Origin of the sequence: Arthrobacter oryzae, from assembly GCF_031454875.1 — a bacterium.
Lineage (GTDB): Bacteria > Actinomycetota > Actinomycetes > Actinomycetales > Micrococcaceae > Arthrobacter > Arthrobacter oryzae_D.
The window spans coordinates 173,015-229,057 of the sequence record NZ_JAVDRQ010000009.1; the positions used below are offsets into that span (position 1 = coordinate 173,015).

General features: G+C 65.6%; 55 protein-coding genes, 7 tRNA genes, 1 pseudogene and 1 riboswitch (1 of these 64 running past the window's edge). Of the genes and pseudogenes, 27 read left to right on the forward strand and 36 right to left on the reverse strand.

Going from position 1 to position 56,043, the window contains the following annotated elements:
• Window positions 1-121: 121 nt before the first annotated feature.
• Genes J2805_RS17020 through J2805_RS17030 form a run of 3 tightly spaced genes read left to right on the forward strand, consistent with a single transcriptional unit; the run spans window position 122 to window position 912 of the window.
• Window positions 122-289 carry a hypothetical protein gene (locus J2805_RS17020; RefSeq protein ID WP_309978299.1) on the forward strand — a complete coding sequence of 56 codons (168 nt, stop codon included), beginning with the start codon at window positions 122-124 and terminating at the stop codon, window positions 287-289.
• 13 nt (window positions 290-302) lie between these two features.
• The gene (locus tag J2805_RS17025; protein ID WP_309978301.1) at window positions 303-515 is read left to right on the forward strand and encodes a hypothetical protein; all 213 of its coding nucleotides are present in this window, start codon (window positions 303-305) and stop codon (window positions 513-515) included.
• Window positions 516-558: 43 nt separating this feature from the next.
• Entirely contained in the window at window positions 559-912 is a 354-nt protein-coding gene (locus J2805_RS17030) for a hypothetical protein (RefSeq protein WP_309978302.1), read from the forward strand.
• A 470-nt stretch (window positions 913-1,382) separates the two neighbouring features.
• Here J2805_RS17030 and J2805_RS17035 read toward each other — a convergent pair whose 3' ends face one another.
• The 3 genes from J2805_RS17035 to J2805_RS17045 form a co-directional block, all read right to left on the reverse strand.
• The gene (locus tag J2805_RS17035; RefSeq protein WP_309978304.1) at window positions 1,383-2,498 is read right to left on the reverse strand and encodes a C40 family peptidase; all 1,116 of its coding nucleotides are present in this window, start codon (window positions 2,496-2,498) and stop codon (window positions 1,383-1,385) included.
• Window positions 2,498-2,821 carry a hypothetical protein gene (locus J2805_RS17040; RefSeq protein ID WP_309978306.1) on the reverse strand — a complete coding sequence of 108 codons (324 nt, stop codon included), beginning with the start codon at window positions 2,819-2,821 and terminating at the stop codon, window positions 2,498-2,500. The genes J2805_RS17035 and J2805_RS17040 overlap by 1 nt, the downstream gene beginning before the upstream one ends.
• Window positions 2,822-3,275: 454 nt before the next feature.
• Window positions 3,276-4,058 carry an RNA polymerase sigma factor gene (locus J2805_RS17045; RefSeq protein WP_309978308.1) on the reverse strand — a complete coding sequence of 261 codons (783 nt, stop codon included), beginning with the start codon at window positions 4,056-4,058 and terminating at the stop codon, window positions 3,276-3,278.
• 311 nt (window positions 4,059-4,369) lie between these two features.
• On the opposite strand from J2805_RS17045, the gene J2805_RS17050 reads away from it, so the two are divergent.
• On the forward strand, window positions 4,370-4,693 hold the full coding sequence (locus J2805_RS17050; protein WP_309978310.1) for an ArsR/SmtB family transcription factor: 324 nt from the start codon (window positions 4,370-4,372) through the stop codon (window positions 4,691-4,693).
• On the opposite strand, the gene J2805_RS17055 is transcribed toward J2805_RS17050, so the two are convergent.
• Window positions 4,647-5,150 carry a hypothetical protein gene (locus J2805_RS17055; protein WP_309978312.1) on the reverse strand — a complete coding sequence of 168 codons (504 nt, stop codon included), beginning with the start codon at window positions 5,148-5,150 and terminating at the stop codon, window positions 4,647-4,649. The genes J2805_RS17050 and J2805_RS17055 overlap by 47 nt on opposite strands.
• A 228-nt stretch (window positions 5,151-5,378) precedes the next feature.
• Between J2805_RS17055 and J2805_RS17060 the strand changes: the two genes are divergently transcribed.
• Together J2805_RS17060 and J2805_RS17065 are read left to right on the forward strand one after the other, a co-directional pair.
• Window positions 5,379-5,654: an ArsR family transcriptional regulator gene (locus J2805_RS17060; protein WP_309978314.1), complete on the forward strand. Its 276-nt coding sequence runs from the start codon at window positions 5,379-5,381 to the stop codon at window positions 5,652-5,654.
• A gap of 57 nt (window positions 5,655-5,711) precedes the next feature.
• A complete protein-coding gene (locus J2805_RS17065) occupies window positions 5,712-5,957 on the forward strand; it encodes a hypothetical protein (protein WP_309978316.1) in 246 nt (81 codons plus the stop codon).
• A 15-nt stretch (window positions 5,958-5,972) separates the two neighbouring features.
• Here the strand turns inward: J2805_RS17065 and J2805_RS17070 are convergent, their stop codons facing one another.
• Both J2805_RS17070 and J2805_RS17075 read right to left on the reverse strand, forming a co-directional pair.
• Window positions 5,973-7,103 carry a tyrosine-type recombinase/integrase gene (locus tag J2805_RS17070; RefSeq protein ID WP_309978317.1) on the reverse strand — a complete coding sequence of 377 codons (1,131 nt, stop codon included), beginning with the start codon at window positions 7,101-7,103 and terminating at the stop codon, window positions 5,973-5,975.
• A gap of 88 nt (window positions 7,104-7,191) precedes the next feature.
• Window positions 7,192-7,273, reverse strand: a tRNA-Leu gene (locus J2805_RS17075).
• A gap of 207 nt (window positions 7,274-7,480) precedes the next feature.
• Between J2805_RS17075 and J2805_RS17080 the strand changes: the two genes are divergently transcribed.
• Window positions 7,481-8,086, forward strand: a complete 606-nt coding sequence (locus tag J2805_RS17080; RefSeq protein WP_137322072.1) for an ANTAR domain-containing response regulator — start codon at window positions 7,481-7,483, stop codon at window positions 8,084-8,086.
• Between the two features lie 176 nt (window positions 8,087-8,262).
• Here J2805_RS17080 and pyk read toward each other — a convergent pair whose 3' ends face one another.
• From pyk to hisI, 11 genes are all read right to left on the reverse strand, one after another.
• Window positions 8,263-9,753 (reverse strand): pyruvate kinase, encoded by a 1,491-nt coding sequence (gene pyk, locus J2805_RS17085; RefSeq protein ID WP_309978321.1) that lies wholly within the window; start codon window positions 9,751-9,753, stop codon window positions 8,263-8,265.
• Between the two features lie 73 nt (window positions 9,754-9,826).
• Entirely contained in the window at window positions 9,827-11,284 is a 1,458-nt protein-coding gene (locus tag J2805_RS17090; RefSeq protein WP_309978322.1) for a glutamate synthase subunit beta, read from the reverse strand.
• Complete coding sequence (gene gltB / locus J2805_RS17095; RefSeq protein ID WP_309978324.1) at window positions 11,277-15,893, reverse strand: glutamate synthase large subunit; 4,617 nt, start codon at window positions 15,891-15,893, stop codon at window positions 11,277-11,279. Before gltB ends, J2805_RS17090 begins: the two co-directional genes overlap by 8 nt.
• Before the next feature lie 263 nt (window positions 15,894-16,156).
• On the reverse strand, window positions 16,157-17,356 hold the full coding sequence (lgt, locus tag J2805_RS17100) for a prolipoprotein diacylglyceryl transferase (RefSeq protein WP_309978325.1): 1,200 nt from the start codon (window positions 17,354-17,356) through the stop codon (window positions 16,157-16,159).
• A 3-nt stretch (window positions 17,357-17,359) separates the two neighbouring features.
• A complete protein-coding gene (gene trpA, locus J2805_RS17105; protein WP_309978326.1) occupies window positions 17,360-18,178 on the reverse strand; it encodes a tryptophan synthase subunit alpha in 819 nt (272 codons plus the stop codon).
• Complete coding sequence (gene trpB / locus J2805_RS17110) at window positions 18,175-19,506, reverse strand: tryptophan synthase subunit beta (RefSeq protein WP_309978328.1); 1,332 nt, start codon at window positions 19,504-19,506, stop codon at window positions 18,175-18,177. Before trpB ends, trpA begins: the two co-directional genes overlap by 4 nt.
• A gap of 84 nt (window positions 19,507-19,590) precedes the next feature.
• A complete protein-coding gene (gene trpC, locus J2805_RS17115; RefSeq protein ID WP_309978329.1) occupies window positions 19,591-20,409 on the reverse strand; it encodes an indole-3-glycerol phosphate synthase TrpC in 819 nt (272 codons plus the stop codon).
• A gap of 2 nt (window positions 20,410-20,411) precedes the next feature.
• Entirely contained in the window at window positions 20,412-20,699 is a 288-nt protein-coding gene (locus J2805_RS17120; RefSeq protein ID WP_307051088.1) for an HGxxPAAW family protein, read from the reverse strand.
• Between the two features lie 87 nt (window positions 20,700-20,786).
• Window positions 20,787-21,482, reverse strand: a complete 696-nt coding sequence (locus tag J2805_RS17125) for a Trp biosynthesis-associated membrane protein (RefSeq protein WP_309978331.1) — start codon at window positions 21,480-21,482, stop codon at window positions 20,787-20,789.
• Window positions 21,482-23,089, reverse strand: coding sequence for an anthranilate synthase component I (locus J2805_RS17130; RefSeq protein WP_309978333.1), 1,608 nt, complete (start codon window positions 23,087-23,089; stop codon window positions 21,482-21,484). The genes J2805_RS17125 and J2805_RS17130 overlap by 1 nt, the downstream gene beginning before the upstream one ends.
• A gap of 85 nt (window positions 23,090-23,174) precedes the next feature.
• Window positions 23,175-23,660, reverse strand: a complete 486-nt coding sequence (gene hisI, locus J2805_RS17135; RefSeq protein ID WP_309978334.1) for a phosphoribosyl-AMP cyclohydrolase — start codon at window positions 23,658-23,660, stop codon at window positions 23,175-23,177.
• Between the two features lie 100 nt (window positions 23,661-23,760).
• Here hisI and J2805_RS17140 point away from each other — a divergent pair, with 100 nt between their 5' ends.
• Window positions 23,761-24,405 (forward strand): TIGR03085 family metal-binding protein, encoded by a 645-nt coding sequence (locus J2805_RS17140; protein ID WP_309978335.1) that lies wholly within the window; start codon window positions 23,761-23,763, stop codon window positions 24,403-24,405.
• 68 nt (window positions 24,406-24,473) lie between these two features.
• On the opposite strand, the gene hisF is transcribed toward J2805_RS17140, so the two are convergent.
• From hisF to J2805_RS17210, 14 genes are all read right to left on the reverse strand, one after another.
• The gene (hisF, locus tag J2805_RS17145; RefSeq protein WP_309978337.1) at window positions 24,474-25,250 is read right to left on the reverse strand and encodes an imidazole glycerol phosphate synthase subunit HisF; all 777 of its coding nucleotides are present in this window, start codon (window positions 25,248-25,250) and stop codon (window positions 24,474-24,476) included.
• Between the two features lie 58 nt (window positions 25,251-25,308).
• The gene (gene hisG, locus J2805_RS17150; protein WP_309978338.1) at window positions 25,309-26,169 is read right to left on the reverse strand and encodes an ATP phosphoribosyltransferase; all 861 of its coding nucleotides are present in this window, start codon (window positions 26,167-26,169) and stop codon (window positions 25,309-25,311) included.
• A gap of 59 nt (window positions 26,170-26,228) precedes the next feature.
• The gene (locus tag J2805_RS17155) at window positions 26,229-26,492 is read right to left on the reverse strand and encodes a phosphoribosyl-ATP diphosphatase (RefSeq protein WP_028270786.1); all 264 of its coding nucleotides are present in this window, start codon (window positions 26,490-26,492) and stop codon (window positions 26,229-26,231) included.
• A gap of 123 nt (window positions 26,493-26,615) precedes the next feature.
• Window positions 26,616-27,101, reverse strand: a complete 486-nt coding sequence (gene ribH / locus J2805_RS17160; RefSeq protein WP_309978340.1) for a 6,7-dimethyl-8-ribityllumazine synthase — start codon at window positions 27,099-27,101, stop codon at window positions 26,616-26,618.
• A gap of 73 nt (window positions 27,102-27,174) precedes the next feature.
• Window positions 27,175-27,888 (reverse strand): GTP cyclohydrolase II, encoded by a 714-nt coding sequence (gene ribA, locus J2805_RS17165; protein WP_309978342.1) that lies wholly within the window; start codon window positions 27,886-27,888, stop codon window positions 27,175-27,177.
• A complete protein-coding gene (gene ribB, locus J2805_RS17170; RefSeq protein WP_396134404.1) occupies window positions 27,885-28,580 on the reverse strand; it encodes a 3,4-dihydroxy-2-butanone-4-phosphate synthase in 696 nt (231 codons plus the stop codon). Before ribB ends, ribA begins: the two co-directional genes overlap by 4 nt.
• A 38-nt stretch (window positions 28,581-28,618) precedes the next feature.
• Entirely contained in the window at window positions 28,619-29,275 is a 657-nt protein-coding gene (locus tag J2805_RS17175) for a riboflavin synthase (RefSeq protein WP_309978344.1), read from the reverse strand.
• Window positions 29,275-30,444, reverse strand: coding sequence for a bifunctional diaminohydroxyphosphoribosylaminopyrimidine deaminase/5-amino-6-(5-phosphoribosylamino)uracil reductase RibD (gene ribD / locus J2805_RS17180; protein ID WP_309978479.1), 1,170 nt, complete (start codon window positions 30,442-30,444; stop codon window positions 29,275-29,277). Before ribD ends, J2805_RS17175 begins: the two co-directional genes overlap by 1 nt.
• 123 nt (window positions 30,445-30,567) lie before the next feature.
• Window positions 30,568-30,720: riboswitch (FMN riboswitch) on the reverse strand.
• A 60-nt stretch (window positions 30,721-30,780) separates the two neighbouring features.
• The gene (gene rpe, locus J2805_RS17185) at window positions 30,781-31,473 is read right to left on the reverse strand and encodes a ribulose-phosphate 3-epimerase (RefSeq protein WP_309978345.1); all 693 of its coding nucleotides are present in this window, start codon (window positions 31,471-31,473) and stop codon (window positions 30,781-30,783) included.
• A gap of 47 nt (window positions 31,474-31,520) precedes the next feature.
• A complete protein-coding gene (locus J2805_RS17190) occupies window positions 31,521-33,155 on the reverse strand; it encodes an RsmB/NOP family class I SAM-dependent RNA methyltransferase (protein WP_309978347.1) in 1,635 nt (544 codons plus the stop codon).
• Window positions 33,152-34,072 carry a methionyl-tRNA formyltransferase gene (fmt, locus tag J2805_RS17195; RefSeq protein WP_309978349.1) on the reverse strand — a complete coding sequence of 307 codons (921 nt, stop codon included), beginning with the start codon at window positions 34,070-34,072 and terminating at the stop codon, window positions 33,152-33,154. Before fmt ends, J2805_RS17190 begins: the two co-directional genes overlap by 4 nt.
• Complete coding sequence (gene def / locus J2805_RS17200; RefSeq protein WP_309978351.1) at window positions 34,069-34,656, reverse strand: peptide deformylase; 588 nt, start codon at window positions 34,654-34,656, stop codon at window positions 34,069-34,071. Before def ends, fmt begins: the two co-directional genes overlap by 4 nt.
• A gap of 55 nt (window positions 34,657-34,711) precedes the next feature.
• Entirely contained in the window at window positions 34,712-35,605 is an 894-nt protein-coding gene (locus J2805_RS17205) for a cytochrome (RefSeq protein WP_309978353.1), read from the reverse strand.
• Window positions 35,606-35,722: 117 nt separating this feature from the next.
• A tRNA-Val gene (locus J2805_RS17210) sits at window positions 35,723-35,797 on the reverse strand.
• 360 nt (window positions 35,798-36,157) lie between these two features.
• Here J2805_RS17210 and J2805_RS17215 point away from each other — a divergent pair.
• From J2805_RS17215 to J2805_RS17240, 6 genes are all read left to right on the forward strand, one after another.
• Window positions 36,158-36,230 (forward strand) — tRNA-Gly (locus J2805_RS17215).
• Between the two features lie 45 nt (window positions 36,231-36,275).
• Window positions 36,276-36,346: transfer RNA gene (locus J2805_RS17220), tRNA-Cys, on the forward strand.
• Window positions 36,347-36,388: 42 nt separating this feature from the next.
• Window positions 36,389-36,463: transfer RNA gene (locus J2805_RS17225), tRNA-Val, on the forward strand.
• A gap of 57 nt (window positions 36,464-36,520) precedes the next feature.
• Window positions 36,521-36,593 (forward strand) — tRNA-Gly (locus J2805_RS17230).
• Window positions 36,594-36,665: 72 nt separating this feature from the next.
• Window positions 36,666-36,740 (forward strand) — tRNA-Val (locus tag J2805_RS17235).
• 171 nt (window positions 36,741-36,911) lie between these two features.
• Complete coding sequence (locus J2805_RS17240) at window positions 36,912-37,178, forward strand: antitoxin (RefSeq protein WP_309978355.1); 267 nt, start codon at window positions 36,912-36,914, stop codon at window positions 37,176-37,178.
• 121 nt (window positions 37,179-37,299) lie between these two features.
• On the opposite strand, the gene zapE is transcribed toward J2805_RS17240, so the two are convergent.
• The gene (gene zapE, locus J2805_RS17245; protein WP_309978357.1) at window positions 37,300-38,337 is read right to left on the reverse strand and encodes a cell division protein ZapE; all 1,038 of its coding nucleotides are present in this window, start codon (window positions 38,335-38,337) and stop codon (window positions 37,300-37,302) included.
• Window positions 38,338-38,556: 219 nt separating this feature from the next.
• Here zapE and J2805_RS17250 point away from each other — a divergent pair, with 219 nt between their 5' ends.
• The 3 genes and pseudogenes from J2805_RS17250 to ybaK all read left to right on the forward strand — a co-directional run bounded on the left by J2805_RS17250 (window position 38,557) and on the right by ybaK (window position 40,476).
• Complete coding sequence (locus J2805_RS17250) at window positions 38,557-39,468, forward strand: sulfurtransferase (protein WP_309978358.1); 912 nt, start codon at window positions 38,557-38,559, stop codon at window positions 39,466-39,468.
• A gap of 10 nt (window positions 39,469-39,478) precedes the next feature.
• Window positions 39,479-39,940, forward strand: coding sequence for a SufE family protein (locus J2805_RS17255; protein ID WP_309978360.1), 462 nt, complete (start codon window positions 39,479-39,481; stop codon window positions 39,938-39,940).
• Window positions 39,941-39,962: 22 nt separating this feature from the next.
• Window positions 39,963-40,476: pseudogene (ybaK, locus tag J2805_RS17260) on the forward strand (Cys-tRNA(Pro) deacylase).
• Here the strand turns inward: ybaK and J2805_RS17265 are convergent.
• Entirely contained in the window at window positions 40,460-41,830 is a 1,371-nt protein-coding gene (locus tag J2805_RS17265; protein ID WP_396134397.1) for an alpha/beta hydrolase family protein, read from the reverse strand. The pseudogene ybaK and the gene J2805_RS17265 sit on opposite strands and share 17 nt — an antisense overlap.
• Window positions 41,831-42,024: 194 nt before the next feature.
• Between J2805_RS17265 and J2805_RS17270 the strand changes: the two genes are divergently transcribed.
• The 9 genes from J2805_RS17270 to J2805_RS17310 all read left to right on the forward strand — a co-directional run bounded on the left by J2805_RS17270 (window position 42,025) and on the right by J2805_RS17310 (window position 52,198).
• Window positions 42,025-42,516: a hypothetical protein gene (locus J2805_RS17270; protein ID WP_309978362.1), complete on the forward strand. Its 492-nt coding sequence runs from the start codon at window positions 42,025-42,027 to the stop codon at window positions 42,514-42,516.
• Between the two features lie 14 nt (window positions 42,517-42,530).
• Window positions 42,531-43,013, forward strand: coding sequence for a peptide-methionine (R)-S-oxide reductase MsrB (gene msrB / locus J2805_RS17275; RefSeq protein WP_309978365.1), 483 nt, complete (start codon window positions 42,531-42,533; stop codon window positions 43,011-43,013).
• A gap of 184 nt (window positions 43,014-43,197) precedes the next feature.
• The gene (locus tag J2805_RS17280; protein WP_309978366.1) at window positions 43,198-44,613 is read left to right on the forward strand and encodes a DUF6421 family protein; all 1,416 of its coding nucleotides are present in this window, start codon (window positions 43,198-43,200) and stop codon (window positions 44,611-44,613) included.
• Entirely contained in the window at window positions 44,610-45,314 is a 705-nt protein-coding gene (locus tag J2805_RS17285; RefSeq protein WP_309978368.1) for an SDR family oxidoreductase, read from the forward strand. The genes J2805_RS17280 and J2805_RS17285 overlap by 4 nt, the downstream gene beginning before the upstream one ends.
• Before the next feature lie 37 nt (window positions 45,315-45,351).
• Complete coding sequence (locus tag J2805_RS17290) at window positions 45,352-46,440, forward strand: threonine aldolase family protein (RefSeq protein WP_309978483.1); 1,089 nt, start codon at window positions 45,352-45,354, stop codon at window positions 46,438-46,440.
• Between the two features lie 61 nt (window positions 46,441-46,501).
• The gene (locus J2805_RS17295; RefSeq protein ID WP_309978370.1) at window positions 46,502-47,152 is read left to right on the forward strand and encodes a DUF3000 domain-containing protein; all 651 of its coding nucleotides are present in this window, start codon (window positions 46,502-46,504) and stop codon (window positions 47,150-47,152) included.
• Window positions 47,153-47,209: 57 nt separating this feature from the next.
• Window positions 47,210-48,541 (forward strand): HRDC domain-containing protein, encoded by a 1,332-nt coding sequence (locus J2805_RS17300; protein ID WP_309978372.1) that lies wholly within the window; start codon window positions 47,210-47,212, stop codon window positions 48,539-48,541.
• 178 nt (window positions 48,542-48,719) lie between these two features.
• Window positions 48,720-50,033 carry a thiolase family protein gene (locus J2805_RS17305; protein WP_309978374.1) on the forward strand — a complete coding sequence of 438 codons (1,314 nt, stop codon included), beginning with the start codon at window positions 48,720-48,722 and terminating at the stop codon, window positions 50,031-50,033.
• On the forward strand, window positions 50,030-52,198 hold the full coding sequence (locus J2805_RS17310) for a 3-hydroxyacyl-CoA dehydrogenase NAD-binding domain-containing protein (protein ID WP_309978375.1): 2,169 nt from the start codon (window positions 50,030-50,032) through the stop codon (window positions 52,196-52,198). Before J2805_RS17305 ends, J2805_RS17310 begins: the two co-directional genes overlap by 4 nt.
• A 133-nt stretch (window positions 52,199-52,331) precedes the next feature.
• Here the strand turns inward: J2805_RS17310 and J2805_RS17315 are convergent, their stop codons facing one another.
• Genes J2805_RS17315 through J2805_RS17325 form a run of 3 tightly spaced genes read right to left on the reverse strand, consistent with a single transcriptional unit; the run spans window position 52,332 to window position 55,475 of the window.
• Window positions 52,332-53,849, reverse strand: coding sequence for an ABC transporter ATP-binding protein (locus tag J2805_RS17315; protein ID WP_396134399.1), 1,518 nt, complete (start codon window positions 53,847-53,849; stop codon window positions 52,332-52,334).
• Window positions 53,846-54,649, reverse strand: a complete 804-nt coding sequence (locus tag J2805_RS17320) for an energy-coupling factor transporter transmembrane component T (protein ID WP_309978379.1) — start codon at window positions 54,647-54,649, stop codon at window positions 53,846-53,848. Before J2805_RS17320 ends, J2805_RS17315 begins: the two co-directional genes overlap by 4 nt.
• Window positions 54,650-54,653: 4 nt before the next feature.
• Window positions 54,654-55,475 (reverse strand): ECF transporter S component, encoded by an 822-nt coding sequence (locus tag J2805_RS17325; protein ID WP_309978381.1) that lies wholly within the window; start codon window positions 55,473-55,475, stop codon window positions 54,654-54,656.
• A gap of 216 nt (window positions 55,476-55,691) precedes the next feature.
• On the opposite strand from J2805_RS17325, the gene J2805_RS17330 reads away from it, so the two are divergent.
• Window positions 55,692-56,043: the 5' portion of a mycothione reductase gene (locus J2805_RS17330; RefSeq protein WP_309978383.1), read on the forward strand. It continues 1,073 nt past the right edge of the window; the window shows 352 of its 1,425 coding nt (coding positions 1-352); the start codon lies at window positions 55,692-55,694; its stop codon lies beyond the right edge, outside the window.

Consider the following 56,043-nt stretch of genomic DNA (forward strand, 5'->3'; position numbering starts at 1 on the left):
GTGGAGCATTCAATTTTCAAAACTCTTGATTAGTGCCTACCCGTCGGACATGATGATCATGCGGCGCCCGCAGGGCCCGTTCCGTTCGTAAGCGCAAAGACAAATAGGGGGCAGTTTTCCAATGGCGACCATTCCGGATGACTATAAAAAAGACTTCGCGTACCTCAAGCAGCAGTCCGACAAAGGAGCACTTCGGCACGACAACAGCATCCTGAAGAAATTGCAGGACAAGGCCAAAAACCTTCCCGGGCTTGCAGGTGCTATCGATACGCTTAAGATCCACTACTAGCCGTCTCACCTTGTTGAAAGCGAGCATTATGGGCCGATATGACCAAAACATCGCAAATGCCAAGGAGATGCTCGCAGAGGCCGAGGAGAAGTACAGCAACGCTGTCGTCTCGATGGCTAATGCGGGCTCCGTTCCGAGGCAGTTCGTGTTGGACAATTACCAACGGAACATTGATGAAGCCAAACAAATGATCGAGACCTTCGAAGAAGCCAATCGTCGGGGATAACCGGCGATGTGACAGCTAATGCCGAATAGGAGGATCGACCAATTTGAGTAATCGGCCATATCTTGATCTGAGACGAGCTGAGATCACAGCGAAGCAAGCAGATAATAATCAGAGCCGAGCGCACCTGAACGGTCTGCGCGCCGACCTCGACCGACAGTTGGCTAAGCACAATGAACCGCAGTGGGTGGAAGTCAAAAAGATGTTCGGGAGGGTCGAACGCACGCAAGTGCAACCGGACATCGACCACCTGAAGGTGACAATGCAGCTGACGCACCAGAGCACTACTGTCACTCAGATGCTAACCGAGCTGGCCAAGGACGATCAGGCACTTGAGTTCGAGCTCCACATCAGGAATACGCCGGAGCTCGTCCAACAGTTCGGCCCTGGCGCTGACTGATTCGAAGCTATTGTCCAGTCAAGCAAGGGTGAGCGGTCCAAGGCACTTTTGTCTTGGACCGCTCTTCTTTGTTTTCGTCCGGACGACTGGAGCGTCGTGACCGAAGGCGGCTGTGCGCCCTGAGATGCCGTCGCTTCACAGCTTTGAGTTGTTCATCCAGAGGGTAGCGCCAGTTCGCACACCACCTTGCCGGTCAATGGGGCGTTCAGAAGAACAAGTGTGTCTGCAATGCCGATGCACTGTCGGAGGAGAGACTGCAGGCTCTCACAACGGACTTCCACCAACGACTCTCCTCGTCCGCACTCACCTAAGTGACGTCGGCAAATCCAAGACTTCCCACTACCTCAGAATGTCTAGCCTCCGTCCCCTCGCATGCTTGAGCATGCTGCAATCAGGCAGAACGAAAACATCGATACATCGATACGGCCACCCGACTCCGGCGCCAGGACGGGTACGGCGACAATTAGTTGTCAGGTCAAGAGATCAAAATAGGCCGTATCCGAATTCCACGCGATCGGATGGACGAGAGTGCCCACCGAAGGGTTGAGTGCGCTGTACATCATCCCATCGCCGGCGTAGATGCCAACATGGCCCCAGGTGTTCGGCCCTTGTGCGTTCTGGACGACTAGGTCCCCTGGCTGCGGATTGGTCGTCCGCACCCCAACCCTCCATTGCTCCACCCTCGGGAGGTTGATTCCGGCCTGCCGGTAGACCCACTGGACGAAGCCGGAGCAGTCCCACGCTTTGAACGCCGTCCCGCCCCACACATAGGACCCACCGACGCCGGTTTGGGTAAACCGAAGGATATCCTTTCGGATCTGACTCAAATCTTCCGACCCTGGTGTCGGCGCTGAGTCGGACGGCGTATCGACGCAAGGAGAAGGTGCTGTCCCTCCTGCGAGCGCAACAACGATTGCCGATGCTTCCGGCTCCCATCGCGCATACAGCTCAGGAAACGCCGACACCTGAACAGCCTGGGCAGCCTGGCCTTTGCTCATCGTTTGCCATCCAGGGATGTCCAGCAACCCGCGGGGGCTCCCCCGGTTGGGACCAGACGGTCCACCATAGAAAGCCCGTACGTTGTAGATGGGATCCATCAGCTCTCCGACACTCCCCCAGCCAGCAGCTGGACGCTGCTGGGCCGTGCCAAGAGAATCGTGATCGCTTCCGATACCGTCATACGGATAGTTGAGAGATTCGGGGACGTTCACGTTGGCCAGCATTCTGAGGCTTGATTCCTGCAGAGCCATCATGATTGCGATGATCTGCCCATCTCGCGGCACGCCCAATTGCTTGCCGACTGAAATGTAGTCCTCCGCGAGGCTCATTTGCCGGGCCGTCAGGTTGACCGGCGGCTGGCTGCTATTGCCGATGTCCAAGACACCACCCACGTCGGCGCCTCGCTGACCACTCAACCCTGCTGAAGAGCACATCGAGCCGATGCTCGTCGCATTGGCGCCGAGCACCGCAACGGCCGCGCAGAGCGCAAAAGCACCCGCCAGGATCGCGGTCGTGGCCGCGGCCACCAGAGCCCGGAGGATGATCCGGCGCCTTGCCAGGACAGCCAGCAACGCCGGAGCGGGCATTAGTAGACGATCCTGTTCGGCGCGGCGTAGAAGCCGACCATGATGCAATGATCCGAAGGAGCACTGGCGGCTGGCGGACAGTTGACCATGACGCTGACTGAGGCCGTGTACGTGTTGCGGGCAGAAATTGACTGATCCAAGACGCGAAGAAAGACCGTGCAAACATGGAGACCAACCCATGGCGCCGGTCGCTCCCGCACCTTGGCAAGCTCACTATCACACATCATGGATTCGACCCCGGCCGAACGGAACGCCTGCTGCCCGGCCAGATACTGATAGGTTCCAGCGTTGATCCCGGTCGCTTCGAACTCCCGGACAAACACGGCCAGAGGATTGGACCCGTCAGGGAGCACATGCCACCAGTTTCGGAGGCCGGAGTACACCTCGGAGTACGAAGCCCCACGTGTGTCCCACGTGTAGACAGCTGTCGCCACCGCCGATGCCAGCTTGCGGAAGTCCGTTGTGCGGGGCGGGCCATACCTGCCAGGTCCTTCGACGGCGGGGGGAGCCGTCGTCAGCGCCTCTGACTGCGGCCCAGTAGAGAAGGCCGCCGAACTCTGGGGAGTCGGAGCCGTCGACAGCGCTGGACCTGGCTCAGGTGCGGACCTCGGGGTAGGCCGCGTGATAGCGAACAACACGGTGACTACACTCAAAAGCACGAACGCTAGGACCAACCAACGCCGTTTGCTGCTCGAGCCAGGCAATGCAATTCTCCGGGTCATCGACATACCAGCCTCCTCACCTGTTCATTGCAAGATGGTCGACTGAGGACATGACTCAGCGGGCAGGTCGCCTTCCACCCCGGAGAATCCGCCAGGACGTCTGATACAGCCTTCGGGCGAAGCCGATCTGCACAGCAACGTAGCGCTCCGTGACGCCAAGTTCAGCGGCCAACGAGGCCAAGGCCCCGGTCCGCTCTGGTCCTCGCAGATCGGGACGAACAATGGTTGCCGCAGTACGGCGCAGCACAGTCGTGGGCAGGCATTCCGCCGCACGCTGGCATACGTCCGCGATGTTGCGGATCTCCGCCGGCTCAACCTCCAGTGCGTTTTGAACAGTCCTGGCTGTTTGGCGCACTACGGTCGCAGCATGCCATCGGCGGCGGTCCTGCGGCGATGGCGGACCATACTGGCGGGGCCCGGTAAGCCTGCCAACGGCAAGTTCCCAAACTTCCGCCGGCACGCTTGCCCGCGTCAGTTCGATAATCGTTCGCGCCCATTCCTGATCGATGATCTTCTCAGCACTGCGATCCACTCCGCCGATACCGAGAATAGCCAGAGCATCGAGTGACGCCGGACCGTCCGCATCCCCGGGCTCCATGAGCAACGGGAACGTCTGATGGCTCAGTTCCCTGCGGATATGCGCGGCGCACACGTTGGCGCACACTCCCTGGACCCAGGCCCCGAAGGGAATACCTGGGAGTTGCCGATAATGGCCGCGGGTCACTCCATCCCACACCGCTTCCCGGATGTCCTGCATAACGTCGTCCACGTCGCAGGCTCGGCCGATCCGGGACAGATGCGACACGACATATCGGCGCACACCGTCGACGGCGACCATGATTTGATCCACCGGGACTGCCAGCGCGGTCGGCGCTGGCGGCCTGTGCAAGGAAACATCAACGGTAACTGCATTTGCTGCGTCATGGTGGGCCTGATTCGCTCTGGCTTCGACTCGCATTGGTCTTCACCGCTTCGACTAAACGCTTCCAGTAACTCCGGTGGCGGCACTCCCGACACCTCAAGAATGGCCTCTAAACGAGGACCGACCGCGAATGCACTAAGGCTATGCAAACTATTCTCAAGGATAATTAAAGTATCGTCAAGACGACGAGTCTTACTTTTCTTCGAGCTGTAGATAAGAATGGTTCCATGCCAAGGATTACCCAGCCTCACGACGACGCATGGTCGGCCGACGTCGAAGCCGCCGTCGCGACCTTCGGCAACCGTTCACGGAATGAGATCCTTCGCTACCTTTCGGCGCACGGGCCGGCCTCCCGTGGGGACATTGCGGCATCAGTCAGCGCCGGGGAACCTAGTGTGGCCAAGCACCTGCTGGCATTGGAGGAGTCCGGCGCCATCGTAGTCGATGTCGAACCAGGCCGTCGCCACGGCCGATCGCCGCGCTATTCAGCCAACCCGGCAAGGATCAAGGAGTTGCTGGCGGCTCATCATGAATATCTTCTGGAGGGCTAGCCGCCGCCTGCTCCCCGCCCGGGTGGCGCCCAATATCCTTGTTGAGATATTCAGATATGGCCTGCAAGGTCTCCGGTGATACGTCCCCAAGGGTTCGTGCGGCGAAGGTCTTCACACGGGCCGCACGCAGGGACTTGACGAACTCAAGCTGGGAATCAATGCGTTGGGGCAAGGCTGCATCATCGCCAGTCAGATAGGACGGGTCTACCTTGAAGATGTCACAGAGGCCAGCCAGCAAAACCGGATCGCTGACCAGGCGGCCAGTCCCTTCTTTCATGTAGAACCAGCGCGCGCGGGACAATTTGATGCCCCTCCGGGCAAGGTCTGCTTGCACTTCCCTGAACGTCACCGGTTTCCCGCGCTCTGCAACTACAACGTCGAGCAGCAGGTTCAAACGACGGGCGAGTTGGGCCTGAGGCGACAGCCCCGCACCGTGCCCTGTCTCGTCAATCCGCATAAACGCCCCTTGATCAGCCACTTCAACACCGGCAGTCCAGTCAGGTACCGCCCCCGCCCTACCGCCCAGTATTCCGCGAGTCATGCGCCTCGGCAATCAGGGTCCCGGTGCCTTAGAAGATTCATGGGCAAAAACAAGCCCTTCCATCATGACCTCAGCAGGGGTAACCTGCTGCTGTAGACCCGTCTACAGCAACACGCTCCCTTCATTCCTTAGGTTCCGGTCTCCATGTCGAACATCCTGATGAACCGAACGCGAAGCCAAATTGTCCGCTTCTTACTCAAGAACGGTCCATCAACGTGCAGCGAAATCGGAGCCGAGCTGCAGGCATCGCCGTCGACCATCCGCCGGCAGCTCTACTTCCTTGGCAACGCAGGCCTCGTGCAGCGCGCCTCCAGCCATTTCACGGCTTCTCCGGAGCAAGTGCGGCGCCAGACCTATGCCTTTGCAGCGACTTTCGGCAACGCGGTCATGCCGCCGGATGGCCCTGCTCCGATGAACTAGGGCAGGACTCAGCACGGAGCACTGCCGCAGCACAATCACGAAAGGATCGAAGAAGGCATGAAACTTGAATTCTTCGAGCCGGCCGAGGCCGCCTCGGTCCTCAAGTGCTCAGAGGCGTGGCTCCGTGAGGGGGCCGCCAAGGGAGAGTTCCCGCATTCCGTCTGGGGCAAGGGAAAGATCGTCTTCACGTCTGTCCACCTGAAGGAGATTGCCCAGCTGCGCGAAGTCCGATCATCTACTCCTTCCCAGGCCTCCGTCCGAATGATCGGGACCCGGGCCAAGGCACGGCAGAAATACTCATAATTCGGGCGAGCGCCGCTAGCCGCGCCAGACGACGGCGGACCGCTCAACGGCATCCGCGGCATCTTGAAGTGCCTGTGGCATCAAGTGGCCGTACACCTGCTCCGTCGTACGCGTGGACGCATGCCCCAGGCGCCTAGACACCGTGAACAGGGAAACGCCGTCCTGGATTAGCCAGGACGCGTGAGTATGGCGCAGATCGTGAATTCGGGGCGACTTGGTCAGCCCGCGCGCTTGCGCCGCTTTCACTGCCGGAACCCAGTAGTGATGCCAATACAGCTTGTGAATGATCCGTTCACCCTTTGGCGTCGTAAACAGAAGCTCCGATCCAGGCCGGCTGGCCACCAGGGGAATGAGCACCTCCACCAAATGCGGGTTCAAGGAAACCGTCCTCTTGCCGGCGCCCGTCTTGGTAGCACCGATGTAGTACTCGGAATCAGCGCCACGTTTCCATGCCTTATTGATCCGCATTGTTGCGGGCTTGGACATCAGGTCCACGTCAGCTACGGTCACGGCCGTTGCCTCGCCAAAGCGGGTTCCGGTCATGACCAGGAACTCGGTGAAAGCCCTGTACCGCTCCCCCATGCATTCAAGGATCATCCCAAATTCGGCGTGCGTCAGGAACCGGGCCTCATCCTCTGCCTTTTCGCCCGACGGGAGCTGAACATGTCGGCAAGGATTGTCCTTCCGGTAGCGCAGCATAACGGCCGTCTCCATGGCCGCGAAGATCAGGCCATGGTTGTTCTTGATGGTCTTCGGAGACCTGCCCTTCTTCTGCATCGTCTTGATCCAGTAGGTCAGGTGCCGGTAGTCCAGCTTGTCCACGGGAATGTGGCCGATGACGTCCGCGATGTGCAGCTTCAACATCGTCTGGTACGTGTGGACCGTCCCGACGGACGGGCGCACCAGAAGGTCGATGTGTTCCTGGATCACCGCCGCCACAGTGGGTGATTTGGTCTGGTTCTTGACCATCGCATGCTGGGCGATTTCGAAGGACTGGTTGTTCGCGTCGAGGAGGCGCTTCAGCGTCTGGGCTTCGGCCGACGTAGCTAGGGTAATCCCCTCTTGCTTTCGCGTCTCAGGATTCCGCCAGCGGACCGTAAAGGACGTCGATCCATTCGATTTTTTTCGTTCCCAAACGCTGGCCATGCCCAAAATTCTAGGCTTCGTGTGCACAAAAAACGAGCTTTTGTGCACACTCCGGGGTCCAAAACCCCGCTGACCTGCGGAAACACTGTGCCCGAGGTGGGACTCGAACCCACACACCTTTCGATACCGCATTTTGAGTGCGGCGCGTCTGCCAATTCCGCCACTCGGGCGCGGATTACACGGAAGTAACAATCTTATGCTCACAGCTCGGTTGTGAGCAACGCAATCGCTTCCAGTGCGCGAAATTACTCTACATGCAGATAGGCTGAATTCCAGAATCGCGCCAGTGCAGCCGCAACGAACCCAAGCAGTTCCAAGTACAACGGCGGGCACAACTAAGATGGACTCGTTCCCGCCGTACCTTTCAAGGAGTTCCCGTGTCAGAACAGACGGAGTCAAACCCCAACACCCAGCCGGCCCGCCGCGTGATTGTCGCCGAGGACGAAACCCTTATCCGCCTGGACATCATCGAAATCCTCCGGGGCGAAGGCTATGACGTCATCGGCGAAGCGGACAACGGCGAGAAGGCCGTCCAGCTCGCCGAGGAACTCAAGCCCGACCTCGTCCTGATGGACGTCAAGATGCCGGTCATGGACGGCATCTCCGCCGCCGAAAAGATCGTCAAGGCCCGTATCGCCCCCGTCGTGCTCCTGACGGCGTTCAGCCAGAAGGAACTCGTGGAGCGCGCCCGCGACGCCGGCGCAATGGCCTACGTGGTCAAGCCGTTCACGCCGGCGGACCTGATCCCCGCCCTGGAGATCGCGCTCTCCCGCCACGAAGAAATCAAGGCACTCGAAAGCGAGGTCTCTGACCTGCAGGAGCAGTTCGCCACCCGCAAGCTCGTGGAGCGCGCCAAGAGCCTCCTGACCACCAAGATGGGCCTCACCGAGCCCGAGGCCTTCCGCTGGATCCAGAAGACCTCCATGGACCGCCGCCTCAGCATGCGCGAGGTCGCCGAAACCATCATCAACCAGGTCAACTAACTAACGCTCCCCGACAGGCAACGCACGACGGCGGCCTGTCGCGTCGGCAGGCCGGCCCACCGGCCGGCCGCCAGAGACAAAGCCGGCCGCCCGAGACAAAAGGAAGGATCCCCGCCAAGTGGCGGGGATCCTTCCTTTTGCTCTCAGTGCGGGCTAACGCCGCGCCCGGAGGACTACTAGGCCTTCTTCTTCTTTTCCGGCCAGGGGCCGAGCTTTTCCTTGTTGCTGGCGGCCTCGCCGACGCGGCCGGTGTCGGCCAGGTCTCCCACCTTGTGGACCTTCAGCGAGTTCGTCGAACCGGCCCTTCCGGGAGGGGAACCGGCGGCGATGACCACCAGGTCACCGTCCTCCACGATCCCAAGTTCCAGCAGGCTGCGGTCAACCTGGGCGGTCATCTCGTCGGTGTGGTCCACCATGGGGACCAGGACCGGCTGGATGCCCCAGGTCAGTGCGAGCTGGTTCCAGACGTGCTCCACCGGGGTGAAGGCGAAGACCGGCTTGATCGGACGCAGACGTGACAGGCGGCGGGCGGAGTCACCGGACTGCGTGAACGCACAGATGTACTTTGCGTCCAGCTGGTCGGCGATCTCGACGGCGGCACGAGTGATTGCGCCGCCGCGGGTCTTGGGCTTGGTGCCTAGCGGGGGAACACGCTCGAGGCCGTGGACCTCGGTGGATTCGATGATCCGTGCCATGACCTTAACGGTCTCGATCGGGTACTTGCCTACGCTGGTCTCGCCGGAGAGCATAACTGCGTCGGCGCCGTCGAGCACTGCGTTGGCGCAGTCCGAGGCCTCTGCGCGGGTGGGGCGCGGGTTGTCGATCATGGATTCGAGCACCTGGGTGGCGACGATGACCGGCTTGGCCCAGCGGCGGGCGAGTTCGATGGCGCGCTTCTGGACGATCGGAACCTCTTCGAGGGGAAGCTCCACACCAAGGTCGCCACGGGCCACCATGATGGCGTCGAAGGCATCGATGATCTCGTGCAGCTGCTCCACGGCCTGCGGCTTTTCGATCTTGGCGATCACCGGCACGCGGTTGCCTTCTTCGTCCATGATTTCGTGGACGCGCTTGATGTCCGTGGCGTCACGCACGAAGGAGAGGGCCACCATGTCCACGCCGCGGCGCATGGCCCAACGCAGATCGTCCTCGTCCTTCTCGCTCAGCGCGGGAACGTTGACGGCAACACCGGGCAGGTTGATGCCCTTGTTGTTGGACACCATGCCGCCGACGGTCACCTGGGCGACCACCTTGACGTCGTCGACCTCGAGGGCCCGCAGGGCCACCTTGCCGTCGTCGATCAGCAGCGCATCGCCGACGTTGACGTCGTCGGTGAGGCTCTTGAGCGTGGTGGAGCAGATCTCCTTGGTGCCCGGCACATCTTCGGTGGTGATGGTGAAGATGTCGCCGACAGCCAGCTCGTGCGGGCCGTCAACAAACCGGCCAAGACGGATCTTGGGGCCCTGGAGGTCGGCCATGATGGCAACGGGCTTGCCCAGCTGCTTCGAGGCCTTACGGACGTTCTCGTAAGTGCCGTCATGCACGGTGTAGTCTCCGTGGCTCATGTTCATGCGGGCAACATCGACGCCGGCTTCAATAACTGCGAGGGTGTTCTCGAAGCTGGAAATAGCCGGTCCGAATGTTGCCACGATCTTAGCGCGTCTCATATACCTACCCTATTGGTCTGATTCTGGATTGGAGTTGTACCGCAGGTGAACTTCCGTGGTCCCCCGTTTGTGACTAGAGAACGGCGATCGCCCGGTCGGTTGGAGCAACCGGGGCAGGCAGGATCGTGGTTCCCATCAGGAACTTGTCAACCGCCGCAGCGCAGGCGCGGCCTTCGGCGATGGCCCAGACAATGAGCGACTGCCCGCGGCCGGCGTCACCGGCAACGAACACACCCTCGGTGTTGGTCATGTAGTAGCCGTCACGGGCCACGTTGCCGCGGCCGTCGAATTCGGCGTGGACCTGCTCGGTGATCCCGGCGGGCTCCGCACCGGTGAAGCCCAGGGACAGGAACACCAGGTCCGCGGGAATGATCCGCTCGGTACCGGCCTTGGGGAGCCGCTTGCCGTCCACGAACTCCGTCTCGGCAACCTTCACGCCGGTGAGCTTGCCGTTTTCGCCGACGAACTCCACGGTGGAGGCAAGGTATGTACGCTCGCCGCCTTCTTCGTGCGCACTGGCAACCTCAAAGAGGGTGGGGAACGTGGGCCAGGGCTGGTTCGGGGTGCGCTCCACGGACGGCTGCTTGCCGATCGCCAGGGTGGTCACCGAAGCGGCCCCGTGGCGGTGGGCGGTACCGAGGCAGTCGGCACCGGTGTCGCCGCCGCCCAGGATCACAACGTGCTTGCCCTTGGCGTGGATCTGGTTCTCCACCTGCTCCCCCGCCACCACGCGGTTGGCCGGAACGAGGTAATCCATGGCGTAGTGGACGCCTTCGAGTCCGCGGCCCGGGATGGGCAGGTCGCGCGGCACGGTGGCGCCGGTGGCAACAACCACGGCGTCGTAGCGGCGGCGGAGCTGCTCCCAGGTCACGTCGGTGCCGACGGCGACTCCGGTCCGGAAGCGGGTGCCTTCGGCCTTCATCTGCTCAAGACGGCGGTCCACCTGCTCCTTTTCCATCTTGAAGTCAGGAATGCCGTACCGCAGGAGCCCGCCGATCTTGTCGTCACGCTCATACACGGCAACGGTGTGACCCACCCGGGTCAGCTGCTGGGCAACTGCAAGGCCTGCCGGGCCCGAGCCCACTACTGCCACGGTCTTGCCGGTAAGGCGGGTCGGAGGCAGCGGGTTGACCCAGCCGTTCTCGAAGGCTTCATCGATGATGGAAACCTCAACCTGCTTGATGGTCACCGCGGGCTGGTTGATCCCCAGCACGCAGGACGCCTCACACGGAGCCGGGCACAGCCGGCCGGTCCACTCGGGGAAGTTGTTGGTGGCATGCAGCCGCTCAATAGCTTCGTCGCCCTTGTCCCGCCAGACGAGGTCGTTCCACTCGGGAATCAGGTTGCCCAGCGGGCAGCCCTGGTGGCAGAACGGCACGCCGCAGTCCATGCAGCGGCCGGCCTGGCTTTTCAGGACACCCTTTTCCTGGGCCTCGTAAACTTCCTTCCAGTCCATGATGCGGACGGGAACGGGACGGCGCGGCTGGGTTTCACGCTGACGTACTTTCAGAAATCCGCGTGGATCAGCCACCGGTCACCTCCAGGATTCGAGACCATACTTCTTCGCCATCAGGGTCCAGGCCCTCTTCGATGGCGTCGAGACGGGTTTGCAATACGGCCGCGTAGTCGCGCGGCAGGACTTTGGTAATGCGGGCAGCGGTGTCGTCGAAGTTTTCCAGCAGCCGCTGAGCATGCAGGGATTCGGTTTCCTCGACGTGCTTGACCAGGAGGCCGTGCACAATGTCGCGGTCTTCGGCATCCAGTTCGCGCAGCTGCAGCTCGCCGGACTCCAGCGCCTGCTTGTTCACGCGGGTGGTCCGCAGGTCCAGCACGTAGGCCGTACCGCCGGACATGCCCGCGCCGAAGTTGCGGCCCGTGCGGCCGATGATCAGCGTCTGGCCACCGGTCATGTACTCACAGCCGTGGTCGCCGATGCCTTCGACGACGGCGGTGGCACCGGAGTTGCGGACCAGGAAGCGTTCGCCCACCTGGCCGCGCAGGAACATTTCGCCGCTGGTGGCACCGTAACCGATCACGTTCCCGGCGATCACGTTGCTCTCCGCCTGGAACACGTTGGTGCGGTCCGGGCGGACGATGATGCGGCCGCCGGAGAGGCCCTTGCCCACATAGTCGTTCGAGTCGCCGAACATGCGCAGGGTGATGCCGGCGGGCAGGAAGGCGCCCAGCGACTGGCCTGCGGTACCGGTCAGCGTGATGTCGATCGTGTCCGTGGCCAGCACGTCGGTACCGAACGTCTTGGTGACGGTGTGGCCCAGCATGGTGCCGACGGAACGGTCCGTGTTGGTGACGTCCACGGCGATCTTCACCGGGCTGCGGTCGGTCAGCGCCTCGGCGGCCATGGTGATGAGCCGCTGGTCGAAGTGCTTGTCCAGTTCGTGGTTCTGGCCGGTCAGGTTCCGGAGCGGGGCATCGTCGTCGAACTCGAGTCCGTGCAGGATCGGGTCAAGGTCCAGCCCTTCGGCCTTCCAGTGGCTGATCGCTTCACGGGTGTCCAGCATTTCGGCGTGGCCGATAGCCTCTTCGATGCTGCGGAAACCGAGCTCCGAAAGGATTTCGCGGACTTCCTCGGCCAGGAACTCGAAGAAGTTGACCACGAACTCGGGCTTGCCGGTGAAGCGGGCGCGCAGTTCGGGGTTCTGCGTGGCGACGCCTACCGGGCAGGTGTCCAGGTGGCAGACGCGCATCATGATGCAGCCTTCCACCACCAGCGGTGCCGTGGCGAAGCCGAATTCCTCGCCGCCGAGCAGTGCGGCGATCACGACGTCGCGGCCGGTCTTGAGCTGGCCGTCCACCTGCACCACCACGCGGTCGCGCAGGCCATTGAGCATCAGGGTCTGCTGGGTCTCTGCGAGGCCCAGTTCCCACGGAACACCGGCGTGCTTGAGCGAGTTCAGCGGCGAGGCGCCGGTACCGCCGTCGTGACCGGAAACCAGTACGACGTCGGCCTTCGCCTTGGTGACACCTGCGGCAACTGTGCCGATGCCCACCTCGGAAACAAGCTTGACGTGAACCCGGGCCGAAGGGTTGGCGCGCTTCGCGTCATAAATGAGCTGGGCGAGGTCTTCGATCGAGTAGATGTCATGGTGCGGGGGCGGGGAAATGAGCCCGACGCCGGGAGTCGAGTGCCGCGTCCGGGCAACCCAGGGGTACACCTTCTGCGCCATCAGCTGGCCGCCTTCGCCGGGCTTGGCGCCCTGCGCCATCTTGATCTGGATGTCGTCGGCGTTAGTCAGGTACAGGCTCGTGACGCCGAACCGGCCGGAGGCGATCTGCTTGACGGCCGAGCGGCGCTCGGGGTCCAGCAGGCGGTCCACGTCCTCGCCGCCTTCACCGGTGTTGGACTTGCCGCCCAGCCGGTTCATGGCGATGGCCAGGGTCTCGTGGGCTTCCTTCGAGATGGACCCGTAGCTCATGGCACCGGTGGAGAAGCGCTTGACGATGCTGGAGACGGGCTCCACTTCCTCAAGCGGCACCGCCGGGCGCTCACCGGTCTTGAACCTCAGCAGGCCTCGGAGGGTCATGAGATTCTCGGACTGGTCGTCCACACCCCGGGTGTAGGACTTGAAAATGTCGTAGCGGCGTTCACGCGTGGCGTGCTGCAGCCGGAAGACGGTCTCCGGGTTGAACAGGTGCGGTTCACCGTCACGGCGCCACTGGTACTCGCCGCCGCCGAGCAACGGGCGGTGCGGCTGCTCGATGCCGCCTTCCGGGTAGGCCATCTGGTGCCGGGCGGACACTTCAGCGGCGATGACGTCGAGGCCGACGCCGCCGAGCTGGGAGTGGGTGCCGGCGAAGAATTCGTCCACCAGCTCCTGGCCGAGTCCCAAGGCCTCGAACGTCTGCGCACCGGTGTAGGAGGCAACCGTGGAGATGCCCATCTTGGACATGATCTTCAGGACACCCTTACCGAGGCCCTTGATCAGGTTGTAGACGCCGTCCTGGGCGGTCACGCCAACAACGTCGCCGCTGCTGATGAGCTGTTCCACGGATTCCATGGCCAGGTACGGGTTGACTGCGGACGCGCCGTAGCCGATCAGGACTGCCACATGGTGCGTCTCGCGAACGTCGCCGGCTTCGACCACGAGGGCGGTCTTGGTCCGGTTGGCGCTGCGCAGCAGGTGGTGGTGCACGGCGCTGACCAGTAGCAACGAGGGAATGGGCGCCCACTGCGCGTTCGAGTCACGGTCGGAAAGCACGACGTACTGCACGCCGCGGTTGATGGCACCGGAGACCTGCTCGCAGATTTCGGTCAGGCGAGCACGCAGGGCGTTTTCGCCGCCTTCGGGGCGGTACAGGCCGCGGACCTTCATGGCGATCCTGTCGCCGTCCGGGCTTTCGATGTTGGCGATCTTGGCGAGCTGGTCGTTGTTGATCACCGGGAACGGCAGCGAAACCTGGGGCTGCCGGACCTGCTTGGTGTCCAGCAGGTTGCCGTTCGGGCCGATGGCACACATCAGGGACGTGACCAGCTCTTCGCGGATGGCGTCCAGCGGCGGGTTGGTCACCTGCGCGAAGGACTGCACGAAGTAGTCGAAGAGGAGCCGGGGACGCTTGGACAGCACGGCTACCGGAGTGTCCGACCCCATGGCGCCGAGGGGCTCGGCACCGGTGCGGGCCATCGGGCCCAGCAGGATCTTCAGTTCCTCGGTGGTGTAGCCGAAGGTCCGCTGGCGGATGTTCACGGACGCCGCAGTGTGTACAACGTGCTCGCGTTCCGGCAGCTCGTCGAGGTCGATCAGGTTGTCCTTGACCCACTCCGCCCACGGGTTGGCGGCGGCCACTTCAGCCTTGACCTCTTCATCGTCGATGATCCGGCCGGCTTCGGTGTCCACCAGGAACATCTTGCCCGGGGACACACGGCCCTTTTTGACCACCTTGGAAGGTTCGACGTCGATGACGCCCACCTCGGAGGCGAAGACCACCAGGCCGTCCTCGGTGATCCAGTAGCGTCCCGGGCGCAGGCCATTGCGGTCCAGGGTTGCGCCCACCAGGCTGCCGTCGGTGAAGGAAACGGCGGCCGGGCCGTCCCACGGTTCCATCAGCAGGGAGTGGTATTCGTAGAAGGCCTTGCGGGCCGGATCCATGGTGGCGTGGTTTTCCCAGGCCTCGGGGATCATCATCATGATCGAGTGCGTGATGGGGCGCCCGGACAGCCAGAGCAGCTCGGCCACTTCGTCGAACGACGCGGAGTCGGAGGCACCCGGGGTGCAGATGGGGTACAGCTCCTCGGGGGAATCCCCCAGCAGCGGGTTGGCCAGCTGCGACTGGCGCGCACGCATCCAGTTCCGGTTGCCCTTGACGGTGTTGATTTCACCGTTGTGGGCGATGGTGCGGAACGGCTGCGCGAGCGGCCAGGACGGGAAGGTGTTGGTGGAGAAGCGCGAGTGGACAATCGCGAGCTTGGTCTTGAAGCGCTTGTCCGAGAGGTCCGGGTAGAACGGCTCCAGCTGGGCAGTGGTCAGCATGCCCTTGTAGACGATGGTCCGCGAGGACAGCGACGGGAAGTACACGCCGAACTTGTTCTGGGCACGCTTGCGGATGCGCCAGGCCCGGGAGTCCAGTTCGTTCCGCTCCAGCACTTCCCCGGTGCTGGAGGCAAAGAACGGCTGGGAGAAGTACGGCATGCAGGCCCGGGCCATGGCACCGACGAGGTCGGCCACGATCGGGACTTCACGCCAGCCGAGGACGGTCAGGCCCTCATCGGCTGCGAGGCCCTCGATGCCGGCCTTCGCCGCATCGGCTTCGCGCTGCTCGGCCGGAAGGAAGGCTGTACCGGCGACGTACTGTCCCGGCGCCGGAAGCTCAAACTCCGTGACTGCGCGGAAGAACTCGTCCGGGATCTGCATCAGCAGCCCGGCGCCGTCGCCCGTTCCTTCATCGGCACCCACGGCACCGCGGTGTTCCAGGTTGCGCAGGGCGGTCAGGGCGGCGTCGACGATGTCGTAGCCAGGCTCACCACGGAGCGTTGCAATGATGGCGAGGCCGCAGGCGTCCTTCTCCTGCTCCGGGTTGTACAGTCCTGCGGCCTCCGGCAGCGCCGCGAACCGTTTGAACGGTGACATGGCGGCAGCCGGCTGGTTCGGCTCGGACCAACTGGGGCTGTGAAGAGTTTGGGTCATGGGAGACGTCCTTCCTCCTGATCGTGCGTATGGAAGGGACAACGTTGGCCCCACTCGCGGTGCCGGTGTGACGGGCACAACAAAGTGTTACTTACTGGAAATTGTAGGTCAGCCCGGCCTGCTGAACTAACAGTTACGCAGGCCCCTGACCCGGGCTTGACCCGTCGGCAGCTCTGTGCTGACGGGTACGGGGCCCTGGTGCCACGACGCTGTGGGAACGGGCGCTGCGAGCGGTAGCTCTGCGGCCCGGTTGCCGGAACTGACTACTTGGTGCCGTCAGTGTCCGGCGCGGATCCGGAGTCCTGGTGATCGGGGTTTCCTGCTGCCGGCGAGCCCTTGACGGGCTTGGTGCCTGCAGATGAATCCGTCACCGCTTCAGTTGGGGCGGAAGTGTGCCCCGGACCGCTTTGGTTATCTGGGAGATTACCACGGGACTCACTATCTGAGACACTCTTGTCCGAATGCCGGATGCTTTTGCCGTGGGACGGAACGGCTGCCAATTCGGCGTCGTCGCCGTTCCCGGCGGCTGTTTCGCCGTCTGTATCCCCGTCCTTTTCTGCCGGAATGTGACCGGCAAGGTACGGGGAATCCGGCTCATCGCGTTTGCGCAGACCCAGCACCACGAACACGATCAGGGCCGCCAGGAACACCACGATGCTGGTCCAGACGTTCAGGCGGGTGGTGATGCCGAAGAGGCTGATCTGTTCGGCGTCGTCGATCCGCATGGCTTCGATCCAGACCCGGCCCAGCGTGTAGTACATGGCGTAGATCCAGAACAGCCGCCCGCGGCGGAAGTTGAACTTCCGGTCCAGGGCCAGCAGGATCACGACGCCGGCGATATTCCACAGGGATTCGTACAGGAACGTCGGGTGGAACAGCGTGTCGGCAGGCATTCCCGCCGGGAAGTTCGCGTTGTCCGCGTCAATCTGCAGGCCCCACGGAAGCGTGGTGGGCCCGCCGAAGAGTTCCTGGTTAAAGTAGTTTCCCCAGCGCCCGACAGCCTGGGCAAGCAGCAGCCCCGGAGCCGCCGCGTCCAGGAATGCGGTGAGCTTGACCCCGGCCCGGCGGCAGCCGATCCAGGCGCCCACGGCGCCGAGGAGGACTGCACCCCAGATTCCCAGCCCGCCGCGCTGGATCTGCGGGATCAGGGAGAGGTCACCTGAGCCGTCGAAGCCAGGGCCGAAGTAGGCGTCCGGGGACGAGAACACGTGGTAGAGACGGCCGCCGATGATGCCGAACGGGATGGCCCAGATGGCGATGTCCCACAGGCTGCCCTCCGGCGTGCCGCGCTTGTTCCAGCGGACCGACGTGAGCCAGAGGCCAACGACGATTCCGGCCAGGATACACAGCGCGTACGCGTGGATCCGCAGTGACCCCCACGGCAGCGGAATGTCGAACCCGGACCAGTCCGGGCTCGGAATACTGGCGGGGAGCATGGCCGCCGCGTGGAGGACAGTCTGCATTGTTTAGGCTTCTTCCCTGGTCAGGCCGGCGCTGAGGTCTTTGGTTAGGGCCGCCACAGCCTCCACGCCGCCGTCGCGGATGGCGGCGACGAGCGCCGTCCCCACGATGACGCCGTCGGCGTAGGCCGCGATCTCGCGGACCTGGCCGGCATTGGAGACGCCGAGCCCCACACAGACGCGTTCCGCTCCCGCCGCGTGGGCGGCAGCCACGACGCCTTGGGCAGCGCTGCTGACGGATTCGCGGGCACCGGTGACGCCCATGATGGACACGGCGTAGACGAAGCCGCGGCTGGCATCCACCGTGCGCTTCATCCGTTCCGGCGAGGAGGACGGCGCCACGAGGAAGACGCGGTCCAGTCCGTACTTGTCCGAGGCGGCCATCCACTCGGCGGCTTCGTCGGGAATCAGGTCAGGGGTGATGAGTCCGGCTCCCCCGGCCTCGGCCAGGAGGCGGGAGAATTCATCCACGCCCATCCGGATCACGGGGTTCCAGTAGGTCATCACCAGAACGGCAGCGTTGGTCTTGCTGGTGATGCCGCGGACTACGTCGAAGACCTGGCGGACGTGGAATCCCTTGGCGAGGGCCTCGGTGGTGGCGGCCTGGATGACCACCCCGTCCATGACGGGGTCGGAGTACGGGATCCCGATCTCGATCAGGTCGGCGCCGTTCTCTGCCAGCGCGATGCCGGCTGCGATGGTCTGCTCCACGTCGGGGTAGCCGGCAGGCAGGTAACCGATGAGGGCTGCACGCCCTTCGGCGCGTGCCTTGTCGATGGCGGCTGCCGACTTGCTGGTGCTGATGATGTCCTGGACGCCGGTCACAGCTGCTCCCCCTCTTTGCCGATCTCGGCCTCTACAGAATCCTTGTCCAGCAGGTCGAACCATTCAGCGGCCGTGGCCACATCCTTGTCGCCGCGGCCGGAAAGGTTCACGATCACGATCTTGTCGCCTGCGGCTTCACCTGCACTGCCGGCCTCGGCCGCGAGGCGCCGGCCCACCTTGATGGCACCGGCCAGGGCGTGCGCGGATTCGATGGCGGGGATGATGCCCTCGGTGCGGCACAGGAGCCGGAAGGCGTCCATCGCTTCGGTGTCCGTGATCGGCTCGTAGCTGACGCGGCCGATGTCCGCGAGGTAGGAGTGCTCCGGGCCGACGCCCGGGTAGTCCAGTCCGGCGGAGATGGAGTGCGACTCGATGGTCTGGCCGTCGTCGTCCTGCATCAGGTATGAGCGCGCACCGTGGAGGACGCCCGGCTTGCCCAGCGTGATGGTGGCGGCGTGGCGTCCGGTATCGACGCCGTCGCCGCCGGCTTCGAAGCCGTAGATCCTGACGGAGGGATCGTCCAGGAAGCCGTGGAAGATGCCGATGGCGTTGGAACCGCCACCGATACACGCACAGACGGCGTCGGGCAGCCGGCCGGCCTGGTCCAGGATCTGGGCGCGGGCCTCCTCGCCGATGACTTCGTGGAAGTACCGAACCATGGCCGGGAACGGGTGGGCTCCGGCAGCGGTGCCGAGGAGGTAGTGGGTGTGGCCGACATTTGCCACCCAGTCGCGCAGTGCCTCGTTGATGGCGTCCTTGAGGGTCTGCGATCCGCTGGTCACGGGAATGACGGTGGCACCCAGGAGTTCCATGCGGGCCACGTTCAGCGCCTGGCGGCGGCAGTCCTCGGCACCCATGTACACCACGCACTCGAGTCCCAGCAGGGCCGCAGCAGTGGCACTGGCCACGCCGTGCTGGCCTGCGCCAGTCTCGGCAATCACGCGGGTCTTACCCATGCGCTTGGCCAGCAGGGCCTGCCCCAGCACGTTGTTGATCTTGTGCGAACCCGTGTGGTTGAGGTCCTCGCGCTTGAGGAAGATGCGGACTCCCCCGGCGTGCTCGGCGAAGCGCTTGGCCTCGGTGAGCAGGGACGGGCGGCCGGAGTAATTCTTGTTCAGGTCCGCGATCTGGGCGACGAAGTCCGGGTCGGCCTTCGCCTTCTCGAACGTGTCCTCCAGCTCATCCAGGGCTGCGATGAGGGATTCGGGCATCCAGCGCCCGCCGTAGGAGCCGAAGTAGGGACCTGGCGCGTGGCGCAGGGACCGGTCTCCTCCAAGAAATGCGTCCGCGGTGCCCTCGTCAGAGCCGGTCGTTGGCGCGTCGACCATCGGTCTCACCATCCTGTTCCACTGTTTCTTAAGAAATATCGGGTGGCGCCCGCCGCAGCTTGTCGCGGGCAGGCGCCCCGGTCGTCAGACCCGTGCTGCGATGGCTTCCGCCCCGGCAGCGGTAAATTCGGCAATCCGCTCACGCGGTGTTGCGTCGCTCACAAGCGCTTCGCCCACCAGGACGGCGTTCGCGCCGTTGGAGGCGTAGTGCCGGACATCGTCCGCGTCGCGGACGCCGGACTCGGCAACGATGACAGCTTCCTGGGGGATGCTGCCGGCGAGGGAGGCGAAAACTGAACGGTCGACGTCGAGCGTCTTGAGGTTGCGCACGTTGACGCCGATGATCCGCGCCTCCGCAGCGACGGCCCGCTCGATCTCCTCGGCCGTATGCGTCTCCACCAGGGCGTTCATGCCGAGCTCACGGGTGAGCTGGCTGAAGTCGCGCAGCTCCGCGTCGCTCAGCGACGCCACGATCAGCAGGACCAGGTCCGCGCCGTGGGCGCGGGCTTCCCAGATCTGGTACTCGTCGACAGTGAAGTCCTTGCGCAGCAGCGGAACGCCCACCGCCTTGCGGACGGCGTCGAAGTCGGCGAGGGACCCGTTGAAGCGGCGCTGTTCAGTGAGCACGCTGATGACGGACGCTCCGCCGTCGGCGTACTGGACCGCCAGGTCGGCGGGATCGGCAATGCTTGCCAGGTCGCCCTTGGAAGGACTGCGCCGCTTGATTTCGGCAATGACCTTCAGCTGGTTCCGCGGCGAGGAATCCCCGCCGAGGGCAGCCCATGCATCCCGTGCGGGAGCAGCCGCTGCGGCGCGTTCCTTCAGCTCAGCGAGCGACACCAGGCGCCGGCGGGCCTCCAAGTCTTCGCGGGCACCGGCATTGATGTCATCGAGGACAGTCACTGCTAGTGGCCGGAGTTCTTCAGCTTGCTGCCGTCCACGCCGTAGCCGGCCTTGCGCATAACCCAGCCGGCGAGCAGGCCGATCACCATGACGGCTGCGCCGGCAATGAAGATGGGCGTGCTGGCGATGACGAATGCGATGGACGCAATAAGTGCGCCGATCAGCATAACGATCACACACGTCCAGGCTGCCGGGCTGTTGCCGTGGCCGAGGTCTGCGCTGTGGTCGACGCCGGTGTTGACGTTTTCCGCAGCAGCGGATTTGGATGCGGAAACAGTGGCTTTGCTCATGGAAATCTCCTCAGGATGAATACTGCTTACATTCTGCCATTTTTTGGCCGCACCTTGGACATCGGCCGGCGACAGCTGCGGCCCGGCCTAGGTGGGATCGTCGCCGCGCGACAGCCTGTCCCAGCTGTCGATCTCGTCCGCAGGGCCCTCGGGGGCACCGGCCCTGCCGGCCGCTGCGGCGTCATACTTGGTCCGGGTCTTCCAGTAGCGTCCCGCCGGGATGATCAGCAGGGCGCCGAGCCCCAGCAGGAAGCCGGCGACGACGGCGAGTGCGGGAAACGCGGAAACGCTCACCTGCACGCTGCTCCCGGTGATTCCGGTGGCTGCCGCGATGGAGCCCTGGGCCGCTGCGAGCGGGTCCGCCATGACCGTGACAGCTGCGGTGACGATGCCTGCCGAGGCCAGGACGATGATCGCGGTGATGATCCAGCGTGCAATCCGGCCGGCGATCGAGGCGGCCAGGCCGCCCGCCAGCGCCACCAGCGCCAGCGCGGTGACAGTCGTGGCTGCCTTGCTGCCCTGCACCTGGAGGCCGTCCTGGCTGTTGACCGCCTGGCCCAGCTGGGCCGGGTCAAGGTGGACGGTCAGCCACGTCTGGGTGGTGCTGCCGAAGGCCGCCAGTGCCATGGCCGCGATGATCAGCACCAGTGAGGACTTTCGCGCCCACACCGGAGCTCCGGTGCGCTTGGCGGCAGGTCGGCCTGCGCTGTGTTCTTGGGAGCTGTCCTCTACGCTGCCTCCCTGGAGACCATCCTTTTGGGCGCTGTCTTCCGGGACACCCATCAGCGGTTTTCGCTCTGGCTGGGAGGACCGCCGGCGTCTCCGCCGGCTGTCCCTCCCGGCTCGGGAACGGTGTCGGCGGTGATGTTGTGCAGGGAACCGGCCGTGTGCACGGCACGCAGCGGAGCGGCAGCCTTGTTGACGGTCTCCAGGGCTTCCGTGGGGTTGACCGAGTCGGCCACGATGCCGCCGCCGGCCTGGACGTACGCCCGGCCTTCGCGGAGCAGTGCGGAACGGATGGCGATGGCCATGTCCATGTCGCCGGCGAAGTCCAGGTAGCCCACCACGCCGCCGTAGATGCCGCGGCGGTGCGGCTCCAGCTCGTCCAGGAGCCGAAGCGCACGAGGCTTGGGGGCTCCGGAGAGCGTGCCGGCGGGGAAGGTGGCCTTCAGGACGTCGTAGGCCTTGGCGGCGGGGGCCAGCTTGCCCACCACCGTAGACACCAGGTGCATGATGTGGCTGAACCGCTCCACTTCCATGAACTGCGTGACATCCACCGTGCCCGCAATGCACACCTTGGAGAGGTCGTTGCGGGACAGGTCCACCAGCATGAGGTGTTCGGCGCGTTCCTTCTGGTCGGCCAGGAGCTCTTCGGCGAATGCCTTGTCCGCATCCACGGTCTTGCCCCGGGGACGGGAACCGGCGATGGGGTGGGTGATGACTTCCTCGCCTGTGACCGTAACGAGGGCCTCAGGGGAAGAGCCCACGATGGAATACTGCCGGCCGGCGGCATCCTCCAGGCTGAAGATGTACATGTACGGGCTGGGATTGGTGTTCCGCAGGACCCGGTAGACGTCCAGCGGGTCGGCGCCGCATTCCATCTCGAAGCGGCGGGAGATGACCACCTGGAATACTTCACCGTCAACGATCGCTTCCTTGCTGCGGTCCAGCGCGGCGAGGTAGTCGGGTTCGTTCCACCGCTCCTGCACGCTGGAGGCAAAGTCCAGCGCGGCGGGTTCCAGGACCGAAATCGGCTGTTCCACCGGCGTGCTGACCTTGGCGAGGAGTGCCTTGACCCTGGCCACGGCGTCATGCCAGGCCTCGTCCACCCGCTCGGAGCTGTTGTCGAAGTTGATGGCGTTGGCGATCAACAGGACAGTGCCGTCCACGTTGTCGTGCACTGCCATGTCGGTGACCAGGTTCAGCGCCATCTCCGGCAGCTGCAGGTCGTCTTCCGGCGGGCTGGTGAGCCGCTCCCAGTGCCGAACGGTTTCCCAGCCGAGGAACCCCACCAGGCCGGAGGTGAACGGCGGCAGGCCATCGAAGCGGTCGGTGCGGAGCGCCTCCACAGTGTCCCGGATGGCGTCCACGGGGTTGCCGTCAACGGGCACACCGGCCGGCGGCTGGCCGAGCCAGTGCGCCTGACCGTCTTTGGTGGTCAGGGTGGCGCGGGACTTGGCGCCGATAAAGGAATAACGGGACCACGCCCCGCCCACGGCGGCGGACTCCATCAGGAAGGTCCCGGGCTGGCCGTTCGCCAGCTTCCGGTACAGCCCGATGGGCGTCTCCGCGTCGGCCAGCACCTTGAGCCGGACGGGAATGACGCGGCTGTGGCTGGCGAGTTCCCGGAATTCCTCGAGGCCCGGGCTGATGATTCCAAGGTCCTGCATGGCTATGGTGGTCCGCCTGTTCTTGAGTGGTGCCTGAATCTGGTGGGTGGGTCCGGCGCCTGCGCCGCTGCCGGGCCGGAAAGTGCTAGCTGGCGTTTCCGGCAACGCTGGCTTCGCCGGAAACCACGGACAGGCCGCGGCCGTCGAAACACGTCCGCGTGCCCGTGTGGCAGGCCGCGCCGACCTGGTCAACGCGGACCAGCAGGGCGTCGCCGTCGCAGTCGAGCGCAACCGACTTGACCCACTGCACGTGGCCGGAGGTATCGCCCTTGCGCCAGTACTCCCGGCGGGAGCGGGAGTAGAACGTCACCCTCCCGGTGGTCATGGTGCGCCGGAGCGCCTCGTCGTCCATCCAGCCGAGCATAAGGACTTCGTTGGTGTCGAACTGCTGGACGATGGCAGCCACCAGGCCGGCGCTGTCGCGTTTGAGGGCGTCCGCCACCTCCGCGGGCAGAACACCGCCGTCGTGTGCGGCGGCGTGCGCAGCAACCGGGGCAGTATCGGGAGCCGGGAGGGACCCTTCATCGGGCGCTGTAATAGGTACTCGGGCGGGGGCGGGCTGCTCAGACATCAGACCAAGTCTAGTGCCTTGCCGCCGTGTGACGATCAGCTCGAAATTCGCTACACCTCCACTGCGCAACTCGACGTCTCTCGTGCTAGTTTCACAAGTGATGCATTTCGTCGATCCGTCCCGAGAAGTCCTGGCCGAAACCCTGTTGGCGGCCGGTCCTGACTCCCCCACGCTCTGCCGGGGCTGGCGCACGCGTGACCTCGCCGCGCACCTCTACCTGCGCGAACGCAAGGCAGGCGTCGGGCTGGGCCTCATTATCAAGAGCCTGGCCAAAGCCTCCGATGAGGCCACCGCGAAACTGGCCGCCAAGGTCAAGACCCCTGAGGACTACACCCGGCTGGTCAACACCTTCCGCGGCGGTCCCCCGGCAATGTCGCCGCTGCGGATCAAAGCACTGGCTGAAAGCTCCAACCTCATCGAATACTTCGTGCACACCGAGGACGTCCGCCGTGCCGTGGACCGCTGGGCGCCGCGGGCCCTGGACGAGGAATATTCGGACGCCCTGTGGGACGAACTCGTCAAGCGCGCAGCCATCCTGTACCGCGGTGTTGACCTGGGCATCGTGCTGGTGCGTCCGTCCGGTCCCCGCCACGTCGCCAAACGTGCTCCTGTGTCGGTGGCCATTGTGGGGGAACCCGGTGAGCTCCTCATGCACGCCCACGGGCGGACCCGCCACGCGCTGGTCACCTTTGAAGGCCAGCCCGACGCCGTCGCGCTGCTGCAGTCAGCCGAAGTCGGGCTCTAGAAACAGGCTCAACCACTGGGCAAAGTCCGGTTTCGCTAAGCTCAACCACCGGACCTTTCCACGGACGGCTAGCGGACTTCGAAGCCCGCCGCCCGGATGGCCGTCTTGACCTGCGAAATCATGTCGACCGGTCCGAAGTGGAAGATCGACGCAGCGAGGACCGCGTCCGCCCCGGCGGCAACGGCAGGCGGAAAGTGCTCCGGCTTGCCCGCCCCGCCGGAGGCGATGATGGGCACCTTGACCGCGTCGCGGACCAGGCGGATCAGTTCAAGGTCGAAGCCGTCCTTGGTGCCGTCCGCGTCAATGGAGTTGAGCAGGATTTCGCCGACGCCGCGGTCCGCCGCCTCGCGTGCCCAGGCGATGGCGTCAATGCCGGTCCCCTGCCGGCCGCCGTGCGTGGTCACTTCAAATCCCGACGCCGTAGGTTCGGATCCGGGGCGGGTGCGCCGGGCATCCACCGAGAGCACCAGGACCTGCGAGCCGAAGTGGCGGGTAATCTCGTCAATCACGTCGGGCCGAGCGACGGCAGCCGTGTTGATGGAGGCCTTGTCCGCCCCGTAGCGCAGCAGCCTGTCCACCTCGGCGACGCCGCGGACACCGCCGCCGACAGTCAGCGGGATGAAGACTTCCTCGGCGGTGCGGCGGACGACGTCGAAGGTGGTCTCGCGGTTGCCGGAGGACGCGGTCACGTCCAGGAATGTCAGTTCGTCGGCTCCGCCGTTGTCGTAGCGGTGTGCCAGTTCAACGGGGTCCCCGGCATCCCGGAGGCCTTCGAAGTTGATGCCTTTGACCACGCGGCCGGCGTCAACGTCCAGGCACGGAATGACGCGCACTGCTACAGCCATGATTGCTCCTGAAGATTCGCTGGAGAAGATTCGGTGAGGGCCGTTGGACGGGCCCGGATCAGATCCGGCAGGCGTGGATGCTGCTGACCAGGATGGCGCGGGCGCCCAGGTCGTAGAGCTCGTCCATGATGCGGTTGGTTTCCTTCTTGGGAACCATGGACCGGACGGCAACCCATTCCGAATCGCGCAGCGGCGAGACCGTGGGCGATTCCAGGCCGGGCGTCAGCGCTGCGGCCTGCTCCACGAGTTCCTTGCGGATGTCGTAGTCCATCAGGACATACTGCCGGGCGACCAGCACGCCCTGCAGGCGGCGGATCAGCACCTCGACCTCCTTGGCGGTGCCGTTTGCGGCACCTTCCTGGCCGGTTCGGCGGATCAGCACCGCCTCCGACTTGAGGATCGGTTCGCCGAAGATCTCCATCCCGGCCGCCTTCAGCGTGTTGCCGGTTTCGACGACGTCGGCAATCGCGTCCGCGACGCCGAGCCGCACGGAGGATTCGACGGCACCGTCGAGGCGGACAACTTTGGCGTTGATGCCGCGTTCGGCGAGGTAGCCGCGCAGGAGGCCGTCGTAGCTGGTGGCCAGCCGCTTGCCTTCGAGCTCCTCAGCTGCGGCGAAATCGCCCACCGGACCGGCGAAGCGGAACGTTGAGGCGGCAAAACCCAGCGGCAGCAGCTCTTCGGCTTCCACCTCGGCGTCGAGGAGCAGGTCACGGCCGGTGATGCCGACGTCGAGGGTGCCTCGCCCGACATACACGGCAATGTCCCGCGGGCGGAGGAAGAAGAATTCAATGTCATTGTCCGGGTCCACCATGACCAGCTCGCGGGTATCGCGGCGCTGGCGGTAGCCGGCTTCGGACAGCATGGCCGAAGCCGCTTCGGACAGGGATCCCTTGTTGGGGACGGCAACTCGCAGCATGAGGGGTCTTTCTGGGTTAGGAAGTGTTGGTTACAGGCAATCGGCCACGCTCAGCATGGCTACAGATGCTTGTAGACGTCTTCCAGGGTCAGGCCTTTGGCGAGCATCAGAACCTGCAGGTGATAGAGAAGCTGGGAGATTTCCTCGGCTGCGGCCTCATCGGATTCGTATTCGGCGGCCATCCAGACTTCGGCGGCTTCCTCCACGACCTTCTTGCCGATGCCGTGGACTCCGGACTCCAATTCTGCGACGGTGCGGGAGCCTGCCGGACGGGTGGCTGCCTTCTCACTCAGTTCTGCGAACAGCGTCTCGAAATTCTTCACGCCCTCCAGCCTACTTGCTCCGGGCCTGCGCCCGCCTGTCGGGCCGTTCCATGACGGCGCCGATGTGAGGCAACACACAAAAATGCGGCGCCGGAGCAAGTAGTGCCGGAATTGGCGCTGCTCCTACCGGTACTGCTTCAGAATGACGGCGGTAGCCAGGGCAGCGGTGACAGCCTCGTGCCCTTTGTCCTCTTTGGAGCCGGGCAGGCCGGCTCGGTCCAGGCCCTGCTGTTCGGTGTCGCATGTGAGCACGCCGAAGCCAACGGGCACGCCGGTGTTGACGCTGACGTCGGTCAGGCCCATGGTGGCCGCCTCGCAGACGTATTCGAAGTGCGGTGTTCCGCCGCGGATCACAACACCGAGCGCCACGACGGCGTCGAAGTGCTTGGCAAGACGGGCGGCGGCCACGGGGAGCTCGAAGCTGCCCGGCACCCGCAGGACAGTGGGTTCGTTGATGCCGGCGTCCTTCGCGGCGCGGAGGGCGCCGTCCAGCAGGCCGTCCATGATCTGGGTGTGCCAGCTGGCGGCCACAATGGCCAGCTTCAGCTGCGACGTTTCCGCCGGATCGAGGGTGGTGAGGTCAATCTCCGGTGCGCCGTGTCCACTCATTAATGTCTCCTGGTTGGTTCTCTGTTGGTCAGTCTGGTGCGAATCAGTCTTGCGCGAATCAGTCTTGCGCGAATCAGTCTTGTTCGTGCTGGAAGGTAGTCTGGGCGCCGGACGGAAGGGCCGCCGCCGGCTCGCCCGCCTGGCTATCCAGGGTGAGCCGGTGGTCCATCCGGTCCTTCTTGGTCTGCAGATACCGGATGTTCTGCTCACGCGAGGGGACTTCGGTGGGAACCATTTCCACGACGTTGACGCCGGCATCGGCCAAGCGGTTCTGCTTGTCCGGGTTGTTGCTCAGCAACCGCACGTCGTGGAGGCCCATCTCGGCCAGAATCTGCGCGGCAGCGTTGTAGCGCCGGGCGTCAACAGGCAGGCCCAGCTGCTCGTTGGCTTCCACGGTGTCAAAGCCGGCTTCCTGCAGGGCGTATGCCTTGATCTTGTTGGCCAGGCCAATTCCGCGGCCTTCGTGGCCCCGCAGGTAGAGCAGCGTCCCGCCCTCTTCATTGATCTTTTCGAGCGCATAGGCCAGCTGTTCACCGCAGTCACAGCGGTAGGAGCCAAAGACGTCTCCGGTCAGGCATTCCGAGTGAAGCCGCACCAGCGGCGCTTTTCCGTCGACGGGCGGAAGGGGGGAGCTGATCGCCAGGTGTTCGGCACCGGTCACCAGGTCCGTCCAGGCCTGTGCCACGAATTCCCCGAACTCACTGGGCAGCTGGACGATGGGACCCCCGCTCACCGGGTGGTTCCCGTGCTCGGCCCTGACCTCATTTCGTGCCTCTGAAGCCGTCATCGTATCTCCTCACTCCCTGCCGGGACCGTTGCCTGTCCGGGGGTCTGCGCTGCCTCCAGGTATGCCACCAGATCCTCGATTGAGATCAAAGGGCAGCCATGTTCCGCTGCGAAGCCGCGAAGTCCGTCCAGGCGCATCATCTCTCCGTTGTCGTATACAACCTCCGCGATCACGCCTACCGGTTCCAGTCCGGCAAGCCGGCACAGGTCCACGGCCGCTTCGGTGTGGCCCGGACGTTCACGCACTCCACCGTTAACGGCGCGAAGCGGGAAAACATGCCCGGGACGGGTAATTGACGCCGGCCGGCTGCCGGGATCCGCCAGCACACGGGCCGTGAGTGCACGGTCCGTTGCAGAGATCCCCGTGCTCACGCCTTCGGCGGCATCGCAGGACACGGTGTAGGCAGTGCCCTTGGAATCCTCGTTGACCTCGACCATCGGCGGAAGCAGCAGGGCGTCAGCCCGGGCGCCGTCAAGCGGTACGCAGATGACCCCGGAGCTGTACCGGACGGTCCAGCCCATGAGGGCGGGGGTGGCGTGCTGGGCGGCGAAAATGATGTCGCCTTCGTTTTCGCGGTCCTCGTTGTCCACCACCAGGACCGGACGGCCGGCAGCCATCGCACGGACGGCGTCTTCGATGGGATCCAGCCCTGTCCTGGCGTCGGTGGGCTCATTAACGGAAGGGCCGGGCAGGGCGGCACCCAGGTCTTCGGGCGCGTGCTTGAGCTGGTTCACTTCGACTCCCCCGCTCCGGCTGCTGCGGTACCGGCGGCAGGGCTGCCGGCGAAGGCGAGCAGGCGTTCGGTGTACTTGGCCAGCACATCAACTTCCAGGTTCACCCTGCTGCCGGGGCTCTTCGCCCCCAGCCCGGTTTCGGCCAGGGTGGTGGGAATAAGGCCCACCTCGAACCAAGGGGCGGATTCCGCGGCGTCGCTGACTGCCGTGACCGTGAGGGAAACCCCGTCGACGGCGATGGAACCCTTCTCGGCGATGTAACGTGCCAGCCGCACCGGTACCCCGAACCGCAGCCGGTCCCAGTTGCCCAGCCCTTCGCGTTCGAGGAGTTCACCCACTCCGTCCACGTGTCCCTGCACAACGTGTCCGTCCAGCCGTCCACCGGCGGGAACGCAGCGTTCCAGGTTTACGGTGTCGCCGGCGTCGAGCTCTCCGATGGTGCTCCGGACCAGCGTCTCGCCCATAACGTCGACGCTGAATTCCTTGCCGTCAATGGCCGTGGCCGTCAGGCACACGCCGTTGACGGCCACCGAGCCGCCGAGTGCAAGTCCTTCGGTGCTGCCGGGAGCATGCAGGCGCACTGTGGCGCTGATGTCGCCGTCGCGTTCGACGGAAAGGACCCTTCCTTGTTCGGCAATAATTCCGGTAAACATCAGTGGCCTCCTGTGGCGGTGCCCGCGCCAGTGCGGTGCGGTAGGGATTCGGGTACTTGGTTCAAGGATGGAAAAAGTTCTGAATCGGCGGCTTCAGCAGTAACGGTTTCTGCTGGTGCCGGGGCCGGATCACCGGGGCAGAGGTGCAGCCTCAGGTCCCGGCCGAGAGCCTGTACGGCTCCCCCGGATGCCGGATCCCATTCCCAGTTCTGGGCCTCGGCCAAGGTGGTGATGCCCAGGTCACCGAGGGCTGCCGTACCGGATCCGAGCAGGGTGGGCGCCAGGTAGACGATCAGTTCGTCCACCAGACCCGCGGCGAGGAAAGCGCTCAGGATCCGGGAACCGCCTTCCACCATGAGGTGCCGGACGCCTGCGGAGAAGAGCTTTGCCAGGGCCTCATGGGGGTCACGGGTGGGCAGGTGCAGCACCCGGCCGTCGTCCCCGTGGATGGCGGCGTCGGCGGGAATTTCGCGGAGCCCCATAACCGCCCGGAGCGGCTGGCTGCCTGCCGTCTCGCCCGAAGCATCCCGGGCCGTGAGCCGCGGATTGTCCACCAGGAGCGTCTGCGTGCCCACCAGGATGGCATCCACCCGGCCGCGGAGTCCGTGGTTGTCGGCGAGGGATTCCGGGCTGGAGATCCACTGGCTGGTGCCGTCCGCTGCCGCGATGCGGCTGTCCAGGGTCTGGGCAATGTGGAGGGTAACGAAGGGGCGCTTGGCGAGCACGGCTTCAAACCACCTGCGGTTGAGCTCGAACGCTGCCCGGGCGGACAGTCCGGAACGGACGCTGACGCCTGCGGCCCGCAGCGTTGCGGCTCCGCCTGCGGCAGGATCATGGGGGTCATCCACGGCGTACACCACGGAAGCGATGCCGGCGTCGATGATTGCCTGGGCACACGGCCCTGTCCGGCCGCAGTGGTTGCAGGGTTCCAGGGTGACCACCATGGTGGACCCGGTCAGGTCGATGCCCTTCATGCCTGCCTGGGCAATGGCGTCGGCCTCCGCGTGGGCCGTCCCGGCGCCGCGGTGGTACCCGGTCACCAGCTGCTGGCCGTCGGATCCGACCACGACGGCGCCAACGAGCGGGTTTGCCCCGCGGGGGCCTTGGAGCGCCGCGACGAGGGCGGCCTCCATGGCATCAATCTCGGCAGCGCTGAACCGTGCTGGCATCTGCGGCGCTGTTGTCTGCGGCGTCAAAGCGTTCGTCGTTCCTTCCCTCGAGAACCGCGTTGGCTCCGGGGGTATACGACAGCGCAATACCGCACCGCCCGAGGGGCGCCGCAGTAACAGCTGTACGTGCTTCTCTCATCCAGACTTTAACTGTCGGTACCGGAATTTCACCGGTTCAACCGTCCGCCGGAACAGCTCCTGGATAGGACCTGTGCCGGCTCGCGGGTCGCGGACTGTCACCGCCGGTTCGGACTTTCACCGACCCCGGAGCACGTAGTGTGTTTTGTTATTCTGTCACAACTGAGTGACTGGTCCTGCTATTCCCGTCAGACTCCGTCATGATTCGGGGACGGCCTGAACCGCGGCCGAAACCGGACGCGAACCGGCAGCCCTCAGCCGGTCGATCGCCGTTGCGGGATCGTCCGCACCGTACACGGCGGACCCTGCGACGAACACGTTGGCGCCGGCCTCGGCCGCGCGGACAATCGTCTCCTCGGTGATGCCGCCGTCCACCTGCAGCGCCACACCGGTGCCGGCACCGTCGATCGCGGCGCGGGCACGCCTGATCTTGGGGAGGGTCAGGTCAAGGAATGACTGCCCGCCGAATCCCGGCTCCACCGTCATGATCAGCAGGAGGTCCAACTCCGAAAGCATGTCCAGGTAGGGCTCCACCGGGGTCCCCGGACGCAGCGCCATGCCGGCCTTGGCCCCGCGCGCCCGGAGTTCCCGCGCCAGTTTGATCGGCGCGATCGAGGCTTCGACGTGGAACGTCACGGAGGCGACGCCGGCGTCGGCGTACGCGGGCGCCCAGCGGTCCGCGTCGGCGATCATCAGGTGCGCATCGAGCGGGACCGGGCTGACGGCCTGGATGCGCTGGACCACCGGCAGGCCGAGGGTCAGGTTCGGCACAAAGTGGTTGTCCATGACGTCAACGTGGACGGCATCGGCGTTGCTGATTCTGCGCAGTTCCGCCTCGAGGTTGACGAAGTCGGCAGAGAGGATGCTGGGGTTGATGCAGCACTGAGCCATGTGGGCTCCTTTCACGGAAGGCGGTGGGATCGGGTAGCGCGGAGGGATCAGGGTTTCTTGTGGATGAGGGCCAGGAACATGGCGTCGGTCCGGTGCACGTGGGGCCAGAGCTGGGCCGTCAGTTCGTGCCCGGCTTCAAGGTGTCCGGGCAGGCTGACCTTGTCCAGGGCGGCACCGGCGTCGAGCAGTTCGAGGTCATCGCGTTTGCGCAGGGCGTCGGTGACCACCGCCGTGGTTTCCGCCGGGTGCGGCGAACACGTCACGTAGGCCACCACGCCTCCGGGCCGGACAGCGTCCAGGGCTGACTTGAGCAGCTCGCGCTGCAGCGGGCCAAGGTCCGCGAGGTCCTTGGGGGTGCGCCGCCATCTCGACTCGGGCCTGCGACGCAGGGCACCGAGGCCGCTGCAGGGCACGTCCACCAGCACGCGGTCGAAAGTCCCTGCCATTTCCGTGCCCACGTCACGGCCGTCTCCGGTCCGAACATGCCAGACTTCGTGCGGGACCGCGGCCAGGGCCTGCCGCACCAGCTTGGCACGGTGCGGCGCGGGCTCGTTGGCCAGCAGGGTGGCGCCGTTCTGCCGGGCGAGGGCTCCCAGCAGGGCCGCCTTGCCGCCCGGACCGGCGCAAAGGTCCAGCCATTTTTCCCCGGCCCCGCCGGTGGCGGCACCGTCCGGACGTTCTGCACTAACGGCGGACAGGTCCACGGCAGCCATGGCCCGGGCCACCAGTTGCGAGCCCACATCCTGGACCCTGGTGCTGCCTTCCCGCACCGACGCCAGCCGGCCCAGGTCTCCTCCGCTGGAAAGCGCGGACCCTTCCACGAGCTCGCCCGCCGCTGCTCCGCCTTCCAGCGCTTCGTCCAGGCTGCCCAGCCCGGGGAGCGCCACGAGGTTCACCACGGGGGCGGCGTTATCCGCCTCGAGGAGTTCGTTGATTTCGGCGACGGGGCGGCCGTGTGCCACAAGGGACTGCCTGAGGGCGCGGACAATCCACTCCGGGTGTGCGTAGCGGATGGAGGCGATCCGGGTTTCGTCCGTCTCGTCGCTCAGGAGCAGCTCCAGCCATTCCTCCAGGGTGCGGGCGGAGACTTTGCGGAGTACCGCATTGATGAGGGCCGACGGTCCGGCGCCAATAACGGCGCGGGCCAGCCCCACTGTCTGGTCGAGGGCCGCGTGCGCGGGAACACGCATGGCCAGCAGCTGGTGTGCGCCGATCCGCAGGGCGTCGAGGATGGCAGGGTCCAACTGGTCCAGCGGACGGTCAACGCAGCGGGCCAGGACGGCGTCGTAGGTCCCCTGGCCGCGCAGGGCTCCGTAGCTCAGCTCGGTGGCGAAACCTGCATCCCGTTTGTCCAGCCCATGGTGGCGGATCCGCGCGGGCAGCACGAGGTTTGCGTAGGCATCTTCCGAGGCCACGGCGCGCAGTACTTCGAAAGCCACGAGCCGCGCCGGGTCAGCCCGACGGGTGCGCTGGGAGGGGGCGTTCTCGGAAAAGTTCCGCTTCGGGCCGCGGTTACGCTCACGGCCCTGGGCATCCCGCTGGCTGCCGCCACGGCTGCCGGACGATCCACTGGACTGGCCCCCGGGCTGGCCTCCGTACTGCCGGCCTTCTCCCCCGCCACCTGCTTTCCCGTTTCGGGAGAACCTGCCGCGGCCGCTGCCGCCCGTTCCGGACTCGCTCATTCGAATACCACGCCTTCCAGTGCCGCCTGTCCGCGCGCCCAATCAGCGGCGGCCATCATCTTTTTGCCCGAGGGCTGTATCCGCGTCAGTTCGACGGGGTGGGATCCGGTCCCTACCAGCACGCTTTTTCCGTTGAGGAGCACCTGTCCCGGCTTCAGTTCCGGGCCGTCGGTCCGGAGCAGCACCGGTTCGAGTTTGACGCGCTGCCCTTCGAGGGTGGTCCATGCACCGGGTTCGGGCGTGACGCCGCGCGCCCTGCGTCCGATCGCGAGGGCAGGCTCGTCCCAGTTGATCCGGCCGTCTTCGATGCCCAGTTTGGGTGCCAAGGACACGTCCCCCGCCTGGGGAACGGCTGCAGCCCGCCCGGACTCGATTGCAGAGAGGGTCTGGGCGAGCAGGACGGCCCCGCTGTGGGAGAGCCGTTCCAGGAGGTCACCGGCAGTGTCCTCAGGACGGACCGTCTCGGTGAGGGTGCCGAAGACCGGCCCGGTGTCCAGCCCTTCCTCGAGCAGGAACGTGACGGCCCCGGTGATGTCATCTCCGGCCATGACTGCGCGCTGCACCGGCGCGGCACCGCGCCAGGCGGGCAGCAGGGAGAAGTGCAGGTTGATCCATCCGTGCCGCGGAACGTCAAGGGCAGCGCGCGGGATCAGGCCGCCGTACGCCACGATCGCTGCGGCATCCGGGGCGAATGCGGCGATCTTTGCCGTGACTTCCGCATCCACTTTCGCGGCGTGAATCACTTCGATGCCAAGGTCGGCGGCGCGGGCGGCAACGGGCGACGGCGTCAGCACGCGTTTGCGTCCGATCGGCGCATCCGGCCGGGTCAGGACGGCAACGACGTCAAACCCGGCCTGCACCAGCGCGTCGAGAGACGGTACAGCGACAGCCGGCGTTCCGGCGAAGAGTACCCTCACTCGCCGGCGCCGAAACTGCCGCCGCCAAAGCTTCCGCCCCCGAAGCTGGAGCCCACGGTCTTGGCCCGCTTCGACGTCGTCTTTTCTGCGATGGCGTCGTAGTTGGCATTGCGGATGGAGCGCAGCGCGGCCTTGCGGTCCTCGCCTTCAAGCCTGTCGGTGAAGAGGATGCCGTCAAGGTGGTCGGTTTCATGCTGGAAGCAGCGGGCCAGCATGCCTTCGCCGTCCACGGAGACCGGGTTGCCGTGCAGGTCAACGCCGGTGACGCGGGTGGCGCGTCGGCGGCGGACGGGGAAACCAAGGCCCGGGATGGACAGGCAGCCTTCCACTTCATCGGGCTGAAAGTCGTCGCTGTTCTCCAGCACGGGGTTGATGATGTGGCCCTCCACGCCGCCGATGCGGTAGGTGAAAACCCTTTTGCTGACTCCGACCTGGGGCGCCGCCAGGCCTGCGCCGTCGACGTCTTCCATGGTGTCCATCATGTCGGCAACCAGCTTCGCGAGGTCCGGCCCGAATTCCGTCACGGGATCGGCAACTGTGCGCAGCACAGGGTCGCCGATGATGCGGATATTCAAAATGGCCATGTGCAATCTGTCCTTCGGTGGGCGCTACGGGATCCAGTCCAGTTTAGTTGGCCCTTTACCTTCCGGTCGCAGCCTGCAGAGCGCCCTGCAACGCCGGCGGTGGCACGGGCAGCGACGGCGGCGCCACCGGAAGCAGTGCCGTGCCTGCGCTGACGGTGTCGGCAGACATCTCCCAGACGCGGCGGAGGGAGCAGAACTTCCACCAGTGATGCTTGAGGACCTCCGGATTGGCACGCATCGGCCGGACCTCAGTTTCACCCAAGGCGACTGCCAGCAGCACCGGGGATTCCCCGTGTTTCCAGGGCTCCCACTCCCCCGCGACGGGGTCAACCAGGCTTTCCTCGGCCTTCATCCCTGCCACCAGCTGCATCACCACTTTGTCGTCCAGCGGCTTGACGGTGCCGTCGCGAGTGGTGCCTTTTGTCTTGTAGTCGATGATGCAGGTCCGGCCGTTGATCTTTGCCACGAGGTCCAGGGTGCCCGCATAGCCCACCGTCTTGTTCCACACAGTAACTTCGGGTGCAATGGGCTCCACAGCAAAGAGTTCCCACCACTCATCAAAGCGCGCCGCGAAGGCCTCCTCGCCGTTGGCCGCCAGCGCTTCGCGCATTTCTTTCATCTGGTGGGGCCGCCCGAGTGCCCTGAGCGCAACCTGTTCGCAATAGTTGTGTACCCGGTCGCCGCGCTTCGCGGCGTCGTCGCGGTACGTTTCGGCAGCCTTTGCTGCCCGGCTGACCGCCTGGCGGATTTTGGCCGGACTTCCCAGAATGCCGGGAAGTGACGGGTCGCTGGCGAGGCTGTTCGCACCCATGTACCCGAACCACCCGTCCAGGCCGTGGGGCTGCTGGCCGATGACCGTGGTGATGGACGGAACAGAAAAGGAGTCGGACGTTGAGCGTGCATACATCCGCCCGTATTCCGTGGCGTGGGCAAGGAGTGGATCAGTCATGCAAATACTCTTTCATGAGGGGCTGACAGGAATACGTGCGTGACGTGCCGGAGGGAACAGTCCGCCCGAAAAGCGAAATGGCCCGTTCCGCTGCTTTCAGCGGAACGGGCCATTCATTGGTGGGCGATACTGGGTTCGAACCAGTGACCTCTTCGGTGTGAACGAAGCGCGCTACCACTGCGCCAATCGCCCCAATGCCATTGAATGCTAGCCCACCCTGGCGGCATTTGGAAATCGGGCCGTCCGGCGCCGGCGAGGCGGCGTGTTGCGTTCACTGGAGAAGCCGGTGCGGCCCGCGTTGGGTCACTGAAGCATCGGCCTCCCGGCCACGTGAATCCCCCGTCAGGGACCTCAGGAAGGAACTCTATGCGGAACGGGGGGGACCGAATTACACCCCTGTAATTAGCAAAATCCCCTAGATTTCAAGGAAGCGGAGCCCTCGGATGCCGTTGCCGCTGCCCCGATTTGTAAGTTCCCTGAACCTCCTATAGAGTTCTTACTCGTTGGAACGCGAGGAAATGCCGAATGCGGCACGGAAATGCTGACAATAATGCGGACGTAGCTCAGCTGGTAGAGCACCACCTTGCCAAGGTGGATGTCGCGAGTTCGAATCTCGTCGTCCGCTCGCAGGACACTGTCAAGGCAAGATTCCCAGGAATCCGGCTTACACGGTGGGTTGGCCGAGAGGCGAGGCAGCGGCCTGCAAAGCCGTATACACGGGTTCGAATCCCGTACCCACCTCGGTGAAAACCTTGGTTTCCGGTTAACTCCGGAGAACATTTTGGGCGATTGGCGCAGCGGTAGCGCGCTTCCCTGACACGGAAGAGGTCACTGGTTCGATCCCAGTATCGCCCACCAGAGCAAGGCAACTTGCTTGTTGTTGAACGGCCGGTCCAACCGGCACGTACTTCATGTGCGGACGTAGCTCAGCTGGTAGAGCACCACCTTGCCAAGGTGGATGTCGCGAGTTCGAATCTCGTCGTCCGCTCTCTTTTCTTTAATGGCGCAATACCCGGCCCTGCCGGTGTGTCCGCCGGACCCGCCGGATCCCTCCGGACGCGGGCGATTGGCGCAGCGGTAGCGCGCTTCCCTGACACGGAAGAGGTCACTGGTTCGATCCCAGTATCGCCCACCACGAAGCAGCTCTCCGGAGCTGCTTTTTTGTTGCCCGAATCCGCCGGCCCAACCCTGAAAGGGCATCCCGGCCCGGGCCAGGCACCGGCGCGCGCCCTTGGCACACCCAGGGTCTGGGGCTAGGATCGAATGCGGAGGAGCGATCTGGCTCCGCGACAGAAGGGAGGTGCCCGTGGGTATTCTTGACGATCTGAAGGGCAAGGCTCAGCGACTGGTCGGTGGCAACGAACAGGCCATCAAGGACGGCATCGGCAAAGCCGGTGATTTCGTCGATTCAAAGACCGGCGGAAAGTACGCCGACAAGATCGATACCGTCCAGAAGGGCGCAGCCGGCCTCGTGGACAAGGTCGACCCGAAGCCGAACACGGCTCCGGTCGAAGAACCTCCCGTCGCCGGAGAGCCACCTGTAGCCGGGGAACCCCGGCAGCAGGGCCTCTAACCCAGGAACGTCAGCGAGGTGCCGGTCCCGCCGTGAGGCGGCGCCGGCACCTTTGGCGTTTAATGACCGTATCTACAGGCAACCAGGTGTTCAGCGGCCCTGGAGGGCCGCGTTGCTAACGCTATGAGGGTTCGTGGTTCTGCCCCTCGCGGGCCAGCGCCGTCAATCGCGAAACCGCCCGGTAATACTTCTTGGTGTAGCCACCGGTCATCATTTCGTCGGTGAACAGCTGGTCGAAAGGGACACCGCTGGCAAGGATGGGAACATCCTTGTCATAGAGCCGGTCCGCCAGCACCACGAAGCGCAGGGCCACAGCCTGCTCTGTGATGGTTTCCACGTCACGCCACACCACGCCCTCAATGCCGGCCAGGAGCTGCCGGTACCGGCTGGGGTGCACACCGGCAAGATGGTTGATGAGGGTCCGGAAATCATCCCGCGCCACGGTTTTGCCGTGGAACTCCGCCTGCATGTGGTGGGTCAGGTCCTCGTTTTTCAGGGGAGCCGGCGCTGCCGGGAGTCCGCGGTGGCGGAAGTCCTCGCCGTCGATCCGGACGACGTCGAACTGGTCTGCCAGCACCTGGATCTCGCGCTGGAAGTCGACGGCGGCGAACCGTCCGTCGCCGAGCGATCCGGGGAGCGTGTTCGACGTCGCGGCGAGCTTGACGCCGGCGTCGGCAAGTTCCCGCATCAGCCGGGACATCAGAACCGTATCGCCCGGATCGTCGAGCTCGAACTCATCAATGCACACCAGCTTGTAGTGGCTGAGCGCCTCCACGGTCTTGCGGAAGGAGAGCGCGCCCACCAGGTTCGTGTATTCAACGAACGTGCCGAAGGCCTTGGGGCCAGGGGACGCGTGCCACAGGGACGCCAGCAGGTGGGTCTTGCCCACGCCGAAGCCGCCGTCAAGGTAGATCCCGGCGCGGGAGTTGTCCTTCTTCGCAAACAACTTCTTGAAGAGACCGGAACTGCCGTTGGCACCGACGCCTGTCGCGAAGGACTGCAGCGCGGTCACTGCCCCGGACTGGCTCGGCTGTGAGGGGTCCGGCCGGTAGCTGGCGAAGGAGACCTCCCCGAAGCGCGGCGAGGGATAGAAGCCCTTGAGGAGTTCATCCACGGAAACCGCCGGTGTCCGCGCGGAGAGCTGTTCGATCTGTACCAAGGTGGTCCGTTCTGCTGGTCTCGTGTCCCCAGAAAGGATACCGGCAATGCGGCTTTGGCTTCATAGGACGGATGGTGCACGTGACGAAGGCCATATTTCCCTCTGTGAACGCAGGGGCGCAATACTGTCGGGCCGTGGCTAGTGTTGGAACTGGCCCGGCCGCAGCGACGCCTCCCCGTGGCATGGGTCCCCTGACCGTTTCAGTGAAAGGCCATCTCAATGTCCTACCCAGTTGAACAGAACGAAAAGTTCTCCGCGTACGCAAACCCCGAGCGGCTCGTCTCCACCGAGTGGCTGGCGGCAGCCCTCGACGGCGGCGCCGTGGCAGACGGCAAACTCGTGGTGGTGGAGTCCGATGAAGATGTTCTGCTCTACGAAACCGGCCACATCCCGGGATCGGTCAAGATCGACTGGCACACGGACCTGAACGACGAGGTCACCCGCGACTACATTGACGGCAAGGCGTTCGCGGCACTGGCTGCGGCGAAGGGCATTTCGCGGGACAGCACCGTGGTGATTTACGGCGACAAGTCCAACTGGTGGGCTGCCTACGCATTGTGGGTTTTCACCCTCTTCGGCCACGAGGACGTCCGGCTGCTCGACGGCGGCCGCGACAAGTGGATCGCCGAAGGCCGGGCACTCACCACGGACATCACTGTCCCCTCCCCCGGCGAATACCCCGAGGTGGAGCGCAACGATGCCCCCATCCGCGCCTTCAAGGAAGACGTGCTGGCCCACTTCGGCAAGCCGCTGATCGACGTCCGCTCCTCTGAGGAATACACCGGGCAACGCACCCACATGCCCGCTTACCCCGAGGAAGGTGCCCTGCGCGGCGGCCACATCCCCACGGCGGCATCGATTCCCTGGGCGCGCGCGGCTGCCGAGGACGGCACCTACCGGAACCGCGGCGAACTGGAGGCGCTCTACCTCGGCGAAGCCGGCCTCAAGGAAGGCGACGACGTCGTGGCCTACTGCCGCATCGGCGAGCGTTCCAGCCACACCTGGTTTGCCCTGAAGTACCTGCTGGGCTTCGACACTGTGCGTAACTATGACGGTTCGTGGACCGAGTGGGGCAACGCCGTGCGCGTGCCCATCGCCAAGGGCGCCGAGCGCGGCACGGTACCGGCGTAAACTGGACTGGATGAATACTCAAGCCCTTCCCGCCTCACTGGCGGAAATAGTTGACGACTTCCAGGCCCTCACCGAACCCGAGCGGCTGCAATTGCTGTTGGAGTTCTCCCAAGGGCTCCCGGAGCTTCCGGACCGGTTGAAGGACCATCCGGAACTGTTGGAGCAGGTCGTCGAGTGCCAGTCGCCCCTGTTCCTGACGATTGAGACGGAAAGGCAGGATGCCGCTTCCCCGGCGAGTGTGCGGCTGTTCTTCAAGGCGCCGCCGGAGGCTCCCACCACCCGCGGCTTCGCGGGAGTCCTGCACGAAGGCCTCGACGGGCTGACGGCCCCGGAGATCCTGGCGGTGCCGGATGACATGCCCGAGCTCCTGGGGCTTACGCGTGCCATCACTCCCCTGCGTATGCGGGGCATGACGGCCATGCTGGGACGGATCAAGCGCAAGGTCGCGGCCTCTGCCGCACTGAAGGCCTAGCGGAAGGCCGTCCAGGCACCGCATGGCGCGCAAACAGGCTTCCCAAGGAACGCCGGCTACAGCAGCACTTGCTGCAGCCGGCGTTCCTTTCGTGCTGCACCCTTACGCCCACGATCCGTCTGCCGCCAGCTACGGCATGGAGGCGGCCGAGGTGCTGGGCGTGGATCCCGCCAAGGTCTTCAAGACCCTCATGGTGGACGTCGACGGCAGGCTCGCGGTGGGCGTCGTCCCGGTCAGCGGAAACTCTGGACCTGAAAGCCATGGCGGCTGCGCTCGGCGGCAAGAAGGCAGCCATGGCTGATCCTGCCACGGCCCAGCGCAGGACCGGCTATGTGCTGGGCGGGATTTCTCCGCTGGGGCAGCGCCAGCCCTCTCCCACGGTCCTGGATGAGAGCGCCCTGGGCCAGGACAGCATCCTGGTCTCCGGCGGCAGGCGCGGCCTGGACATCGAACTGGCCCCGGACCACCTGGTACGGCTCACCGGCGCAGTCACCGCCCGCATAGGAACCGCGCCGAAAGCTACTCCGGACCGTTAGCGGCCGGGCCGGCGATTGTCTCCGGGGCTTCCGTCTCGGGGCGCGGTCCGGCGTCGTCGCGCGGCCGGGTCCGTGAGCCCGGGTTGGCACGCGGGGCCAGTTGCCGCCGCAGCCACGCGCTAACCAGGCCTTCCCAGCGCTCCGGGTCGACGTTCCATTCCTTGGTGTGCCGTGCGTCCTGGAAAGTCTCGAAGGTGACCATCTCGGGGTTTTTCTCCGCAATGGTTGCGGATGGTCCGTACGGCACGTATTCGTCATCGACGCTGTGCAGGATCAAAGTGGGGGTCCTCAGTTCCACGGCCCGCGAGATCCAGTCCATCGATTTCAGGTCCACCGGTGCGGCCAGCCCGGTCAGGCGGCGGCCCAGGGGGTGGCTCATCATCAGCTGCCCGTAGCGTCCCACAGCCGACGGGATGCGGTTCAGCTGCGCGTGGTGCGCCAGGACGTTGACCCAGTCCACCACCGGCGCGTCCAGCACCATGGCCCTGATCCGCTGGTGGTGCCGGGAGAGGTCCGCCGTCTGGAGGCAGATCGCGCCGCCCATTGACCAGCCAAACAGCACCACTTCCTGTGCGCCGTTGGCTACGGCGAAACTGATCGCCGCCTCGACGTCCCGCCATTCAGTGGAGCCCAGGCCGTAGCGCCCGTCGGGGGCCGACGGCGCCAGGCCGTCATTGCGGTAGGAAATCACGAGGCTGGTCATGCCGAGTTCCTGTGCCGGGCGCAGCGCACGCAGGCACTCCTGCCGGCTGGCACCCCGGCCATGGACCATGATTGCCCAAACGTCCGACGACGGCGTCCCGCGCACCAGCCATGCCGGGGCGGTCCCGCCTTCGACGCTGATCTGCACATCCTCGGCAGTCAGTCCGATGGAGGCGGCATCCGGGTAGGCGGCACCGCTCCAGTATCCGCGGCGGGCGGTGGTGAGGTCGCCGGAATAGACCGCTTCGACTTCGCGCAGAACCGTGCGTTCCGCAGGTGAGTACGAAATGATCCTGCCGATCCGTGCATGGCCGCGGCCGCCGTCGAAAAACAGACCGTAGACACCTTCAACAGTGGTGTCCTCGGTGGCCGCAAGGATCACCTGGAGGCCGCCGGCGGCACGGATCACAGCCAGCACCTCCTGGTTCTCATCCCGGACCCGCACCGGCGTTATGACCCGCCTGGCGAAGTAGACGGCGAGCGCCGACGATCCGGCACCCAGCAAGCCCGCGGCAGCACCTCCTGCGATGACGCCGCCCACGGCCCACTTGGCGCTCGAGGACATACCGGTCTCACCGGCGGCCGGGGCCTTGCCCACTGCCAGGGGCGGATTCGCTGTGGTGGCCGGGCGCAGCCCCGTGATCGATGCCATGAAACCATTCTTACCGCTGCGGGCCCTCCGGACATACTCGGGCACGCAGTCGCCGGCGGCTCCCGGGAGGAAGCGGGCGGGTACGCGCCACAGCACCCAGGCGGAACGGCCGCGGAATCAGGCCGCAGATTCGGCGCGGACCGTCCCGGACGAAATTCGTGCGGGAAAGGCCGGGCCGGGACTAGGCTGGGGGCATGAGCGATCCAATCGTCATTCTGACAGAAGAGCCGCTGGGTGCGGACGACCGTGTGAACATCGAACGCCTGGTGGATGGCGGTGACGCACCCCTGGTCGTACTGGTGCCGGCCAACACCGAACGGCACCTCCTGGTGGATTTCCTCGAAAACCTTTCCCTACTGGACGTCGCGAAGGCCTTCCGCGAGCTGACCTCGCATGCTCCGGACCCTGCGTCCGAACGCGCCGCCGCGGCCGAGACCCTGGCTGTGTCGCTCAGTGCGCTGGCCGGGATCGGCAGTGGGGTCACCGGCGAGGTGGTGGACGGCGGTGCCGTCCAAGGCCTCGTGGCCAAGGTCAAGGAACTCGGAGCAGGCCAGGCGGTAGTCATCACCCGGCCGCACGCCATCGCCGACACTTTCCACACCGACTGGGCCAACAAGGCCCAGGACCAGCTGGGGCTGCCCGTGCTGCACCTGTACGCAGGTTCGGGATTTATCGGAGACTCCTGAGCGTTGTCCAAGCTATGAGCATCTTTAGCAATAAGCCAAAAGTCGCGCCCGTCCCGTCCCCGGCATCCGGCAGCGAAAACGCCGCTCCGCGGATTGAAAAGACGGACGAGGAGTGGCGCCGGGAGCTGACCCCGGAGGAATACCGGGTGCTGCGCCAGGCCGGGACCGAGCGCCCCTACACCGGCGAGTACACGGATACCCACACGACGGGCGTCTACAACTGCCGCGCCTGCGGCGCCGAACTGTTCACCAGCAACGAGAAGTTCGATTCCCACTGCGGCTGGCCGTCATTCTGGGCCCCGCTCGCGGACGGCACCGTCCGCTACATCCATGACCGCACCATGGGCATGGACCGGGTGGAGGTTCGCTGCGCCACCTGCGATTCGCATCTGGGCCACGTGTTCGAGGGCGAGGGCTATGGCACGCCCACCGACCAGCGTTTCTGCATCAACTCCGTCTCGCTGAAACTCGTCCCCACGGACGAGGCGGCCAAGTAGTCCGGAACCTGCACACCACGGATCCTGGCACAGGCAGACCCGCTCCCCGCTATAGCTGGGACGGGTCTGCTGACCCACTTGCACAAGTCTTTCTTATGCTCGGGCCGATTTTGCATTAGGAGATCTGTTTGCTTGCTACGCTCGCCGTAGAAGCTCCAAGTAACCAGAAAGGCGATCGACGACGATGACCACCACCGCTCTCACCGCAGCCGCGCCCCTCACCGAAAACCACCCGGAGTGGCTGCGCCTCAAGGCCTCCGCCACCGCCCTGCAGGCACTGCAGGCCCAGGACGGCTCGGTGCCCGACGCCGCCCGGCATGCAGAAGCCGCCGGGCATGTCAGCATCATCACCGCAGCGGTGGAGGCCCTGGCCCCCGAGTTCCCGCACGACGCCCGCTACCTCGAACTCCTGGTCAGCGACTTCGGCCGCTGGGCCGCCGGCGGCTTCGGAGTACCGGATTTCCTGGACTCGCTGCTCGCTTTCCAGCCGCAGCAGCACCGCGTCAACGGACTGCGGCACCTGGTGGTATTCCCCATGTACACCCAGAACGGCAGCAGCAGCCGCCTGGTCGAAGCCGTCCTCATCGAGGTCATTTGGCCGGAGTTCATCGCCGGACTCGAGGAGGGCGAGTACTCCAACAAGCTCTTCGTTCCCATCCGTTTCCTGGACTTCACCCCGGGCTACAACACCAACTCGGCCGTGCTGTTCCCGGAAACAGTCGCCGTCCGGGAAACCCCCACCTTCACGTGGGGCGGCATCTTCGCGGACCGGGAGGCTGCCCGCTTCCGCCGCGTCCTCCGGGCCGCTGCCGACATCACCCGCCTGGAACTGCCGGCCGAAGCTGCCGAACTCCTGGAGAACCAGGAACTCACCCAGGAAACGTTCGTGATGTGGGACCTCATCCACGACCGCACGCACATGCGCGGTGACCTGCCTTTCGATCCCTTCATGATCAAACAGCGCATGCCCTTCTTCCTGTACTCGCTGGAGGAACTCCGCTGCGACCTGACGGCTTTCCGTGAATCCGTCAGGATCGAGAAGGACGAGGAGTCCGGCCCGGAAGCACGCCGGCACGCCAAGCTGGTCCAGTACGCCGTCATCTTCGACCGGATCTTCCGCTTTGCCATTACCGGCAGCCGGGTACGCAACTACGACGGCCTCGGCGGACAGCTGCTCTTCGCCTGGATGCACCAGCACCGCGTCCTGCACTGGACCGACAGCAAGCTCAGCATCGACTGGGACGAGGCCGCGGACGTGGTGGTTGAGCTCGGCGCCCGGATCGAGGAGCTGTACTGGCGCTCCATCGACCGCCCCAAGGCGGCCCACTGGCTCGCGGCGTACGACCTGATTTCCGGAACAGTGACGCCCCACCCGGCTTCCGTTTGGGCAAAGGGTTCCACTGCGCTTCCGCTGGACGGACCGCCGCGGGGCCTGACGGACCAGGTCCTCGACGACGAATTCCCGCTGTCCATGTTCTACGAGGCTCTCGAGAAGAAGATGCGCCCGGTCATCGAGTCCACGGCGGGCATCACCGCGTCCTCAGATATCGGAGCAGCCACGAACGGCGGCGGCTCCACCCGGGCACTGAACGCAGGATGAGCGGCGGACGTCCTTTGAACGTGCTGGTCACGGGCGGCAGCGGACCGTCCGGGATCGCCACGGCGCGTGCGCTGCGCGACGCCGGCCATACGGTCTTTACCGTCGGTTCGAACGGCCCACGAATCGAGGCCGCCGCTGCCGAAGCGGGTGACGGCGTGGTTCCGCTGGTCTGCGACCTGGCGCGCCTGGCGGATGTGACGGCGCTGCACGCCACGATTTCCGGCAGGGCCGGAAGGGTCGACGGCGTCATCCACCTCGTGGGCGGCTGGCGCGGCGCCACAGGCATCACGGACCAGAGCGACGACGACTGGGAGTTCCTGGAACGCAGCGCCATCACTACCGTGAGGAATGTGACACGGGTGTTCTACGACGACCTCGCGGCCTCCGACGCCGGCCGTTTTGCCATGGTTACCTCCACGGCCGTCGCGACTCCCACGGCGGCCGGCGCCAGCTACGTCGCCGCCAAAGCGGCCGCCGAAGCCTGGACCCTGGCGGTTGCCGAGGGCTTCAGCATGAAGCAGCACAGCGCCGCCGTAATTTTTGTCGTAAAGGGCCTGGTGGACGCCGGAATGCGCGCGAAGTCCCCCGGCCGCAGTTTCCCCGGCTTTACCGACGTTACGGACCTGGCGGCCGCCGCCGTCGGACTTTTTACCGCCCCTGCAGCGGACCTCAACGGCCAGCGGCTGCTCCTTAGCCGTTGACCGCGGACATCCCTAGACTGAAAGCGTGACCAAAGCGATGACAACCACAGTTGAAACTGCCCCTGCCGCCACCGCGGCACGGCTCCATGACCCCGCCGTCCGGGGCTTCGCCTCCGACAACTACTCGGGCGTACACCCGGAAGTCCTGGCGGCTTTGGCGGCAGCCAATGAGGGGCACCAGGTCTCCTACGGCGAAGACGATTACACCGCACGGCTCCAGGTGCTCCTGGAAGGGCACTTCGGCGCCGGCATCGAATGTTTCCCGGTCTTCAACGGAACGGGAGCCAACGTCCTCTCGCTGCAGTCCCTGCTCCCCCGCTGGGGTGCAGTGATCTGCGCGTCCACGGCGCACATCAACATGGACGAGAACGGAGCACCGGAGCGGATCGGCGGGATCAAACTGCTGCAGGTCCCCACCACCGACGGCAAGCTGACGCCCGAGCTGATCGACAAGGAAGCCTGGGGCTGGGGCGACGAGCACCGCGCCCAGCCGCTGGCCGTGTCCATCACCCAGACCACCGAGCTGGGCACGTGCTACACGCCGGAAGAGGTCCGCGCGATCGCCGACCACGTCCATGCCAAGGGCATGAAGCTCCACATGGACGGCGCCCGGCTGGCGAACGCCGCAGCCCACCTTGACGTGCCGCTGCGGGCGTTCACGCGCGACGCCGGTGTGGACATCCTCTCCTTTGGCGGCACCAAGAACGGGCTGCTGTTCGGCGAGGTGGTGGTGGCGCTGAACCCGGAGGCAGCCCACGGCCTGGTGTACCTGCGCAAAATGAACATGCAGCTGGCCTCCAAGATGAGGTTCATGTCCGCCCAGTTCATCGCGCTGCTCGAGGGCGACCTGTGGCTGCGGTCAGCCCGTCACGCCAACGCCATGGCCTCCCGGCTGCGCGCAGCCGTGGACGCGATCGACGGCGTGGAGCCCACGCAGAAAACGGAATCGAACGGAGTGTTCGCGATCCTGCCCGAAGGCGTTGCGGACCGGCTGCGGGAATCCTTCCGCTTCTACGACTGGAACGAAGCCGCCCGGGAAGTCCGCTGGATGTGCTCATTCGACACGAGCGAAGACGACGTGGATTCGTTCGTGGCCGCCATCAAGCGGGAGCTGGCGGCCGGTTGAGCGGCCGGCCGGGGCGGCGAGCCTGCCGGGATCGGCGGCATATTTTGCGTAACCTGCGAATGTGAACGCACTCGACCAGGTTCCCGCGGAGTTCCTCACCGCTCTGGGATCCCTTCGAAAAGCACGGTGCCGCAGTGAGCTGCACCTGGACGAGATTCCCGCGCCCTCGAGGCTGGCTCCCTTTGCGGTGGCGCTCGGTGCAGAGGTCATCGGGCCTGTTCCGCGCCCGGCCCAGGCAGCTGTGCACGGGCCGGTTTCCGCCGCACTGGTCCGCGCGGCGGGGACGGTTGACGACGAAAACGAAGAACTCGCCACCGGCCGCTTTATCCTGCTCTACGACCCCGACGGGTCGGCGGTGTGGGACGGCGAGTTCAGGATCGTGACCTACATCCGCGCCCAGCTGGAACCGGAAATGGGCAACGACGAAATGCTCGGATCGGTGGCCTGGACCTGGCTCGTCGAAGCGCTGGAGAACCACCAGGCGCCCTACCGGGCGGCGGGCGGAACCGCCACCAGGGTCCTGTCCGAAAGCTTCGGCACCCTCTCGGACCGGCCGGGCTCCATCGACATCGAACTGCGGGCCTCCTGGACGCCCGAGGGGCCGGATATCCGGTCCCATCTGGAAGCGTGGTCGGACATGGTCTGCACCTTTGCAGGACTCCCCCCGCTGCCGGAGGGCGTGACCGCCCTGCCCCGCAGGCGGCGCAACTGACCATGGCTGGCCACGGCGGGACGCCCTTCAGCGCGATGTCGGTAAACTGAAGGCATCATGACCCCTCAAAATCCGGAACACACCACAGCCGGCGTCCCGGCTGCTGAAATTACTCCCCACATCACGGTGGAAGGCTTCGACAGCCTGGTCCCCGAGGTCATCGACCTCGATTCCCCCCGCGACGGAGTACCTCTCGTCATTGAAACCCCCGCCGGCCTGGAACGCTGTGCTGCCGCTATCGCCGCCGGGACGGGTCCGGCCGGGGTGGACGCGGAGCGCGCCTCCGGCTTCCGCTACGGACAGCGGGCCTTTTTGGTCCAGATTCGGCGCGAGGGATCGGGAACGTGGCTCATCGACCCGGAACCCTTCGGGGACCTGCAGATCATCAACGATGCCCTGGACGGCGTCGAATGGATCCTGCACGCAGCGAGCCAGGACCTTCCCTGCCTTTCGGAACTGGGCATGTGGCCGCACAAACTCTTCGATACGGAACTGGCTGCCCGGCTGGCAGGGCTGCCGCGGGTAGGCCTGGCGGCTGTCATCGAGCAACTGCTCGGGTTCGGACTCGCCAAGGAACATTCCGCCGCCGACTGGTCCACCCGTCCGCTGCCCGAACCCTGGCTGCGCTACGCTGCCCTCGACGTCGAGGTCCTCACCGAACTTCGGGAGGAACTCATCGAACTGCTCCAGGCCGACGGGAAGCTTGAATACGCCGAGCAGGAGTTCGCGGCTATCCTCGCCGCCGGGCTTGCCCCTCCGCGGGTGGATCCGTGGCGGAAAACCTCCGGACTGCACCAGATCCGGGACCGCCGCCAGCTGGCCGCGGTCCGCGAACTGTGGCTGGAACGCGATTCCCTGGCCCGCAAGCGCGATGTAGCGCCCGGCCGGCTCATCCCCGACTCTTCGCTTGTGGCCGCGGCGAAGGCCATGCCCTCCACCGTGCCGCAGCTGCTTGGCACCAAGGGCTTCCACGGCCGCGCCGCACAGCGGGAGGCACCCCGCTGGCTGCGCTGCATCGCCACCGCCCGGACCATGGAGGAACTGCCGCCGCTGCATCTGCCGACGAACGCGCCGCCACCGCCGCGGGTGTGGGCTGACCGGGACCCGGCGGCGGCTGAACGGCTGTCCACTGCCAGGCCGCTGCTGCAGGACAAAGCTGACCAGCTGAACCTTCCCGTCGAGAACCTGCTCACGCCCGACTTCCTCCGGCGTGTGGCCTGGCGTCCGCCCGAGGAGCTCAGCGAAGAAGCAATCGCCGAAGAGCTCGGTGAACTCGGGGCCCGCCCGTGGCAGATCGAACTGACGGCGCCGCTGATCACCTCGGCGTTCCTCAATCCGCAGCCGCTGCCTCCCAAGGAACCCAAGGCTGCTCCCGCCGCCGGTAGCTAGGCTGCCCGGGGGTTGGACTGCCGCACCGTTCCCCGCATGGCTTTTGCGGAACGGCGGAACGGCCTCCAAGAGTCCTTGCCAGCTAAGTTACTCACGAGTAACATTGGGATTAATGTCGCCCGGACCGCTGCTGCCATTGGCATGCGTCCGGCACCAATGTCTCGATGAGGAGTACCACGTGAGCCAAGCCCGCCCAAGCGGAAATCACAGCAGCGGAACCGCCCGTACCGTTCGCGACGTCGTTTTTGTGGACGGCGTCCGCACACCGTTCGGCCGCGCAGGTGAAAAGGGCATCTATGCCGGAACCCGCGCCGACGACCTCGTGGTCAAGTGCATCCGTGAACTGATGCGGCGCAATCCTTCCCTCCCCGCGGACCGCATCGATGAAGTGGCCATCGCCGCCACCACCCAGACCGGCGATCAGGGCCTCACCATCGGCCGCACGGCGGCGCTGCTGGCCGGGCTCCCGCGCACGGTCCCGGGCTTCGCAGTGGACCGGATGTGCGCCGGCGCAATGACCGCGGTGACAACCACTGCCAGCGGCATTGCCTTCGGCGCCTACGACGTCGTAATCGCCGGCGGAGTGGAGCACATGGGCAACCACCCGATGGGCGAGGGCGCCGATCCCAATCCAAGGTTCATGTCCGAACGCCTGGTGGATCCCGCCGCACTCAACATGGGCAACACCGCCGAGAACCTGCACGACCGCTTTCCCGCCATCACCAGGGACCGCACCGACGCCTACGCCGTGGCGTCCCAGGACAAGCTGGCAGCGGCCTATGAAAAAGGCCAGATCCAGCCGGACCTGGCGCCGGTGGCCACCCTGAAGCCGGGCCAGGGCTGGACGGTGAACACCGTGGACGAACCGCCCCGGCCGGGAACCTCACTTGAGGACCTCGCCGCCCTGCGCACCCCCTTCCGACCCCACGGCCGGGTCACTGCCGGCAATGCCGCCGGACTCAACGACGGCGCGACGGCGGCATTGCTCGCGTCCGCCGATGCCGCAGCGGAGCTGGGCCTGCCGGTGAAGATGCGCCTGGTCAGTTACGCTTTTGCCGGCGTCGAGCCCGAAGTCATGGGCATCGGGCCGGTCCCGGCCACGGAGAAGGCGCTCAGGAACGCCGGGCTGGCCATCGGGGACATCGGGCTTTTCGAGATCAACGAGGCATTCGCCGTCCAGGTGCTGAGCTTCCTGGACCACTTCGGCATTGCCGACGACGATCCCCGCGTCAACCGGTACGGCGGGGCGATCGCTGTGGGGCATCCGCTGGCCTCGTCCGGAGTGCGGCTGATGAACCAACTGGCACGCCAGTTCGAGGAGGACCCCTCGGTCCGTTACGGCATGACCACCATGTGCATCGGCCTGGGCATGGGTGCCACCGTCATCTGGGAAAACCCGCATCACAGCGACTACAGCGGCGCAATGCCGCCTACCGACGCTTCCACTACCAAAACCTCCCCCGCAACAGAGACCGAAGGAGCCGCAGCATGAGCGCCACGGATTTCCGCAAGCTTGCCGATCTCTTCCCCGATGAGACGGTTACCCATTCCTATGTTCAGGACATCGAACTGCCGGCTACTGCCGGGCAGCCCAGTGCCGGAACCTTCGCACTGATCACCCTGGACAACGATCTGGACCACTCAAAGCCAACCACGCTCGGCCCCAACACACTGGTGGAGCTGGGAACGGTCCTCGAAGGGCTCAAGGAACGTGCCGCCCGCGGCGAGATCGCGGGCGTCGGTGTGACCGGCAAGCCGTACTTCCTGGTGGCCGGCGCGGACCTGTCCGCCGTCAAGTCACTCAGCAACCGGGACCACGGCCTCTGGATGGCCCAGCTCGGCCACGACGTCTACGCCACACTGGCCAACCTGGGTGTTCCCAGCTTCGCCTTCATCAACGGAGTGGCGTTGGGCGGCGGGCTGGAGATCGCCCTGCAGTCCACGTACCGCACCGTCTCCACCGGCGCCGGTGCCCTGGCTCTCCCCGAAGCCGTCCTGGGCCTGGTTCCCGGCTGGGGCGGCGTCTACATCCTGCCGCGGCTGATCGGACCGGAGAACGCCGTCAAGGTGATGATCGAAAATCCGCTCAGCAACAACCGGACGCTCACGGGCCCGCAGGCCTTCGGACTGGGGATCGCCGACGCCATGTTTGAACCCGCCGACTTCCTGGAGCAGTCACTCGCCTGGGCCGCCGGGGTCATTTCGGGCAGCATCTCCCCGGAGCGGCCCAACGCCGTAGACCCCTCCGATCCGGCGGTTGCCGGCCGCTGGGCGGGCGCCGTCGCCGCCGGGCGGGCTTTCGTGGACTCCAAAACATCCAATGCCTCCCCCGCCCCGGCCAAGGTGCTCGACATCATGGAGGCCAACAGGACCATGAGCCAGGCGGACTCGGCGGCGCTCGAGTGCGAAACACTGGCCGGCCTCATGCAGACCGATGAGTTCCGCTCCACGGTGTACGCGTTCCTGGACCTCGTCCAGAAGCGCACCAAGCGCCCGGCCGGCGCCCCGGACCGCAAGCTGGCCCGCCCCGTCACCAAAGTGGGCGTGGTAGGTGCGGGTCTGATGGCCAGCCAACTCGCCCTGCTCTTCGCCCGGCAACTCAAGGTGCCCGTGGTCATGACGGACATCGATCAGGCACGCGTGGACAAGGGAGTGGGCTACGTCCATGCGGAAGTGGACAAGCTGCTGGCCAAGAAGCGCATCAGCCCGGACGCCGCCAACCGCACCAGGGCACTGGTCACCGGGTCGGTTTCCAAGGAAGCGTTTGCCGACGCCGACTTCGTCATCGAAGCCGTCTTCGAGGAGCTGAACGTCAAGAAGCAGGTGTTCGCCGAGGTGGAAGCAATTGTCTCCCCCGAGTGCATCCTCGCCACGAACACGTCCTCCTTGTCCGTCACGGCCATGGCCGAAGACCTGGCGCACCCGGAACGCCTGGTGGGGTTCCACTTCTTCAACCCGGTGGCCGTGATGCCGCTGTTGGAGATCGTCCGCGCACCGAAGACCGACGACGCCGTGCTGGCCACCGCGTTTGAACTCGCCAAGGGACTGAAGAAGTCGGCCGTGCTGGTCAAGGACGCGGCCGCGTTTGTGGTCAACCGCATCCTGCTGCGGCTGATGGGCGAAGTCACCGCCGCGTTCGATGAGGGGACTCCGGCCGAGGTCGCCGACAACGCGCTGCGGCCGATGGGCCTGCCCATGACGCCGTTCACTCTGGGTGCGATGGTGGGCCTGCCGGTGGCCCAGCATGTCCAGGAATCCCTGCACGCGGCATTCGGAGACCGGTTCACGGTCTCGCAGAACCTGCAAAAACTGATCGACAACGGCATCAGGTCACTGTGGGCGCCGGAGAAAAGTCCGGACGGCAAGCCGTTTATTCCGGCCGAAACCCTGGCTCTGCTCTCCTTCGGCACCTCCCCGTCCACGGCCGAGGAGGTACTGCGCCGCACGCAGGACGCGCTGGCTGAGGAGATCGGGCTCATGCTGGAGGAGGGCGTGGTGGCCGGGCCGGAGGACATTGACCTGTGCATGATCCTCGGCGCCGGCTGGCCGATGTTCCTGGGCGGCATCACGCCGTACCTGGACCGCGTGGGCGCCTCGGAACGCGTCAACGGTAAGCGGTTCCTGGCACCGGGCGTCGCCTCAGCGGCCGCGGCCTAGCATCACACCGCCGGACGCTTCCCAACCGCAGCGCCGCCTGCGCTGACTGGCCGGCCGTCCGCACCGATTACCGGTGCGGACGTCCGCGTCTTTGCGGGCCGGCGCCGCCCCGCGCCGGGCCGCGCCGCCGGGGTCAGGCTTCCCGCAGCGCGCCGGCCCTTAGCTCAAGGACAATGTGGGCGGCAGACCGGGCATAGGCGAGCTCGTGCGTCACCATGACGACGGCGGCGCCCCGCAGTGCGGCGGCGCGTATGGCTTTGTCCAGGTATTCGAGGCCGTGGCGGTCCAGCCCCACCGTGGGTTCGTCCAGCGCGATGAGCTTCGGTTCCCGGGCCAGGACGGTGGCAAGGGCCAGGAGCCGCTGCCGGGATGCCGGAAGTTCATGCGGATGGATCTCCGGCTGATCCCCGAGCCCGACGGCGTCCAGCGCCGCACGCGCTTTGGTGCCCGCCTCAGGCCCGAACTTCCGGTCCAGGCCGAAAAGCACTTCGCGCAGGGCCGTCCGCTCGAAGAGCTGGTCGCGCGGATGCTGGAAGAGCAGGCCCACCCGGTCCGCCACTTTTCCCGTGGGGATGCCGGCGATGTCCGCACCCTCGATCCGGACGGTCCCGCGGTCCGGACGAAGCAGGCCGTTGAAATGCCGCAGCAGCGTGGACTTCCCCGCCCCGTTTGGGCCTGTCACGGCTACGATCTGTCCCGCCGGCACGGACAGGCTGAGGCCGGCCAGCACTCCCGGTCCCTTCCTCCGCCGTCCGGAGGGAAAGCCGAAAGCAACCCGGTCCAGCTCCAGCACGGCCGGGTCCGGGTCAGCAGCGCGGTGCACCCGGCCGGAACCAGTGCCCGCCCGGGCGGGAAGCACGACGCCGGATTGCAGCAGCCCGGGACTGTCCTCCAGCTCACCGTGCCTCCCGCGGGCGGTGACCGTCCCGCCGTCGAGCACCAGCCAGTGGCTTGCCGTAAGAGCCAGCTGGTCCGCGGTCTGGCTCAGGACGATAACGGCGGTCCCGGAGTCGGTCAGTCCGCGGAGCAGCGCGCGGACGGACGCCGAGCCGGCTTCATCCAGCGATCCGAGCGGTTCATCCAGTACCAGCACACGAGGGCGGGTAATGGCGGCACACGCCACCGCCAGCCGCCGCAGTTCACCGCCGGAGAGGGTGGCGGGATCGCGTTCCAACAAGGCCGTCAGTCCCGCTTCTTCGGCGGCACGACTCACTGCGCCGTGCATCATGCGCCGGTCCATCCCGCGGTTCTCGAGTCCGAACGCCAGCTCCTCGGCCACGGTGGACCCGACGGTGGACAGCAGGGCGGCTGCATCCTGCGGCACGTAGCCCACGTGTTCGGACCACAGGGAAGGATTGATGCGCGGGTCGTCCGGGGTGCCGTGAAAGTGGATGGGACCACCGCTGTCCCCGGCCGCAGCACCGGTTGCGGCACCCAGCTCAAGGCTGCCCTTGAACCGGCCGGAGTGCCCGCCCGTCAGCCAGCCGGCCAGCAGCCTGCCGAGCGTGGACTTCCCGCTGCCGGAGCCGCCGAGCACAGCGGTGAGCGTACCAGGCGCCGCGTCAACTTCCAGGTTTCGCAGGGCAGGGGCATCCTCACCGTGGTAGCTGAAGGCCGCTATCCGGGCATGCAGCAAAGGCACCGGCCTCATCCGCGCACTCCCCCGGCCCAATGTATGGCAGGCCAACGTCCGGCCGGCCACTGGGTGTCAGGCCAGTGCCCGGAGATCCGCAGCGCCACGGCGGCCGCGGCGAGCAGCAGGGCGACGGCCCGGAATGTCCCCTGGGCGAAGGTGTCCGGAACTTCCCGGTAGCTGGTCCGGGCCCTGGCTCCGTTAAAGCCGCGGGAGTCGAGTGCCTGTGCCCGGTCCCCCGCTTCCTGGATGAGCGAAAGGACCAGCGGCACCATTTGCAGCCGCGCCGCAGCCAGCCGGGGCAGCAGTCCGCCGCCCACTACCAGTCCCCGCGATTCCTGGGCCTGCCGGATCCGCGCCAGCCGCCCGGAAATGGCCGGTGCCAGCGTGAGCGTGGATGCCAGCACGTATCCGAACTGCGGCGGCACCCGGCGCGCTGACATCACAGCCACCAGGTCCGGCACACGGACCGTGAAGGAAAAGAGCAGGAACACCGCAACGTAGGCTGCCGTCCGGGCGCCCATGTCCAGTGCGAAGCCAAGCCCTTCCGTGGTGACACGGGCGGCGCCCCATTCGGCGAGGACCGTCCGGCCCTCGGGAAAGAACAGCCCGTGCATGATCAGCAGGGACAGCCAGAAAGGTGCCAGGATTACGGCCGCGGCCGGCGCCAGGCGGCCGGCCACTCCGGCGCGGACTGCCAGCACGGCGCCGCCGAAGACTACGGCGAGGGAAACAGCCCAGCTGGACGCCGCCGTCGTGATTGCCGCGGTGGCTGCCGCAGCCGCCAGGGCGGTGAGGGGGTTCAGGCGTGCCGGCACGGAATCAGGCGTCCGGGGTTTCCCGCTTCTTGCCGGCGAGCACGTTGAAACGCCGCACAAAAGCGAACTGCAGCGTGGTCCGGCGCGGCAGCGCGTACACCAGCAATGCGACGACGGAGAACACAATGGCCTTGTCCATCGGATCCGAGATCAGCGCCTGCTTGGTGATCGCAGCGAGGAGGGTATCTCCCATCGCCCGGAACGCGCCGACAATCGCGCCGGTGCCTGCCCCTGAGGTACCGCCGAAGACAAAGGCTGCGATGGGTGCGGAGACGACGCCGGCAAGGATGCCCGTCACAAAGCCGGCCACCGGCGCCAGGTAGAAGCGGCGAAACAGTCCGTGGCGTGCAGCCAGACCTGCCAGGAAGCCGATCAGCGCCGCCCCGGCGGCGAAGGGCAGCACGGTGGGGTTGATGAAGGACCAGACAATGCTGCTCAATGCGCCTGTTGCGGCACCCGCGGCCGGGCCCGCCAGGACGGCGATAAGCACTGTGCCGATCGCGTCGAAGTAGAACGGCAGGCCCGTGGATCCCATGATCTGTCCCAGTGCGATGTTGAGGACGAGTGCCACCGGAATCAGCACCAGTGTGGAGGTGGGAAGGGTGGGCAGCACTCCGATGATCAGGAGGATGGCCCCGAGCAGGAATCCGCCAAGCGCCACCAGCGTGGATCCGCTGGCCAGACCGTTGGTGATGTCCGCGGGCTGCGTCAGGACAAGGAAAATGAAGGTGGCTGCAATGGACGCCGCGCCGAGGACCTCAAGCAGGCGGCGGCTGCGGACCGCACGCTGTCCGGGCGCGGGAAGGATGAGGGACTGCTGTGACATGGTGGCTTCCTTCGAGGTACGGCAGGGTGCGGGCGCAGGGAGCCCGGATCTCAGGGCAATTGGGGTAACGACGCCTATGTCACCTCGGCGGCGGCGGGCGGCATCTTTGGCCGTCCGGTCCCGCATCAGTCTACCGGGCTGAGGGCCAGCCATAGGATGTGAAGTAGGCTCACCCACCATGCTGCTGCACGCTGTTGACCGTCCGAAAGGCCAAACATGCCCCACTATGATCTCGCCATCATCGGTTCCGGATCGGGCAACTCGCTGATCACTCCTTTCTGGGACGACAAGCGGGTGGCATTAATCGACGGCGGCGTCTTCGGCGGTACGTGCATTAACGTCGGGTGCATCCCGACGAAGATGTTCGTCTACCCGGCTGGCCTCGCCGCGGTCCCCGCCGAGGCGTCACGTCTCGGCGTGCAGTTGACCTTGGACAAGGTGCGTTGGACCGGAATCCGCGACCGCATCTTCGGCCGCATCGATGCCATCTCGGAGGACGGGCGGCGATACCGGGCCGAAGAGTCGACGAATGTGGATCTCTACCAGGAAGTTGTGCGCTTCACCGGCC

Coding starts and splice junctions, on each gene's coding strand:
- J2805_RS17020 (WP_309978299.1), top strand. CDS start 122: ATGGCGACCATTCCGGATGACTATAAAAAAGACTTCGCGTACCTCAAG.
- J2805_RS17035 (WP_309978304.1), bottom strand. CDS start 2,498: ATGCCCGCTCCGGCGTTGCTGGCTGTCCTGGCAAGGCGCCGGATCATC.
- J2805_RS17045 (WP_309978308.1), bottom strand. CDS start 4,058: ATGGTCGCCGTCGACGGTGTGCGCCGATATGTCGTGTCGCATCTGTCC.
- J2805_RS17050 (WP_309978310.1), top strand. CDS start 4,370: ATGCCAAGGATTACCCAGCCTCACGACGACGCATGGTCGGCCGACGTC.
- J2805_RS17055 (WP_309978312.1), bottom strand. CDS start 5,150: ATGCGGATTGACGAGACAGGGCACGGTGCGGGGCTGTCGCCTCAGGCC.
- J2805_RS17060 (WP_309978314.1), top strand. CDS start 5,379: ATGTCGAACATCCTGATGAACCGAACGCGAAGCCAAATTGTCCGCTTC.
- J2805_RS17065 (WP_309978316.1), top strand. CDS start 5,712: ATGAAACTTGAATTCTTCGAGCCGGCCGAGGCCGCCTCGGTCCTCAAG.
- J2805_RS17070 (WP_309978317.1), bottom strand. CDS start 7,103: ATGGCCAGCGTTTGGGAACGAAAAAAATCGAATGGATCGACGTCCTTT.
- pyk (WP_309978321.1), bottom strand. CDS start 9,753: ATGAGACGCGCTAAGATCGTGGCAACATTCGGACCGGCTATTTCCAGC.
- gltB (WP_309978324.1), bottom strand. CDS start 15,893: ATGACCCAAACTCTTCACAGCCCCAGTTGGTCCGAGCCGAACCAGCCG.
- lgt (WP_309978325.1), bottom strand. CDS start 17,356: ATGCAGACTGTCCTCCACGCGGCGGCCATGCTCCCCGCCAGTATTCCG.
- trpB (WP_309978328.1), bottom strand. CDS start 19,506: ATGGTCGACGCGCCAACGACCGGCTCTGACGAGGGCACCGCGGACGCA.
- J2805_RS17120 (WP_307051088.1), bottom strand. CDS start 20,699: ATGAGCAAAGCCACTGTTTCCGCATCCAAATCCGCTGCTGCGGAAAAC.
- J2805_RS17125 (WP_309978331.1), bottom strand. CDS start 21,482: ATGGGTGTCCCGGAAGACAGCGCCCAAAAGGATGGTCTCCAGGGAGGC.
- J2805_RS17130 (WP_309978333.1), bottom strand. CDS start 23,089: ATGCAGGACCTTGGAATCATCAGCCCGGGCCTCGAGGAATTCCGGGAA.
- hisI (WP_309978334.1), bottom strand. CDS start 23,660: ATGTCTGAGCAGCCCGCCCCCGCCCGAGTACCTATTACAGCGCCCGAT.
- J2805_RS17140 (WP_309978335.1), top strand. CDS start 23,761: ATGCATTTCGTCGATCCGTCCCGAGAAGTCCTGGCCGAAACCCTGTTG.
- hisF (WP_309978337.1), bottom strand. CDS start 25,250: ATGGCTGTAGCAGTGCGCGTCATTCCGTGCCTGGACGTTGACGCCGGC.
- hisG (WP_309978338.1), bottom strand. CDS start 26,169: ATGCTGCGAGTTGCCGTCCCCAACAAGGGATCCCTGTCCGAAGCGGCT.
- ribH (WP_309978340.1), bottom strand. CDS start 27,101: ATGAGTGGACACGGCGCACCGGAGATTGACCTCACCACCCTCGATCCG.
- ribA (WP_309978342.1), bottom strand. CDS start 27,888: ATGACGGCTTCAGAGGCACGAAATGAGGTCAGGGCCGAGCACGGGAAC.
- J2805_RS17175 (WP_309978344.1), bottom strand. CDS start 29,275: ATGTTTACCGGAATTATTGCCGAACAAGGAAGGGTCCTTTCCGTCGAA.
- ribD (WP_309978479.1), bottom strand. CDS start 30,444: ATGCCAGCACGGTTCAGCGCTGCCGAGATTGATGCCATGGAGGCCGCC.
- rpe (WP_309978345.1), bottom strand. CDS start 31,473: ATGGCTCAGTGCTGCATCAACCCCAGCATCCTCTCTGCCGACTTCGTC.
- J2805_RS17190 (WP_309978347.1), bottom strand. CDS start 33,155: ATGAGCGAGTCCGGAACGGGCGGCAGCGGCCGCGGCAGGTTCTCCCGA.
- def (WP_309978351.1), bottom strand. CDS start 34,656: ATGGCCATTTTGAATATCCGCATCATCGGCGACCCTGTGCTGCGCACA.
- J2805_RS17205 (WP_309978353.1), bottom strand. CDS start 35,605: ATGACTGATCCACTCCTTGCCCACGCCACGGAATACGGGCGGATGTAT.
- J2805_RS17250 (WP_309978358.1), top strand. CDS start 38,557: ATGTCCTACCCAGTTGAACAGAACGAAAAGTTCTCCGCGTACGCAAAC.
- J2805_RS17255 (WP_309978360.1), top strand. CDS start 39,479: ATGAATACTCAAGCCCTTCCCGCCTCACTGGCGGAAATAGTTGACGAC.
- J2805_RS17265 (WP_396134397.1), bottom strand. CDS start 41,830: ATGGCATCGATCACGGGGCTGCGCCCGGCCACCACAGCGAATCCGCCC.
- J2805_RS17270 (WP_309978362.1), top strand. CDS start 42,025: ATGAGCGATCCAATCGTCATTCTGACAGAAGAGCCGCTGGGTGCGGAC.
- msrB (WP_309978365.1), top strand. CDS start 42,531: ATGAGCATCTTTAGCAATAAGCCAAAAGTCGCGCCCGTCCCGTCCCCG.
- J2805_RS17280 (WP_309978366.1), top strand. CDS start 43,198: ATGACCACCACCGCTCTCACCGCAGCCGCGCCCCTCACCGAAAACCAC.
- J2805_RS17285 (WP_309978368.1), top strand. CDS start 44,610: ATGAGCGGCGGACGTCCTTTGAACGTGCTGGTCACGGGCGGCAGCGGA.
- J2805_RS17290 (WP_309978483.1), top strand. CDS start 45,352: ATGACAACCACAGTTGAAACTGCCCCTGCCGCCACCGCGGCACGGCTC.
- J2805_RS17300 (WP_309978372.1), top strand. CDS start 47,210: ATGACCCCTCAAAATCCGGAACACACCACAGCCGGCGTCCCGGCTGCT.
- J2805_RS17310 (WP_309978375.1), top strand. CDS start 50,030: ATGAGCGCCACGGATTTCCGCAAGCTTGCCGATCTCTTCCCCGATGAG.
- J2805_RS17315 (WP_396134399.1), bottom strand. CDS start 53,849: ATGAGGCCGGTGCCTTTGCTGCATGCCCGGATAGCGGCCTTCAGCTAC.
- J2805_RS17325 (WP_309978381.1), bottom strand. CDS start 55,475: ATGTCACAGCAGTCCCTCATCCTTCCCGCGCCCGGACAGCGTGCGGTC.